The 56,946-nt window shown below is 64.7% G+C and carries 47 protein-coding genes and 1 tRNA gene (1 of these 48 only partly in view); 10 read left to right on the top strand and 38 right to left on the bottom strand.

What is annotated here, in order from left to right:
• Nucleotides 1–467, bottom strand: the 5' portion of a protein-coding gene (locus PVZ78_RS05885; protein ID WP_160168800.1) for a Crp/Fnr family transcriptional regulator. Its footprint begins 226 nt before the window's first position; the window shows 467 of its 693 coding nt (coding positions 1–467); it begins with the start codon at nt 465–467; its stop codon lies off the left edge, out of view.
• A gap of 254 nt (nt 468–721) precedes the next feature.
• Here PVZ78_RS05885 and PVZ78_RS05880 point away from each other — a divergent pair.
• Both PVZ78_RS05880 and PVZ78_RS05875 read left to right on the top strand, forming a co-directional pair.
• Nucleotides 722–798: transfer RNA gene (locus tag PVZ78_RS05880), tRNA-Arg, on the top strand.
• 216 nt (nt 799–1,014) lie between these two features.
• On the top strand, nt 1,015–1,614 hold the full coding sequence (locus PVZ78_RS05875) for a sce7726 family protein (RefSeq protein ID WP_273828358.1): 600 nt from the start codon (nt 1,015–1,017) through the stop codon (nt 1,612–1,614).
• On the opposite strand, the gene PVZ78_RS05870 is transcribed toward PVZ78_RS05875, so the two are convergent.
• Both PVZ78_RS05870 and PVZ78_RS05865 read right to left on the bottom strand, forming a co-directional pair.
• Nucleotides 1,571–2,668: a beta family protein gene (locus PVZ78_RS05870; RefSeq protein ID WP_273828357.1), complete on the bottom strand. Its 1,098-nt coding sequence runs from the start codon at nt 2,666–2,668 to the stop codon at nt 1,571–1,573. The two genes, PVZ78_RS05875 and PVZ78_RS05870, sit on opposite strands and share 44 nt — an antisense overlap.
• 266 nt (nt 2,669–2,934) lie before the next feature.
• The gene (locus tag PVZ78_RS05865) at nt 2,935–3,192 is read right to left on the bottom strand and encodes a hypothetical protein (protein ID WP_273828356.1); all 258 of its coding nucleotides are present in this window, start codon (nt 3,190–3,192) and stop codon (nt 2,935–2,937) included.
• Between the two features lie 446 nt (nt 3,193–3,638).
• Between PVZ78_RS05865 and PVZ78_RS05860 the strand changes: the two genes are divergently transcribed.
• Nucleotides 3,639–4,190, top strand: coding sequence for a hypothetical protein (locus tag PVZ78_RS05860; protein WP_009046373.1), 552 nt, complete (start codon nt 3,639–3,641; stop codon nt 4,188–4,190).
• A 12-nt stretch (nt 4,191–4,202) separates the two neighbouring features.
• On the opposite strand, the gene PVZ78_RS05855 is transcribed toward PVZ78_RS05860, so the two are convergent.
• The 20 genes from PVZ78_RS05855 to PVZ78_RS05760 form a co-directional block, all read right to left on the bottom strand.
• On the bottom strand, nt 4,203–4,394 hold the full coding sequence (locus PVZ78_RS05855) for a hypothetical protein (RefSeq protein ID WP_009046372.1): 192 nt from the start codon (nt 4,392–4,394) through the stop codon (nt 4,203–4,205).
• An 82-nt stretch (nt 4,395–4,476) separates the two neighbouring features.
• A complete protein-coding gene (locus PVZ78_RS05850; RefSeq protein WP_041985292.1) occupies nt 4,477–5,196 on the bottom strand; it encodes a hypothetical protein in 720 nt (239 codons plus the stop codon).
• Nucleotides 5,193–5,774, bottom strand: coding sequence for an RNA polymerase sigma factor (locus tag PVZ78_RS05845; RefSeq protein WP_028681518.1), 582 nt, complete (start codon nt 5,772–5,774; stop codon nt 5,193–5,195). The genes PVZ78_RS05850 and PVZ78_RS05845 overlap by 4 nt, the downstream gene beginning before the upstream one ends.
• Nucleotides 5,775–5,811: 37 nt before the next feature.
• A complete protein-coding gene (locus PVZ78_RS05840) occupies nt 5,812–7,563 on the bottom strand; it encodes a vWA domain-containing protein (RefSeq protein ID WP_198919601.1) in 1,752 nt (583 codons plus the stop codon).
• An 88-nt stretch (nt 7,564–7,651) separates the two neighbouring features.
• Nucleotides 7,652–8,212, bottom strand: coding sequence for a YbhB/YbcL family Raf kinase inhibitor-like protein (locus tag PVZ78_RS05835; RefSeq protein ID WP_009046368.1), 561 nt, complete (start codon nt 8,210–8,212; stop codon nt 7,652–7,654).
• Between the two features lie 259 nt (nt 8,213–8,471).
• Complete coding sequence (gene pgaD / locus PVZ78_RS05830; protein WP_041985287.1) at nt 8,472–8,948, bottom strand: poly-beta-1,6-N-acetyl-D-glucosamine biosynthesis protein PgaD; 477 nt, start codon at nt 8,946–8,948, stop codon at nt 8,472–8,474.
• Nucleotides 8,948–10,297, bottom strand: coding sequence for a poly-beta-1,6-N-acetyl-D-glucosamine synthase (gene pgaC / locus PVZ78_RS05825; RefSeq protein WP_009046366.1), 1,350 nt, complete (start codon nt 10,295–10,297; stop codon nt 8,948–8,950). The genes pgaD and pgaC overlap by 1 nt, the downstream gene beginning before the upstream one ends.
• Nucleotides 10,298–10,300: 3 nt before the next feature.
• Entirely contained in the window at nt 10,301–12,298 is a 1,998-nt protein-coding gene (gene pgaB, locus PVZ78_RS05820) for a poly-beta-1,6-N-acetyl-D-glucosamine N-deacetylase PgaB (protein WP_273828355.1), read from the bottom strand.
• A 12-nt stretch (nt 12,299–12,310) separates the two neighbouring features.
• Nucleotides 12,311–14,788 (bottom strand): poly-beta-1,6 N-acetyl-D-glucosamine export porin PgaA, encoded by a 2,478-nt coding sequence (pgaA, locus tag PVZ78_RS05815; protein ID WP_273828354.1) that lies wholly within the window; start codon nt 14,786–14,788, stop codon nt 12,311–12,313.
• A gap of 314 nt (nt 14,789–15,102) precedes the next feature.
• Nucleotides 15,103–16,611 (bottom strand): YdgA family protein, encoded by a 1,509-nt coding sequence (locus PVZ78_RS05810; protein WP_009046363.1) that lies wholly within the window; start codon nt 16,609–16,611, stop codon nt 15,103–15,105.
• Between the two features lie 354 nt (nt 16,612–16,965).
• Nucleotides 16,966–17,607, bottom strand: coding sequence for a hypothetical protein (locus PVZ78_RS05805; protein WP_016705008.1), 642 nt, complete (start codon nt 17,605–17,607; stop codon nt 16,966–16,968).
• A gap of 92 nt (nt 17,608–17,699) precedes the next feature.
• Complete coding sequence (locus PVZ78_RS05800) at nt 17,700–19,148, bottom strand: efflux transporter outer membrane subunit (protein ID WP_016705007.1); 1,449 nt, start codon at nt 19,146–19,148, stop codon at nt 17,700–17,702.
• Nucleotides 19,145–20,041, bottom strand: a complete 897-nt coding sequence (locus PVZ78_RS05795) for an efflux RND transporter periplasmic adaptor subunit (RefSeq protein WP_016705006.1) — start codon at nt 20,039–20,041, stop codon at nt 19,145–19,147. The genes PVZ78_RS05800 and PVZ78_RS05795 overlap by 4 nt, the downstream gene beginning before the upstream one ends.
• Entirely contained in the window at nt 20,038–20,247 is a 210-nt protein-coding gene (locus PVZ78_RS05790; RefSeq protein ID WP_007932080.1) for a DUF1656 domain-containing protein, read from the bottom strand. The genes PVZ78_RS05795 and PVZ78_RS05790 overlap by 4 nt, the downstream gene beginning before the upstream one ends.
• Nucleotides 20,244–22,328, bottom strand: a complete 2,085-nt coding sequence (locus tag PVZ78_RS05785) for an FUSC family protein (protein ID WP_273828353.1) — start codon at nt 22,326–22,328, stop codon at nt 20,244–20,246. Before PVZ78_RS05785 ends, PVZ78_RS05790 begins: the two co-directional genes overlap by 4 nt.
• Nucleotides 22,325–22,753, bottom strand: coding sequence for a MarR family winged helix-turn-helix transcriptional regulator (locus tag PVZ78_RS05780; protein ID WP_028681511.1), 429 nt, complete (start codon nt 22,751–22,753; stop codon nt 22,325–22,327). Before PVZ78_RS05780 ends, PVZ78_RS05785 begins: the two co-directional genes overlap by 4 nt.
• A gap of 132 nt (nt 22,754–22,885) precedes the next feature.
• The gene (locus PVZ78_RS05775; protein WP_273828352.1) at nt 22,886–23,167 is read right to left on the bottom strand and encodes a type II toxin-antitoxin system RelE family toxin; all 282 of its coding nucleotides are present in this window, start codon (nt 23,165–23,167) and stop codon (nt 22,886–22,888) included.
• Nucleotides 23,157–23,402 (bottom strand): type II toxin-antitoxin system Phd/YefM family antitoxin, encoded by a 246-nt coding sequence (locus PVZ78_RS05770; RefSeq protein WP_009046356.1) that lies wholly within the window; start codon nt 23,400–23,402, stop codon nt 23,157–23,159. The genes PVZ78_RS05775 and PVZ78_RS05770 overlap by 11 nt, the downstream gene beginning before the upstream one ends.
• A 64-nt stretch (nt 23,403–23,466) precedes the next feature.
• Complete coding sequence (locus PVZ78_RS05765) at nt 23,467–23,712, bottom strand: DUF2789 domain-containing protein (RefSeq protein ID WP_009046355.1); 246 nt, start codon at nt 23,710–23,712, stop codon at nt 23,467–23,469.
• Nucleotides 23,713–23,842: 130 nt separating this feature from the next.
• Entirely contained in the window at nt 23,843–24,304 is a 462-nt protein-coding gene (locus tag PVZ78_RS05760) for an aminoacyl-tRNA deacylase (RefSeq protein ID WP_016705004.1), read from the bottom strand.
• Nucleotides 24,305–24,527: 223 nt separating this feature from the next.
• On the opposite strand from PVZ78_RS05760, the gene PVZ78_RS05755 reads away from it, so the two are divergent.
• Entirely contained in the window at nt 24,528–25,913 is a 1,386-nt protein-coding gene (locus PVZ78_RS05755) for an NfeD family protein (protein ID WP_009046353.1), read from the top strand.
• A gap of 1 nt (nt 25,914) precedes the next feature.
• On the top strand, nt 25,915–26,673 hold the full coding sequence (locus PVZ78_RS05750) for a slipin family protein (RefSeq protein WP_009046352.1): 759 nt from the start codon (nt 25,915–25,917) through the stop codon (nt 26,671–26,673).
• Here PVZ78_RS05750 and PVZ78_RS05745 read toward each other — a convergent pair.
• From PVZ78_RS05745 to PVZ78_RS05715, 7 genes are all read right to left on the bottom strand, one after another.
• Nucleotides 26,639–27,634: a sulfotransferase family protein gene (locus tag PVZ78_RS05745; protein WP_101281621.1), complete on the bottom strand. Its 996-nt coding sequence runs from the start codon at nt 27,632–27,634 to the stop codon at nt 26,639–26,641. The two genes, PVZ78_RS05750 and PVZ78_RS05745, sit on opposite strands and share 35 nt — an antisense overlap.
• Nucleotides 27,622–28,413 carry an aspartyl/asparaginyl beta-hydroxylase domain-containing protein gene (locus PVZ78_RS05740; RefSeq protein WP_273828351.1) on the bottom strand — a complete coding sequence of 264 codons (792 nt, stop codon included), beginning with the start codon at nt 28,411–28,413 and terminating at the stop codon, nt 27,622–27,624. Before PVZ78_RS05740 ends, PVZ78_RS05745 begins: the two co-directional genes overlap by 13 nt.
• Entirely contained in the window at nt 28,410–29,012 is a 603-nt protein-coding gene (gene cysC, locus PVZ78_RS05735; protein ID WP_016705001.1) for an adenylyl-sulfate kinase, read from the bottom strand. Before cysC ends, PVZ78_RS05740 begins: the two co-directional genes overlap by 4 nt.
• Nucleotides 28,996–30,510, bottom strand: coding sequence for a TolC family protein (locus PVZ78_RS05730; RefSeq protein ID WP_009046348.1), 1,515 nt, complete (start codon nt 30,508–30,510; stop codon nt 28,996–28,998). The genes cysC and PVZ78_RS05730 overlap by 17 nt, the downstream gene beginning before the upstream one ends.
• 43 nt (nt 30,511–30,553) lie before the next feature.
• Nucleotides 30,554–38,152 (bottom strand): Ig-like domain-containing protein, encoded by a 7,599-nt coding sequence (locus PVZ78_RS05725; RefSeq protein WP_273828350.1) that lies wholly within the window; start codon nt 38,150–38,152, stop codon nt 30,554–30,556.
• A 52-nt stretch (nt 38,153–38,204) separates the two neighbouring features.
• Nucleotides 38,205–39,050: a sulfotransferase family protein gene (locus tag PVZ78_RS05720; protein ID WP_103331898.1), complete on the bottom strand. Its 846-nt coding sequence runs from the start codon at nt 39,048–39,050 to the stop codon at nt 38,205–38,207.
• 228 nt (nt 39,051–39,278) lie between these two features.
• A complete protein-coding gene (locus PVZ78_RS05715; RefSeq protein ID WP_273828349.1) occupies nt 39,279–40,922 on the bottom strand; it encodes a glycosyltransferase family 39 protein in 1,644 nt (547 codons plus the stop codon).
• Between the two features lie 221 nt (nt 40,923–41,143).
• Between PVZ78_RS05715 and PVZ78_RS05710 the strand changes: the two genes are divergently transcribed.
• Together PVZ78_RS05710 and PVZ78_RS05705 are read left to right on the top strand one after the other, a co-directional pair.
• Nucleotides 41,144–41,731, top strand: coding sequence for a phage tail protein (locus PVZ78_RS05710; RefSeq protein WP_009046343.1), 588 nt, complete (start codon nt 41,144–41,146; stop codon nt 41,729–41,731).
• Between the two features lie 53 nt (nt 41,732–41,784).
• Nucleotides 41,785–42,096: a DUF6916 family protein gene (locus PVZ78_RS05705; RefSeq protein WP_009046342.1), complete on the top strand. Its 312-nt coding sequence runs from the start codon at nt 41,785–41,787 to the stop codon at nt 42,094–42,096.
• Between the two features lie 60 nt (nt 42,097–42,156).
• Here PVZ78_RS05705 and PVZ78_RS05700 read toward each other — a convergent pair whose 3' ends face one another.
• Genes PVZ78_RS05700 through PVZ78_RS05685 form a run of 4 tightly spaced genes read right to left on the bottom strand, consistent with a single transcriptional unit; the run spans nt 42,157 to nt 46,888 of the window.
• Complete coding sequence (locus tag PVZ78_RS05700) at nt 42,157–42,660, bottom strand: GNAT family N-acetyltransferase (protein ID WP_009046341.1); 504 nt, start codon at nt 42,658–42,660, stop codon at nt 42,157–42,159.
• Between the two features lie 27 nt (nt 42,661–42,687).
• A complete protein-coding gene (locus PVZ78_RS05695) occupies nt 42,688–44,784 on the bottom strand; it encodes a biotin/lipoyl-binding protein (RefSeq protein WP_273828348.1) in 2,097 nt (698 codons plus the stop codon).
• Nucleotides 44,784–46,103 carry an efflux RND transporter periplasmic adaptor subunit gene (locus PVZ78_RS05690; protein ID WP_273828347.1) on the bottom strand — a complete coding sequence of 440 codons (1,320 nt, stop codon included), beginning with the start codon at nt 46,101–46,103 and terminating at the stop codon, nt 44,784–44,786. Before PVZ78_RS05690 ends, PVZ78_RS05695 begins: the two co-directional genes overlap by 1 nt.
• Complete coding sequence (locus PVZ78_RS05685) at nt 46,100–46,888, bottom strand: efflux RND transporter periplasmic adaptor subunit (RefSeq protein WP_009046338.1); 789 nt, start codon at nt 46,886–46,888, stop codon at nt 46,100–46,102. The genes PVZ78_RS05690 and PVZ78_RS05685 overlap by 4 nt, the downstream gene beginning before the upstream one ends.
• Before the next feature lie 241 nt (nt 46,889–47,129).
• On the opposite strand from PVZ78_RS05685, the gene PVZ78_RS05680 reads away from it, so the two are divergent.
• The 3 genes from PVZ78_RS05680 to PVZ78_RS05670 all read left to right on the top strand — a co-directional run bounded on the left by PVZ78_RS05680 (nt 47,130) and on the right by PVZ78_RS05670 (nt 50,976).
• Complete coding sequence (locus PVZ78_RS05680) at nt 47,130–49,301, top strand: outer membrane assembly lipoprotein YfiO (RefSeq protein WP_273828346.1); 2,172 nt, start codon at nt 47,130–47,132, stop codon at nt 49,299–49,301.
• Nucleotides 49,302–49,303: 2 nt separating this feature from the next.
• A complete protein-coding gene (locus PVZ78_RS05675; protein ID WP_273828345.1) occupies nt 49,304–50,050 on the top strand; it encodes a DUF3142 domain-containing protein in 747 nt (248 codons plus the stop codon).
• 236 nt (nt 50,051–50,286) lie between these two features.
• A complete protein-coding gene (locus PVZ78_RS05670; protein ID WP_025808564.1) occupies nt 50,287–50,976 on the top strand; it encodes an NYN domain-containing protein in 690 nt (229 codons plus the stop codon).
• Between the two features lie 6 nt (nt 50,977–50,982).
• Here the strand turns inward: PVZ78_RS05670 and PVZ78_RS05665 are convergent, their stop codons facing one another.
• The 4 genes from PVZ78_RS05665 to PVZ78_RS05650 all read right to left on the bottom strand — a co-directional run bounded on the left by PVZ78_RS05665 (nt 50,983) and on the right by PVZ78_RS05650 (nt 56,199).
• On the bottom strand, nt 50,983–52,431 hold the full coding sequence (locus tag PVZ78_RS05665; RefSeq protein WP_273828344.1) for an efflux transporter outer membrane subunit: 1,449 nt from the start codon (nt 52,429–52,431) through the stop codon (nt 50,983–50,985).
• Complete coding sequence (locus PVZ78_RS05660; RefSeq protein WP_009046334.1) at nt 52,428–53,486, bottom strand: HlyD family secretion protein; 1,059 nt, start codon at nt 53,484–53,486, stop codon at nt 52,428–52,430. Before PVZ78_RS05660 ends, PVZ78_RS05665 begins: the two co-directional genes overlap by 4 nt.
• 25 nt (nt 53,487–53,511) lie before the next feature.
• Nucleotides 53,512–55,056 carry an MFS transporter gene (locus PVZ78_RS05655; RefSeq protein ID WP_009046333.1) on the bottom strand — a complete coding sequence of 515 codons (1,545 nt, stop codon included), beginning with the start codon at nt 55,054–55,056 and terminating at the stop codon, nt 53,512–53,514.
• Between the two features lie 225 nt (nt 55,057–55,281).
• Nucleotides 55,282–56,199 carry a LysR family transcriptional regulator gene (locus PVZ78_RS05650; RefSeq protein ID WP_009046332.1) on the bottom strand — a complete coding sequence of 306 codons (918 nt, stop codon included), beginning with the start codon at nt 56,197–56,199 and terminating at the stop codon, nt 55,282–55,284.
• Nucleotides 56,200–56,946 lie beyond the last annotated feature (747 nt).

Below are 56,946 nucleotides of genomic sequence, written 5' to 3'. Positions count from 1 at the left end.
GCCAACCGCGACTCCAGGCGGTGCAGGCAAACCAGTTCGAGCAACTCGAGGACCTTCATCAGGCGCGTCATCAGCAGCATCAGGACCCGCTGCCAGAACAGCGGCTCGTCGTACAGCGCCCGGAAATGCCGCCGCCCCAACAGCAGCACCCGGGTCGGGCCACAGGCGAAGGCCGAGGTTTCCCGGGCGTGGCCCTCGATCAACGCCGACTCGCCCACCACCTGGCCGACGCCGGCGCTGCCGACAATCTGCTCGCGCCCGTCCGGGCCATGAATCACCGAATACACCTGCCCTTCGGCGACCAGCGCGATGAAATCCAGCGCCTCGCTCTTGAGATAGAGCACCTCCCGGTCACTCAGCGAGCGCTCCACGGAATGGGTGGCCACATAATGGATCAATGTGTCCGGCATCCCCCTGAACAGATCGGAGCGTGCCAGCAGAGTCTGACGCAACGAAAAATCGAGCATTACCGCGCCTTTTGAATGCATGCGTTCGCCTTGACTGGTAGGAAATCGCTGCGCCAGCACGCAGCGGTTAGAGCGCTTGAAGCCATAGAGCAAAGCAAACAAAGGGACGTCCGACGGGAGGACTTGTGAATAGGGCGAAGGGGCTTTCGGGTATCGCGAAGGACAAGACAAACAACGAGGCGACGACCAATCATCACGCGAGAAAAAACCGCATGGACGCCCCAAGCCGACATGGGTATGATGTCGCCCGCACTGCACTCGTAGCTCAGCTGGATAGAGTACTGCCCTCCGAAGGCAGGGGTCGTGGGTTCGAATCCCGCCGAGTGCGCCAGCCAGAAACGCAAAAGCCCCAGGTCGCATGGCCTGGGGCTTTTTCAATTCACGATTAAAATAACACTTATATAACCAACCAATAATACTCCGTACAAACCATATCTAAAAACTATACTCCCTATCAAACCCCCAGCACAAAAGCCATTAAAACTAGACACCCTGAAAATTTCGACATACTATAAATTAGCATCAAATTTAAGCATGAGCACCATATATGGACGCGAGAAAGATCACACGCGATAGGGATGTACGTGCAGCTTTACTCAACAAGGTAATCGCCGAACATGTTAGCGACCCTTCTACTCTTGTAATTGAAGAACTTGGTTTAGAGCATGGTGCCTGCCGAGTAGATGTAACTGTTGTCAATGGTGCCCTGCATGGATATGAGATAAAAAGTGATGTTGACACTTTAGAGCGCTTACCATTTCAAGTAGAGGCTTACTCTCGCTCTCTAGACAAAGCCACTCTTATTGTTGCCGAACGACATTTAGTAAAAGCCGAAGCAATTCTACCTGCATGGTGGGGAATTAAATCCGTGCATGTTGGGCCACGAGGCGCTGTGCATATAAGAACACATAGGCCTGTTTCTTATAATCCGAGTATCTCCCCATACCATCTAGCACATCTACTTTGGCGCCCAGAAGCTGAAGAGCTTTTAATTTCAAAAGGCATTCCAAGTAAAGCCCTGCGTGTAAACAAGTCAGGGCTTTATTCGTTGCTTGTTGAAACTACCTCTTTGATTGAGCTTAGAACTTACGTCCGAGCAAAACTCAAATCGCGTACAGATTGGAGAGTTCATACACCACTCTCGTAATATGATGGTTATTTGTAACACTTGGCCACGTTGAAGTCCCCCCAGTAGTCGCCGTACCTTGTGCTGTCGAGCACTCGTAAATATACAGATCCCCCCAAGAAAACTTTTCCCCATCAAAAACTTTCGGGATAGCATTTACTATTTGGTCACAATGGGATCTATATTGAGAGCGACCATTCTTCTTCACTTGCGAACCAACTACAATAAACCAATCATCTTCAACTGTGTACTTTATCTTAGCGTTTGGATCCATTAATCTTGGGTCAAGATTCCCAGTTTGAGGATGAGAGACTGTATAGTCAGAAAAAGATGGAATCCTATCTTTATCATTAAGCCGGCCAATTAAATTTTTATATCCTAACCACTCAAACCTTTTGGCACGACCATTTGGACGGTAATTTACTGCATTTATGGTGGCGGGAAAGGCCGTTCCAGAGACCGTCAAGGAGCGCCAACGGTTTATGTATGGCGTATTCCCGAGAAATCCTAGCATCGTAATAGCGTATGTTACGGCCGAATTTGGAACAAATTCTTTACTATCTATAACTAGGTCCACATCTGTGGCGGATAATGAAAAATAATCTAGAAGCTCTGTAATATCACCCTTTAAATCTGATCGATCATAGTCGTCCGCAACCAGTCGGAGACATATCCCCCTCTTATACTCACTTGTTACACCAAGAACAGCTTTTTGATAATCCATGTGCCGGGAAAGCCCAGTTACTGGAACTACATTACAACCTTCAGCCTCAGCCAAACTTATTAATCGTGATAGGTGATGCTCACCATTAGCACACGTAGCAACTGGAGACAAATAACAAGAGTCAATGAGGCAGCGCCTCCCTCCCCACTTTTCTTTCAGTCTCTTACCAAATTTCTCCGTATGCTCATCCAGTGTTTTTTTAGGTGCTCCGGCCTCAAAATCCCAAGCCTCTTCTGGGATCTCTAACAGTGGAGTTATATTGTCTTTAACATCAGCAGACAATTTCCAAAGCGCCTGATACTCACCCTGACGCCACTTAACAATTGGGACATAATGCCTATGATCAAACAATTCGGATCCCTTCCTTTTCTATCTGTAGCATTTTATTAAATACTGTCTGTAAAGCTAAAACAGCCAACACAATGATGTCAACATGCTACTCAAGCATGAGTCCATTCGCACCCCCTACTAATGGCGTACAATCCACTACCATACAGAGAATAAAATCCATAAGAATCAATGAATTACCGACCTCTCCTTTTGAGAAAAATGGGAGTACCTTTGAAATCCTTGCCTACACAACCAGCCCGCCTATTCAAAACCGCCCCAAAAAGTCATTAATCTACTTTTCTCCGAGCAACTTCTAACAAATCCACTCCATCTCTGAGCAACAAATAAGCCGCATTAGAGAATCGATAGATATCACCATCTTCCCCCCCTTTAATAGTAACGGACGTAAGGCTCTCTAGAAGATCCGTCCCCGCCTTGATCCTCTGATGAGCACAATCCAACACATGCGCTACCGGCGCATCGCTATCGATCAGAAGAACAGGACAATCAGGAAAATTGGTTTGCAGCGGTATGTACTTCGACATGACATGCCATCCCTAACTTGGTTAAGAAGACTGCCGATCTCGTCGCCAAACGAGTGGGTGGCAGCCGTACGCGGGTTGGCGAACCGGTAAGTTAGTAAACCCGGCAGACCCGAGGGTCTCCCGCGCACAGCCGCCATTGATTGCCATCACCCGTACAGAAATGCACGCGCAAGGAGTCGATGACGCGACTGCGCCTAACTTTAAACGGATCGCCAAATCCGGTCGCTGATTTTTCAGCATCAGGGAGAACTATAGGGATTGAGGCTTGGGAGGAGCAAAGCGGATTGGCTGCATTCGTTGTGAGGTATTTCGCTTCTTGCTGAAGCCTTTTCTCCCGGAAAACCCTTTAGGTGTCTCCGCTCTTTTTTGCGATGATGCCTGCGCGCTGCCCATTACCGAGCAGATACCCGCCTTTTCTCGGCCAGACTCATGGAAGACCCCACACGATGAATATCTCGAACCTTTCCGCTAATACCGCGCCATCGCACCAGGCGCGTTATTACTACGGGCCCAACTACAAGAAAATGACCCTGGCGGGCCTGGTCTTCGGTGGGCTTTCGCTGTTCGCGGTGTTCGGCACACCCAGCGAGAACAACGGCGTGATCCGGTTGCTAGAGGCCCTGGGGCTCAATGGTCATCTGGTCATGCAACTGCTTGGCGTCGTGGGCGTGGCCATGACCGTCGCCGTCGCCGGTGCGCTGATCTTCCTGCGCGGTGCCGGCAATCGTTATGTGGTGCTGACGGACAAGAAGCTGGTGGCCCCGGTCAGCAACTTCAGTTCGAAGATCCGCGAGATTCGCCTGATCAATATCGCGGACGTCGAGCTGGTGGAGGTCTTCAACCAGCGTTTCATCCGCGTCCAGCACAGCGACGGCAAGATGGAACTGGTGGAAAACATGTTCAAGAACCAGGAACTGTTCTACGACTGCTACAAGGCGATTGCCCTGGCCATCGAGGCCAAGGGCCAGAACGTGAAACGCGCGCCCGCCCGCAAGTAAAGGCTCCGGGTTTCAGTCTGGCGTCTGCCGCTTCTGCGTCGACTCATCCTGATCCGCGGCAGGCTGGGCCTGCTGCGGGTCTTCATCTTCTTCCTCGGCCTCGAGCAGAAAGTCCTTGCGACTCTCCTTGATGGCCTGGCGGATATCCGCGCCCTTGGTCGGGCAATTCAGCAGTGCAGCGATACGGTCGATGCGTGGCGCCATGGCCAGCCTCTCACTTTCAGGAAACTGGCTCGATAGTGCGCGTTTTCCGGGTGCCAGGCCATTACTTGCGCGCGTTTTACCCTCAGGGTTTCTGCAAAGCCTCCAGTCGATCGGCAATCTCCTCGTCGGGGAAGCGCTGTTTCAAGGCAATGATGTACTGGTCGGCGATCTTGTCCTGGCCGGTCTGGCGCAGCCGCAACACCTCACGCAGGGCGTCGTCGAGAATCGACTCCGGCGCCTCGCGCTCGCCCTGCTCCTTGTCCGGAAACGACGCCAGGTGCCCCAGGGACTCATAAGGTTTGCCGGCGAAGGCTTCGGTGTCCCGGGTCAGCGGCAGGCCCGCCACGGGGGCGGCGGGAGCGGGCGCCGACAAGGCGCCGCTGGCATGCGGTGTGGTAGCCAACTCGAAGTGGTCCGATGCATCCATGCGTGATTCGGCACGGGCCGACTCTGCGGAGGCTGCAGTGGATTCGGCCTGGCGGCGCGCCAGCTGGGGGGCCGCGGCCTTGGCCATGGGTGCCGGGGCGAGCACCTGGCGGGGCGCAGGCTCTGGAGTGCGCTGCAACACGCCCAGCAACAAGGTCACGCCAAACAGGCCGGCGAACGCCACTTGCCAGCGCGGCTGGCGGCACAGATCGAACCAGCGTTGCCACAGGGAAGGTTTAGGCGCCGGGGCTTCGCGACGGGCCGTGGCCATGATCAGGGCGTCGAGGCTGGCCGGCGGCTCGCCGTGGCTGTGCTGGCGAATGTGCTCGAGCATGCGCTCTTCTTCGGTGGGCGGAAGCTGTCGGGCGTCAGTCATGTCAGTACCTCCTCGGCCAGGAGCCGACGCAGTTTTTTCAGCGCATAACGGAAACGGCTTTTCACCGTTTCCAGCGGCGTATCGGTAAGGCTGGCGATCTGCGGCAATTCCAGTTCGCCGTGGGCGCGCAGCAGGAATACTTCGCGCTGGTCGGCGGGCAGGTCCTGCAAGGCGGCGTCGATGCGCTGCCGTTCACGGCTCAGGCTCAGGTGCTGTTCCGGGCCGCTGGCGTCATCGGCCAGCTCATGCAACTGCTCGTCGTAGCTGTCGTGCAGCGGGTTGCGCAGGCCGTGCTTGCGCCAGTGGTCGATCAGGCGGTTGCGGGCGATCTGGTACAGCCAGGTGCGAAAACTGGCCCGGCCCTGTGGCGCGCTGCTGGTGCGGATCAGACTGAGCCAGGTGTCCTGGTAGACCTCGTCGGCCAGCTCGGCCTTGTCGCACAGGCTCAGCAGAAACCGGTACAACCCCTGGCGATGGCGTTGGTAGAGGACCTCGAAGGCAGCGCTGTCACCCGCGCGATAACGCGCCAGCAGCGTTTCGTCGCTGCTGGCGGGTCCTGACCGGTTCACCGCAGGCATGGTCGTGCTGAACTCCTTCTGGTGGTGGGTCATGACGTTACTCACGGCGGCTCAAGGCCTCCCCGGAGCGTCCCGGTTGATCCGCCGGAGCGGCAGTCTGCAGGCTCTGCGCCAGTTCCACCAGCTGCACGAACTCGCCACGCAGGCCGAAACGGTCTTCGCCCTTGGCGCCGCGGGCCAGGGCGACGGTGTCCTTGAGGCCGAAGTCGCCGGTGTAGCGACCGTCCTTGAGCTGCTGGGCGAACGCCGCCACCGCTGCGGCAAATCTTAGATCATCGCTGGCCTGGGCAAGTTTGCCATGCTGCTGCGAAGCCAGGATCGGCCGCTCGATCAGTCGACTGCTGCCGCCTTGCGGTGCCTGGTAGCGCACCCGCAGCATGGCCAGCTCGTCGCCCTTGCTGTTCGACTCCGACGACGCCTGGGCCTGGCCATAACGCAGCGGCTCCAGCCAGCCCTGTTCGCCCTTGGGCACGATTTCATACAGCGCGGTGACCGTATGCCCGGCCCCGATCTCGCCAGCATCGACCTTGTCGTTGTTGAAGTCCTCGCGTTTCAGCGCGCGGTTCTCGTAGCCCAGCAGGCGGTATTCGCTGACCTGGGCCGGATTGAATTCCACCTGCAGCTTCACGTCCTTGGCCACCACCGCCAGGGTCGAGCCGAGCTGGTCCACCAGGACCTTGCGCGCCTCGCGCAGGTTGTCGATGTAGGCGTAGTTGCCATCGCCGGCGTCGGCCAGTTGCTCCATCAGGTGCTCGTTGTAGTTGTCCACGCCAAAGCCGAGGGTGGTCAGCGACACACCGCTTTTACGCTGCTCGACGGCCATCTGCTTGAGGCGGTCGAAGTCGCTGATGCCAACGTTGAAGTCACCGTCGGTGGCCAGCAGGATGCGGTTGATGCCGTTCTTGATGAAGCCCTGGCGGGCCATCTGGTACGCCAGCTGGATGCCCGAGGCGCCGGCGGTGGAACCGCCCGCCGTCAGTTGCTCGATGGCGTTGCGGATCTTCGCCTTGTCGCGCCCGGAAGTGGGCTCCAACACCACCCGCGATTCACCGGCATACACCACCAGCGACACCCGGTCCTGCTCGCGCAACTGGTCGACCAGCAGCTTGAGGGTGCTTTGCACCAGCGGCAGGCCCTCGCGGCGATCCATGGAGCCGGAGACGTCCACCAGGAACACCAGGTTGGCCGGCGCCAACTCGGCAACGGTGCGATCCGAAGCCTTGATGCCGATGCGCAGCAGGCGGGTGTGGGGGTTCCAGGGCGACGGCGCGATCTCGGTGGTCACGCCAAACGGCGAACCATCGCCGGGCAGGGCGTAATCGTAGGGGAAGTAATTGACCAGCTCCTCCAGGCGCACCGCGCCTTGCGGCGGCAGGCTGCCCTGGTTGAGCAGGCGCCGGACGTTGGCGTAGGCGCCGGTATCGACGTCGACGCTGAAGGTCGAGACCGGGGCCTGCGCCACGCTCTGGATCGGGTTGTCCGGCAGGTTCTGGTACTGCTCCCGCGGCTCGGCGCGATAGCCGGCGGGCAGCGATTCGCGCGTCATCATCGAGGTGTGCAGGGGCGTCGGGGCGAGCGCCTTGGCGTTGTTGGATCCGGCCAGGATCACATCGGCGCGCTGGGCCTCGCTCGGCGAGGGCGCGGCGGCCTGGGGTGCGACCGCGTCCTCGACGGGCAAGGCAGCGCCCCGGGTATCCGGCGCGGAAGGGCCGCAACCGGCCATGGCCAACAGCAACCCGGCGGCGCACCCCTGAACGGCGGGGCGAAGGTAGTACGGAGGAAGGAACATGGGGGCTGACCTCGGGAGAAATTGATCCATTCCCCCCTTCAGACGAAGCCCCTGGGCGATTCGGGTTAAGCCCCGGAAATTTTTTTTCTTAGCGCAGGTAGCGCCGCACCACGCTGCTGTTACGCAGCACGTGGCCGTTGATCTTCTCCAGCAGCTGGGCGCGGGTCAGGCCGGCCGGCAAGGCGTCGGGCGCCAGCTCCAGGGCGTAGATCTGGATGATGTAGTGGTGCGCGCTGTCGCCCACCGGCGGGCACGGGCCGACGTAGGTGGTGGTGCCTTTGCTGTTGGTGCCTCCCAGCCCTTCCAGGGTGCCCTTGGCCCCCGCGCCCGCGGCGATCTGCCGGGTCGTGGCCTTGATCCCGTAATGCACCCAGTGATCGATACCCTGGCCTTTGGCGCCGTCCGGGTCGTGCATCACGATGGCGTAGCTGCGGGTGCCTTCGGGGCCGGCGGTCCAGGCCAGGGCCGGCGACAGGTTATGCCCGCCACAGCCCTTGGCATCGCTGGCGCTGGCCGGGGTGAACAGGCGGTTGTCCGAGACACCGGGCACGTTCAGGGTGAAACGCTCCTGGGCCTGGGCCGGCAACTGCAGGCACAGCAGGACGGCGCTGGCGGCCAGCCAGGTATTGAGAGAAGCAAAACGGGACATACGCGAGCACCTTCTGCGAATGGGTTCATCGGAGCCTGGAAACAGGAGCCTGGAGACTATAGCTGCGCGACGAAGCGTCGCGCTTGGAGCTTGGAGCTTGGAGCTTGGAGCTTGGAGCTTGGAGGCTGATTGAGCTTGAGCCGCAGCCGCTTGTAAACGAAAAAACCCCGGTTTTTTTTCAGCTCCGGGGCTTTTTTCGACGGCAACCGGAATTGTTACCCGGTCGCCCTGACCCTGCCACCTTCAATCAGCGGCTGAATCAGCGTTGCACGGCATCCGCCAGCAACGGCGCATGCGGCGCACGTTCGGCGTTGAGGCGCATGAAGCCGGTGGTGACAAGGCTGATGCCGCCCTCCTCGTCGTTGTGCACCGTCATGGTCCCGGGCTGGCGCATGCGCGCAAAGTTGGCGGCGCTGAGCTTGAAGCTTTCGCTCAGGTGCCGGTCGTCCACCGCCGGCGACGGCAGGCGGCGCCGGGCAAAGCTTTTGCTCTTGCGCTGCTGGTAACGCGCCCAGAGGATCAGCACGGCGGCGTTGAGCAGGGCCACCCACAGGTAGATCTGCAAGGTGCCGAGCGCCTCGAGCACGCCGATTTCGATACGCGGGCCGTCGTGGGTGTCGATCAGCGGCCACAGGCCGCGTACCAGCAGGTACACCAGGCCGATCCAGGCCAGCACGGTGAACGCCGCATCGACGAGCACCAGCACTGGGCGTTGACGGGTTCTGATGATCTTCATCAGCGAGCCTCCTCTTCATCATCTATGGGCTTGATGCCACGGTCGGGGCTGACCCAGCGCGCACGCTTCTGGTGTTGGCTGAACAGCACCTTGGGGAAACTGACAAGGGTGGTGAACAGGCTGACGAGCCAGAACACCAGGGGGTACCAGACCACCCAGAACATGGTCTTGCCCAAGCCCTTTTCATACCGGCGATCGATCAGGATGCTGACCGCGAACTGCAGCAGGCAGACCATCGCCAGCACCAGCCCGGTGAAGGCCGGCGGCATCAGGCGGTCGACGGCGATGGCCTCGGGCATGACGATGAACTTGCCGACGCCCCAGAAGATCACCGACAGCAGGAAGGTGAAGGCCCAGCCGGTGGACAGGCAGTATTCGAACAGCAGCGGCCAGAGGTAGCGGTGGCGCCATTGCCAGATCCCGCGGATGTTCTTGAACAGCACCTCGGCGCCGCCCTGGGCCCAGCGCAAGCGCTGCTTCCACAGGCCGTGCAGGGTTTCCGGCATGAGGATCCAGCACAGCGCCCGTGGCTCGTAGAAGATGCTCCAGTGATCGAGTTGCAGCTTCCAGCTGATGTCGATGTCTTCGGTGATCATGTCCGGGCTCCAGTAGCCGACCCGGTGCAGGGCCGAGCGGCGGAAGGCGACAATCACCCCGGAGACCGTGAAAATCCGCCCGAACACCCGCTGGGTGCGCTTGATCAGGCCGATGATCGAGGAGAACTCGCCCACCTGGACCCGGCCCACCAGGGTCGAGCGGGTGCGGATCCGCGGGTTGCCGGTCACCGCGCCCAGGCGCGCATTCTCCAGCAGCGGCGCCACCAGGTAGGCCGCGGTGTTCGGCGCCAGCAGCGCGTCACCGTCAATGCACACCAGGTATTCGCTGCGCGCCGCCACGGCACCCATGCGCAGGGCCACGGCCTTGCCCTGGTTTTGGGCCAGGTGCACCACCCGCAGCCGTGGATCCTCCAGCGCCAGGGCGTCCAGCACTTGCGCGGTGTTGTCCTTGGAGCCGTCGTTGATCGCGATGACTTCGATGTTCGGGTAGTGCTGGGCCAGCGCCGCGTGGATGGTGTCCGCCGCGTTGTCGCCCTCGTTGTAGCAAGGGATCAGGATGCTGATCAGCGGCTCGCCCGCCAGCGCCGGCGGCAAGGTGTCGTCCTTCCAGGGCCAGTGGCGTTCCCAGTGCAGCCAGAAGTACAGGCCGCCGGCGATCCACAGGCCGGACATGAACAGCGGGTAGAAGAACACGAAGTCCATCAGGAACTGGCCGGTCACCAGGAAGATCAGGCCCAGCGGCACACCGAGGACAATCGCCAGAACGAGCAGGGCTAGCAGTCGATCCAACATGATTTAAGGATTCCACTTGGTGGAGAGCGCAGGACGGATGGTCTTCAAGTCCGGCGAGTTCTCGAGAAAGTTATCCGGGTAGTAGCCGAAACTGGTCGCGCCCTGGCGCTTGAGTCGGCCCATCCAGTCGGCCATCTGCGCGGCGTCGATATCGCTCGCCGGTTTTTGTGCCCAGTCCCGGGCCTGCAGTTCGAAGACGGTACGGTTGAGCGCGCCGGGGCGTGCCTTGACCGTGGCCACCAGTTGCTCCAGCCAGGCGCCGGAAGCCTTGCGTTGCTGGCCCTCCATCAACGGCATGGCCATCGGCGCGGTCCAGTCGTAGTTGGCGAGGAAGTCGTCGAGGTTCTGGGCGAACCAGGCTTCGCTCTGCGGGTTGAGCATCGGCTCGGCGAACAGGTTGCGCGCAGTCAGCACCTGCGGCCCGCGGATCGCCTTGACCTTGGCGGTCAGCTCATGGGTGAAGTCGATCAGGTAGCGGCTCTTGAAGCGGGTCCAGCGCTGCAGGGTCGCCGGATCGGCGCGCAAGGCGGCGATCGAACCGGGCAGGCCGTTGGCGGCGTAGGTACGCAGCGCTGCGGGGCTGGCGTCTTCGAAATCGGAGAACACCGCGTCGTCGTGGTAGAGGATGCCGTCCACCGAGGTCAGGCGCGCCACGTCTTCGTAGATCTCACCGATGATGCGCCGCACCTTCGGGTCGAACGGCGACAGGCGCCGGTACTGGTCGGGGTCGGCCGCGACCTGACCGGTTTCCGGGTCCCAGCGGGTCACGCGCGGCAGGCTCGGGTCGAGGGCGAAACTCAGCACCGGCATCCAGGCGAAGACCTTGACGTTGGCCCGGGTGCGCAGTTGCCAGGCGACCCGATCGAAGATGTCGGCGCGCACCGGCAGGTGACGGTTGGCGAAGTACAGCGAGTGCACCAGGCCATCGCCCTTGGGGTCGGCGAAGGCTTGCAGGAACACGGTATTCACGCCCAGGTCGGCCATGCGCTGGACCAGCTTGCCGAGGTTGATTTCCTGCTGCTGCGGGTCCGGGTCGTAGACGTTGTCCAGGTCGACATGGGCCACGCGCATCGGGTTGCTGGCTTCGACGCCGACGATGCTGTTGGAGAAGTGGATGCCATCCGGGTCCGAGGACACCAGGAACCGCGGGCTGCTCATCAGGTTGTCGAGGGCATCGAGGCCGTCGTCGAGGGTCAGGGCCATGTCGTAGCCCTGCTCGCCCACCACCCGCAGCGCGGTGCCGTCGGCGGCGCCGTAGGGCCAGACCCAGACGCGCGGGCTGTAGCCGGTGGCGGCGCGGATTTTTTTCGAAATGGCCGCCACGTCGCTGCGCAGGCGCGCCTCGAACTCGGCCTCGCTTTCATAGCGCCCGCTGCTGGCGTCATAACGCCGGGTGGCGGCGGCCGGTTGCAGGTTGCCCTGGGGGTTGGCCAACACGCCCTTGTGGTTGGCATCGGTGTGGGCGGCGATTTCCACCAGGCCGGAACGGGAAATCTCGCGGACCTGCTGCCAGGTCAGGAAGTCCGAGCGCTTGCGCGGGGTGCCGGCAAAGTCCACCGGCTGGTTCAGCGGGGTATCGACCCACGCCCCCACCGGCGCCAGCAGGGCATGCCAGTTGTAGCTGCGCAGCACCGGCAGCACGCGGGTGTAGAAGCTCGCATAACCGTCATCGAAGCTCAGCAGCACGGCCTTGGCCGGCAGCTCGGGGCCGCCTTTGCGCGCCGCCATGATCTGGTCCACGGTGACCGGCTGGTAGCCGTTCTCGCGCAGCCAGGCCAGCTGTTCGATCAAGCGTTCGGTGCGCACGGCCACCACCGCCTGGTCGGGGTCGCGGTCTTCGACGTCGTGGTAGGCAATGCCCAGCACGTGGTTTTTCGGCCACGGGGTTTCGCTGGCGGGCACGGGGCGCTGCGCCGGCGGCAGGAAATCCGCGGCGGGCTGGGCGCAGGCGCTGAGAATCAGGGCTCCCAGCAGGAGGATGCAACGGGTCATCGGAGGCATCTTCGGACTCTTCTAGAAGCGATAGGTAAGGTCGAGGAGCAGGCGCAGGTCGGTTTCCCGGTCGCCGTCGTAAGGCCGGTTGAGCACGCTCAGGGCGGCCCCGGCTTCGAACACGTCATTCCAGGTCACCCGCTGGCCATAGCTGAGCAGGCCGATCGCCCCGGTGGAGTAATCGCGCTGGCTGTAGGTACCGGCGCCCACCTGGAACTGCTGGCTCCAGGAGGTTTCGTAGCGGTGATAGAGCACGTGGTTGACGTTCACCGTCGGCAGCACCGTGAAGTCCGACCTGGGGTTGAAGTAGGGCGTGTCTTCCTTGGTGTTGCGGCTGGCGCCGACTTCCAGGCCCAGGTCGACCTGCACATGCGGCGTGGCATAGACGCCCTCGCGACCGGTGAGCAGGGCCTCGAAACGGTTGTTGCCGTCGCTGAAATGCGAGGGGCTCAGGGCCAGCCGCCATTCACGGCTCTCGTTGGCCCGCCAGCGCAGGAACGCGCTGCCGCCATTGGCGTAGATGTTGCTGTTGAGCGCCCGCAGCGGGGTATTGGCCGAGAGGTATTCCAGGCTGCCGCCGTACTGCCAGTGATCGTCGATGTCGCGGGCCAGGGACAGCCGCGCGCCCTGCTTGTCGTCGAAGCCGTAGGAGTGGTTGGAGACTTCCGCTTCCAGGGTCATGTCGCGGGTCCGCCGCTCCACGCCAATACGCTGCCAGCGGTGATGCCCGGTGCCTTCCTGGAAGTCGCCGGTGGCATAGCCGAGGCCGCCGAACAGCCGCCAGTCTTCATCGATCGGCGGGCTGTAGAGCACCGTCTCGATGCCGAAATCCTTGCTGCCGGAAACCGCGCCGGCGCCGCTGTTGCCGCCGCCGTAGCTCTTGCCGCCATAGGTCTCGACCCGCAGCTCGGCCATGTCGTGCACTTGGCGCTGGCGGGCCAGGCGCTGCACCTGACGGTTGTCGGGATAACGCTGCACCACGTCGTCGGTCAGGGCATCGAGCTGACGCCATTCCTGCAGGTCCTGGGCGGTGTGGCCCTGGGCGACCTCGAGGCCGACATCGCGCGGCGCCATGCTCTCGGTTTCCTTGAGCAGGCCCTCGGCGCGACGCGGCCAGTCCCGGGCCTGGTACAGGTTGGCCTGGGCCACGCGCAGGCCGATATTGCCCGGCGCCTGGTCCACCAGGCTGGCCAGGCGCTGCTCGCTGCCCGGCAGGTCGGCGCTGTAGGTGCCGGACTGCGCGGCGAGTTGCTGGGCGTCCATCCATTCATCGTTGGGGTTGCCCACCGGCAAGCCCTTGAGCTCGACCCGCGGTTTCTGGTTCCTGGCCAGGTCGTCGGCGACCTGTTGCGCCTCCTGTGGGCGGTCGCTTTCCAGCAAGGCGTAATACAGCGCGGTGCTGTCTTCGACGCGGTCGCTGACATCGGCATCCGGCGCCGCCAGCACCTGGCGATAGAGGTCGCTGGCGATCTCCGGCTGGCGCTGGTCCAGGTAGGAGGCCGCCACCCAGCGCAGGGCGTAGGTGGGGATGGCCACGTCTTCGGCGGTCAGCTTGTGGTATTGGTCGATCACCTGGGCGGTGCGCGCCCGGGCCTTGAGCGCGCCCATGCGGTCGATGCGCCAGCGGGTCACGTCGTCCTTGGCCGCCGGGTCCGGGGTCCAGGTGGCGAGCAACTGGTCGTAATCGGCCAGGGCGCGGTCGGCGATGACATAACGCTCTTTCTCGCTGCGGGTGGCCAGCTCGGCCAGGCGCACGCGCTCGGCGGCCAGGTCGCCTTGCAGGCGACGTTCTATGACGGGATCGATCAGCCCCGGGCGCTGGCGGGCCAGGCGCAAGGCCGGTTCCGGCAGGCGTGCCCGTTGCAGGGCGAATACGTATTCGCGGGCGACTTCCGGTCGGGTGCCGGCGCGGATGAACGCCTGGTCGAACTCGAACAACGCGTCATACGGCGAACCGGCGCGGGTCAGGGCGTAGCCCAGGGCCAGGCGGCGGGTGGCATCGTCAGGCTTGGCCGCCACCAGCTCGCGGGCGCGACGCACGGCTTCCTCGGGCTTGCCGGCGTCGGCCTGGGTCAGGGCCAGGCCCAGTTGCAGGTCGGGATTGCGCGGGTCGCGTTCGAGGGCCAGGCGGTAGACCAGGATCGCCGAGTCCCAGCGCTGCAGATTACGGTAGGCACGGGCGGTGGCGGTCAGCGCCTGGATCGGCAGCACCCGGCCACGGGCCTGGGTTTCATAGACATTCACCACCTCGGCGTCAAGGCCGGCCCAGCTGGCGATCTGCAGGTGGTCGCTGACCAGCCCGGTGTTCAGGCGCTCGGCCGGCACCTGGCGCAAATGGCTCAGGGCTGGCGCATAGCTGCCGGCGCGGGCGTCGAGAATCAGGCGGTCGTACGCCGGGTCGGCAAGGGCCAGGGTCGGCCACAGCAATTGGCTGCATAACGCCAGGCGAAACAGCGGTCGCAAACCATAAAGGCGAACGGGGTGAACAATGGGCGGCATTTTCTTCAGCGTCCTTACATGGCTAGCCGGGGTCTTGTGTCCCCCCGCCTGATACGTGCCAGGAAGCCGAATCAGATGACTCGGCCAGATTGGGGCGGAGTCTTCCACGCAAGGCTGATGCAGATGCGCAAATGTAATATTTCTTCAGATTCGTTTCTGCCCGAATCCGCGAACGACGTGGCCTGTAGCCATGTTCAGGGAGGCTCTGGGTGGGGGTTCTGCCGTCGGATGCAGACAAAAAAACGCCCGGCAGATCCGTGCTACGGAGGCCGGGCGTTTCTGGCTGAAAACCCCGCGAAGAGGGTTTTCGAGGCTTACTGGATGGTGACCGGTCCCAGTTTGCTCATGACAAAACCGACGAACTGCTCAGGCGTCATTTTCTGGCCGTTGAAGTCCACTTCGTTATTGGCGTAGCGCACCTTGGAGACGATGTCGTTGCCTTCCAGCTTGGCCAGCTGGGTACCCAGCGCCATGCCGCTGACCATGTCGGCGGCCATGCTGCCCTGGTCGGCGATCGCCTTGGCGTCGGTCACACCGTCCAGTTGCGCCTGCAACGCCGCCACGTCGGCGATCATCGGCTTGGACAGCAGCAGGTTCAGGTTCAGCTGGGTGAGCAGTTGCTTGCTCAGTTCGGCCGGCGGCAGATCCATGGATTGCGGCTTGTTCAGGTCCACCACCAGGCTCAGGCGGCTTTCGCCGTTGGCGGTCTTGAACGAGAGGTTTTCCAGGGCGATGTGCGGCTGGGCAGCCAGCAGCTTGTCCAGGTCAGCCTTGACCTGGGCCTGCTCGGCCTCGCTCAGGTTCAGCTCGGGCGCTGGCTCCCCGGCGGCTTCGGCCGCGGCGACGGCGTCTTCGTAGGGTTGCAGCTTGTTCTGGTAGACCTGCATCAGCGACATGCCGGAGGCGATGTCGAGGTTCTTCATGCTCCAGGCCATTTGCGCCGAACCGACGGCTTTGCCGTTGAGGGCGACTTCGCTGATCTTGTAGTCGGCACGACCGGCCAGGTGGGCGCCCTTCTCGTCGGTGGCGCTCTTGATCTGCGAATTCTTGAAGCTGAGCACCGACTGTTTCTCGCCGAACGTGGCCTTGGTGCTGGTCAGCTCCAGGGTGTTGTCGCCGACGTAGAAGCCATAGTTGCTCTTGGTCAGGTTGCTGGCCAGGGTCAGGCCGTTGAGCTCGACCTGCACAGGGGTCTGGTCTTCGGCGACGCTGTTGAGCTTGAGGCTGTCCATGTAGCCTTCGGCCTTGACCTTCTGCGCTTGGGCGCTGGTCGAGAGGTCCAGCTTCAGGCCGGAGAACTTGAGGGTCGACTTGTCGTCCAGGGCCGTGTCCAGCGGCAGCAACTCCAGGTTGCCGGTGGCGGAACGGTCGTAACCCAGGTTGACCACGCCCTTGAGCGGGGAAACATCCTTGGTGGCGGCGAACCATTTTTCGGTCAGGGCGTTCTTTTCCAGCTCGTAGTGACTGGTGGCCATGACCGGCAGCCATTTCAGGGTCATCAGGCGCGAGAACGGCAGCGGGCCGTGTTCGATACGGTCGACGAACACCAGTTCGACGCCCTCGGCGCTGTCGCCGAACATCTCGCCCTGGCCCTTGAGGCGGTAGCGCGCGGTGCTGCTGAACAGATTGCGCTCCAGCGATACCAGCTCCAGGCTGGCGGTACCGTTGGAACCGACCATGGCCGCCTGGAGTTCCTTGTTGGCATCAGCGATAGAGGTTTGCAGCACCCCTTCCAGCTTGGTCCCGGTATACCAGGCGCCGCCGGCGCTGATAGCGCCCACTGCGACGACGATTCCTAACAGTACGCCTGCTGATTTATTCATTATTTGACCCGATCGATCCGTTGTTGAATGTGTGGTCGTCTTCCCTGAACCCGGTACGGGTTGTGGCTCGACTGTGCGTAAAACTGCCGAAGATTAGCACCGGCCAGGCCGGGCGGCCCAACCTTTCCATGTGAAAAGTAGTGAACGTGCGGGACGGTTCCTGTAGCCGCTGGCGCAGCCTGCGATCGACTTGGGCGGCATTCCGACGTAGCAGTCGCCAGGCCAGGCGACGCGTTTTTCCAGGTGGACCGCGGATTCAGGTTTTGCGGTTGCTGCGTCGGAATGCCGCCCAAACCGATCGCAGCCTCGCGGGCTCGGCAGCGGCTACAGGGTTTGCGTGCCTCCCTTCGGCCGCTACGCATGTTCGGAGTATTCGACTTCCAGCGCGTCGAGCTGATGATCGAAGCTTTTCAGGCGGGCGGTCCAGGTGTAGACCAGCACTTCGAAATCGCGGTTGATCACCGCGCCGCCCGGCGTTTCCGAACGCGGGTCGCAGAAGTCCAGTTGATAACGCTCGCGGGCCATGGCGGCGGCGACGTCGGACAGTTCGCGGGCGTTGTTCAGCCAGTGGCGACCGTCCGCAGCCTGTTTATCCAGCAGTACGCACTGTTTTTTCAGGGCTTCGAGGCTTTTCTCCAGGGGGGTGCCGGTCAACTCGCCCATGACTTCCTGAAAGGTCCGCCCCGGCTGCCAGTAACTGCCCCAGAAGTAACGGTCGAACACGGTTTCGACCCGGCGCAGGGCGACTTTGGTGTCCCAGATCGCCACCAGGGTCTTGCCCTGCTCCAGCTGTTTTTTCTTGATTTTCTGGGTCTGGAACGACGTCCAGGCCACGAAGACGATGGCGCTCACCGCAATCAGCGCGCTGGCGCTGTCGAGAAAGATCATTGCCTTGTCGATCTGGTGCGCCAGCATGACACCGTAGAAATAAGTCGCAGAAAGCAGCACCAGTGCAACGATGGCGCACCAGAAGCCGAGAGCATAAGGGTTTTTCATTATTCGAATCCCCATGACCATCACGTGCCTGACCGCTGGCCGAGCACTGGACGCAAGGTGCTCACCCAACTGATCAAAGCATAGCAACGGCCTCAGGGTTTGCCGGGGTTCGAGGCTTGCGTTCGTCCGCTTTCCCAGCCACCACCCAGGGCCAGGAACAGGTCGATCTGACTCATCGCCACCTGGGTGTTGGCCGCCGCCAGTTGGGCCCGTACGTCGGTATAGGTGCGGGTCGCCTGCAGGTCGGCGAGGAACGACTCGCGGCCGGCCTGGAAGAAGCGATGGGTCTGGTCGGCGGCCTGCCGCGCCGACTGCTCGGCATCGGCCAGGGCGTCTCGGCGTTGCAGCTGGGCGCTGTATTGGGCCAGGCCGGTCTGGGTTTCGCGGATCGCGTTGAGCACCACCCCGTCGAAATGCGCCAGGGCGCCCTGGCTGGCGGCTTCGGCCTGATGAATGCGTTCGCGGGCACCGTTGGCCGGTACCGTCCAGCTGATCAGCGGGCCAAATCCCCAGCGGTTGGTGGAGGGCTTGCCGAGGTTGTCGACGATGCCCACGGTGCCAACGGTCGCGCCGATACTGATGTCCGGGTACAGGGCGCCGGTGGCCACGCCGATTTCTGCGGTGGCGGCGGCCAGCCGGCGCTCGGCCTGGCGGACATCCGGACGGCGCTTGAGCAGCGCCGCGCCGTCACCCACCGGCAACAATTGCGCAATGTGCGGCAACTCGGCGCAACTGCCGGTGCCAGCGGGCAGTTGCTCCACCGGTTTGGCCAGCAGCATCGACAAGCGGAACAGCGCCGACTGGCGCGCCGCCTCGTAGCGCGGCAGTTCGGCGCGCAGGGATTTGAACTGGGTCTGGGAACGGGTGACCTGGGTTTCGTCGCCGCGCCCGGCGTCGCGCAGGCGCTGGGTGAGTTCGGTGCTCTGGGCTTGCAGGTCCAGGGAGTGCTCGGCGATCTCGCGCTCTTCGTTGGCCGCGCAGACCTGCGTGTAGGCCCGCACCACATCCGCCACCAGGGTGATGCGCGCGGTATCGGCCGCCGCCTGGGTCGCGTCGGCGTTGGCCTTGGCCGCCTCGATGCCGCGCTGCAGGGTGCCGAACAGGTCGAACTGATAAGAGGTGCTGACGGACAGGTTGCCGACGTTGGCCACCGGCACTTTTTCCGGCAGCAGGAAGGCCTCGCCGGACTCCTGCAAACGCTCGACCCCGGCCTTGGCCCCGCCGCTCCAGCCGCCGGCCGCCTGGGCCTCGTCGACCTGGGCGCGGGCCCGCGCCAGGTTGGCCGCCGCGACCCGCAGGTCGGTGTTGGAGGCCATGGCCTGCTGCACCAGTTGGTCCAGGCGCGGATCCTGGTACAAACGCCACCAGTCTGCCGGGACCGGCGCCGAGACCACGCTGTCGCTCGAACCGGCCAGGTCGCCCTGCAAATCGCTGCGATGCAGCGCCGCGTCGTCCGGCAGCCGGTAGTCCGGGCCGACCATCTGGCAGGCCGACAGCAACAAACCGAGCCCGGCCGTGGCCAAACGCAGGGCGCTGTTCATTGCGCCGGCTCCGACCGGGTTGGCGCCTGATCGTCGATGATCGACACGGTGGCGGTGCGCCCGGCGATCATGCGGAAGTCTTCCGGCACCTCGTCGAAGGCAATGCGCACCGGAATCCGCTGGGCCAGGCGCACCCAGCTGAAGGCTGGGTTGACATTGGGCAGCAGGTTGGAGCCGCTGCTGCGGTCGCGGTCCTCGATGCCGGCAACGATGCTTTCGACATGCCCGCGCAGCCGCGCGCGATCGCCGATCACCCGGATATCGACGCTCTGGCCGATGTGAATGCCGTCGAGCTTGGTTTCTTCGAAATAACCGTCGATGTGGAAGGAGTTGCTGTCCACCACCGACAACACCGGGCGACCGGCGGTGACGAATTCCTGGGTGCGCGGCGCGCGGTCGTTGACGTAGCCATCCACCGGGCTGCGGATCACCGAACGGTCGAGGTTCAGCTGGGCGCTGTCCACCGCCACCTGGGCTTCGGCCAGGGCCGACTGGGCACGGGCCACGCGGGACTGGCTTTCCTCCAGTTGCTCGCGCGGCACCAGGTTGCCCAGGCCGAGGTTGCGCTTGGCCTCGCGCTGGGCCTGGGCCAGGGTTTCCTGGCGGTCGGCCAGGGACGCCTTGGCCTGGCGCAGGGCCAGGCTGAAACGGTCCTGGTCGATGCTGAACAGCACCTGGCCGCGCTTGACCAGCTGGTTGTCCCGCACCTGCACCTGCTGGATCAGCCCGGAGACGTCCGGAGCGATCTGCACGATGTCGGCACGGATATGCCCGTCCCGGGTCCAGGGCGCGAACATGTAATACATCACCATGCGCCAGACCACCACGACCGCGAAGCTCACCACCAGCAAGGTCAGGACCACACGGCCGATGGTCAATAAAGGTTTTTTCATGTCATCAGGTATCGACTGAGTGAGTCCACGGCGCCGAGCAGCAAAGCGTACAGACCAACGTTGAACAAAGCCCGGTGCCAGACCAGGCGATAAAAATGCAGGCGCGTCAGCAGCCCGTGGACCACCAGGTACAAGCCATAGGTAAGGCCCATCAGCACCAGCAGCGTGGGCAAAAACACCCCGCTGATATCCAGGTCACCGATCATAAAGGCGCTCCATCGATGCCATGGGGCAGCGGTTCTTCAAGCTCGCCACCGCCGACGAACTCCACGCCGGGCAGCAGGGCCAGGCGCAGGCCGCTGAGGGCGTGCAGCAGGTGCAAACGGGTTTCGCGGTCGTCCTGGCTGCGGGCATCCAGGGTGCGGCGGGCGCGGTCCAGGGTCATCAGCAGGCCGCTCGGCGCCGGCAGGCGTTCGCCGGCCTTGAGGCAGGCCTTGAAGTAGGCGCCGACCTCGGCCACCACTTGGCGCAGCAGCGCCTGCGCGTTGCCCTGGGCCCGCGGGGCGTAGGCCAGCAGGTCCAGCAGGTTCAGGCCAACGCGCACTTCGCGCAGGGCGACGCCGGTGTCCTGGCCGGTCATGGCCAGCCGCGGCAGGTGCTGCATCAGGCGGTCGAGCATCTGCACGCCCAGATGGCGGTGTTCGGCCAGGTTGGCCGGTTCGGTCATGCCGACGATGTCCTGCCAGCTGAAACGGGTCAGGCGCTTGGCCGCCAGCTCCGAACCGAACGGCCGCGCGACCAGGGTCCAGACAAAGGCGAACAGCAGGCCCATGGGCCCGGCCAGGTTGGAATTGGCGAAGCTCATGAAGTCGGCGTCGTAGGCGCCCTGGATGCTGATGAAGGACGAGGTGTTGACGATGGTCAGCAGCATGCCCAGGTAAAAACGCGGCTGTACCGTCAGGGTGCCGACGCAGATGAACGGCACGGCGAAGGCCAATACCAGCATCGGGAAATCGTGCAGGTTGGGCAGGATCAGGAACAGGTAGAGGCTGGCGAACAGCACCGACATCGCGGTCCAGAAGAAGAACCGGTAGATCTGCGGCGCCGGGTCGTCCATCGAGGCGAAGAAGCTGCAGGCCACCGCCGCGAGGATCACCGCGCTGCCGCCGTCGGTCCAGCCCAGCAGGATCCACAGCACCGAGGCGACGATGATCGCCAGGACCGTGGAGGCCACCGAATACAGCATCAGCCCGCGGTCGAGGAACGGCGTCAGACGGCCCAGGCGCCAGTGGCGATAGACCGCGCGCCAGATGTCCTGGCTTTCGCACTGGATGGCGTGTTGCAGGCTGCGGCAGTCCTGCCACAGGTCGATCCACTCGCCGAGGCGGTACAGGGCGTTGGAAAACAGCAACTGGCGCCGGTCGTCGAGGGCTTCGGCATCGGGTTGCAGCGCTTCGAGCTGGCCACGCAGAGCCTGCCAGCGCTCGACCGAAGCGCCCTGGGCGGTGCTTTCCAGCCATTGCCCGGCCTGGGCCAGCAGCGGCGCGAACTTATCCACCAGCTCCGGGGTACGTCGCTCCAGGGCGTACAAGGCATCGTCCAGGGCATCGACCACGGGCAGCAGGTGGATCATGCGCCCGCGCAGTTCCTTGGTATTGCGCACGGTCTGCGGACGCGCGCCTTCGTGGGGCAACTGGCCGATCATCAGCTCCAGGCTGTTGAAGGTGGCGACCATGGATGCGCGCAAGGCACTGACTTCTTCGGGCCGCACGTCGCGGCTGAGAAAACGCTGGCTGTAGGTGGACGCATCAGCGAACCATTTGCCCGCCGAATCGACGAACACCGGCGCCAGCCGCCGTGGCCAGAACATGCTGCCGATCACGGCCGCGCAGACGATGCCGAGGAAGATCTCCTCGGTGCGCGCCTCCGCCACGTCCCACACCCCCAGCGGGTTATCCACCACCGGCAGGGCGATCAGCGGCAGGCTGTAGCCGGCCAGCATCAACGCATAGCTGTTGGCGGTACGCAGGTGCAGGGAGAGAAACAGCAGGATCCCGGTCCACAGGGCGATGATCACCACCAGCAGATAGGGGCTCTGCACGAACATCGGCACGAACAGCACCGCCGCCGAGGCACCGAGCAAGGTGCCGATCGCGCGGTACAGCGCCTTGGAACTGGTGGGCCCGACGAACGGGCTGGAGACGATGTACACCGTGGCCATCGCCCAGTACGGACGCGGCATCTGCATGAGCATGGCGATGTACAGCGCGATCATCGACGCGGCAAAGGTGCGCACGCCGTAGAACCAGTCGCGCGCGGGGGGGACGCCGGTGAAGAATCCGCTCAAGACGGCACCACCGGCAGCTGGGCAGCCGACTCGAAGGCGCGGATTACCTTCAACGCAGCCTCCAGGTCCGCTGCTGTGATGCCTTCCAGCACCTCGCGGCGCAGGCGCACCAATTCGGCTTCCACCGACTGCACCAGTTCGCGGCCGGTGTCGGTCAGGCTCAGGCATTTGGCCCGGCGATCGTGGGGATCTTCAGAGCGTATGGCGTAACCGGCGTTGCACAGCTGGTCCAGCAGACGCACCAGGGACGGGCTTTCCATCCCCGCCGCCTGCGCCACCGTCACCTGGCGCACGCCCTCGCCCAGGCGCCCGATCATCAGCAGGGGCACGGCGCAGGCTTCGGAGATTCCATAGTTGACCAGCGTGCTCTGGCAGATCCGCCGCCAATGCCGGGCGGCGACCACCATGCCACTGCTGATATTCATCTGGAGTGATTCAAGAGAGTCGGGCAAAGGAAAGTTCGCACACAGTTAGTTTGCTAACTATCAATGGTGCATGGGGAGGATAATCTCAGTCAAGTTTTGAAACAATTGAACGACCATTGACCCGAAAACGCCTCAGCGCTTTCGGGCCCGCTCATACACGGCACTGCGTTCATGTTTGCCCACGGCCACCACCGAAACCACGACCTGATCCTCGATCACTTGGTAAACCAGGCGATAGCCAGAGGCCTTGAGCTTGATCTTGTAGCAGTCCGCCATACCGTGAAGGGCGTCCGCGGGCACCCGCGGCATTTCCAGGCGCTCGGCCAGCTTCCTCTTGAATTGCTCGCGCAGGGTATGACCGAGCTTGTCCCATTCCTTGCGCGCCGAAGGCAGGAACTGGAGCTTATAAGTCATCCAGATTTACCGGGACCGGGGTCTCGTGACGACGGGCACGGACAATCTCCGCCAGTTCAAGATCGTCAAGACGCTCCATCATGGCTTCAAACACGTCGGCCGGGACCATATAGCCCATGACCCGGTTGTGATTGAGCACCGCAACCGCACCACCCTGTGCGCCGTTCAGGACAGCCGAAGGATTTTTTTTCAGTTCAGACACGCTGACAGCTTTATCAGCCAATACGCTTTGCATAATTAAGACCTCTAATTTGGTCTTAATTCTGGTCTATTTACATGACGACATCAATCCACTTGCCTCAACCCCCCCGCCCCTTCCTCAACAACACATCCAGCTGATCCACCACTTCCGCCCAGTCGGCGTCGTCGAGGATCTCGTCGCGCAGGAAATCCGCCTGGCTGGGGGTCCAGAAGAAGGCATCCGCCAGGTGCAGTTCCGGCTTGAGCGGTGAATGGGTGGCGATGAAACGGTCGATGTCCACGGGGTCGTCGGACAGACCGAGTTGTTTGAACAGGGCAGGCAGGCTGTGGGATGGGGATTCCATGGGGGGCTCCTGAATGGGTCGGGAATGTCGGACGACTGCCGCGCAGTCGATCGCGTGCAGCCGCGCTCCTGCAGAAACAGCCTGCAGGAGCGGGCCAACCAGCAAAGGGTCGCTACAGGCACCGACGGCGCTAGTAGCTGACCTCGCACACCTCGGCATGAGGCACCATTTTCAGGTACTCGTCCATGCTCAGATGCACCAGGTTGTTGTGGTTGCCGGCTTCCAGGTAGATGTCTTTCTGCCGGGTCAGCATCGGATCGATCACCACGTCCAGCCCATAGGATTCGCCCAGGGCCGGTACCGCGCCGCGTTCGCAATCGTTGAACAGATGCGCCAGGGTGCTTTCCCGGGTGATCTGCCATTCGTTGCTGCCGCGCACCTTGCTCAGATCCAGGTGGCGGCTGGCCGGCAGCACGGCCATCAGGTAGTGGCCGTGACTGTCGTCGAGGATCACCGACTTGGCCACGCGTTCGGCGGGAACTCCCGCGACCCGGGCGGTCTCCAGGCTGCTCGACGAATGTGGATGAGCCACCACGTCAAAATCGCAATGCGCCTGTTCCAGGCTGCGTTGCACGGTTTTTGCCATACGCATGATGCACCTCGGTGTCCTGAACGGCTTTGCAGGACGATGGGTTAACGACTGTCACTCCCTCCCCAAAGTCTAGGCCGCGCCGCCCTCGCCCACTGACGAACTTCCGAACGGCACGCGAGCATGAGGTTGTTCAAAATTTGCTCAATCCCACGCTCTACTAGACTCAAGGACAAAGCCAGCGAACGGCTGGCAACCGAGGCACATGACTCTCCAGGAGGGTCGGATGAACGAGCGTGGGTGGCGGGCGACACTGAAGGGGCTGCTGCTGGGTGTGCTGATCGGCCTGCCGACCGGGCACGCCCAGGCCGTGAAGCCAGTGGTGGTGCTCACCGTCAACGATGTGATCAGCCCCGCCAGCGCCGACTACGTGGTGCGCGGCCTGGACAAGGCTGCCGACGAACAGGCCCAACTGGTGGTGCTGGGCATCGACACCCCCGGCGGTCTCGACACCTCGATGCGCTCGATCATCAAGGCGATCCTCGCCAGCCCGGTGCCGGTGGCCAGTTACGTCGCCCCCAGTGGCGCCCGCGCCGCCAGCGCCGGCACCTACATCCTGTATGCCAGCCATATCGCCGCCATGGCCCCGGGCACCAACCTCGGGGCCGCCACCCCGGTGCGGGTCGGCATGCCGGGGCAGCCCGACCCGGGCGGCAACCCGCCCGCCGCGCCACGCTCGGACAAGAACCCGGAACCGGAACCCGACACCCTCAGCCAGAAACAGATCAACGACGCCGCGGCCTATATCCGCGGCCTGGCGCAATTGCGCGGGCGCAACGCCGAATGGGCGGAACAGGCCGTGCGCGAGGCCGTCAGCCTGCCGGCCCAGGAAGCCTTGAAGCTGAAGGTGGTCGACTATGTCGCGGATGACCTGAACGGCCTGCTCAGGCAACTCGACGGCAAGTTCCTCATCGCCGCCGGCCAGGCGGTGCAGCTGCATACCCTGGGCGCGGCGGTGATCCATCACGACCCGGACTGGCGCACGCAGCTGCTGTCGGTCATCACCCACCCCAGCGTCGCGCTGATCCTGATGATGATCGGCATCTACGGGCTGTTCTTCGAGTTCGTCAACCCGGGCACCGCGGTGCCCGGCGTGCTCGGCGGCATCTGCCTGCTGCTCGGTCTGTATGCCTTGCAGTTGCTGCCGGTGAACTACGCCGGCGTGGCCCTGATCCTGCTGGGCATCGCCTTCATGGTCGCCGAAGCTTTTCTACCGACCTTCGGCGTCATCGGCTTCGGCGGCATCGTCTCCTTTGTGGTCGGCGCGGTGATCCTGATGGACACCGATGTCCCGGGCTACGGCATTCCCCTGCCGCTCATCGTCAGCCTGGCGGTAATCAGTGCGCTGCTCCTGGCGACGCTGGCGAGCATGGCGGTGCGTGCGCGACAACGCCAGCAGGTGGCTGGCGACGCTGGGCTGGTGGGCAGCATAACGGCGATCACCGCGGTGCAAACGGGCAACCCTTACAACGGCTGGGTGCTGTTGCAGGGCGAACACTGGCAGGTCCTGAGCGCGACACCGCTGCAAACCGGGCAACGGGTTCGGGTGGTGGCGCGCAAGGGGCTGCTTCTGGAAGTGACGACGGCCGAGGCCGCGCCGCGAGGAGGATGAAATGGGTCTGGAATTGGGTTTTGGCGCGCTGCTGGCGCTGCTGTTGGCGCTGGCGGTCTCGACGTTTCGCATCCTGCGCGAATACGAGCGCGGGGTGGTGTTCCAACTGGGGCGCTTCTGGCGGGTCAAGGGGCCCGGGCTGGTCCTGCTGATTCCGGTCGTCCAGCAGATGGTCCGCGTCGACTTGCGCACCGTGGTGCTCGACGTGCCGCCCCAGGATGTGATCACCCGCGACAACGTCTCGGTCAAGGTCAACGCCGTGCTGTACTTCCGTGTGCTGGACTCGCAGAAGGCGATTATCCAGGTCGAGGACTTCCTCATGGCCACCAGCCAACTGGCCCAGACCACCCTGCGCGCGGTGCTGGGCAAGCACGAGCTGGACGAGCTGCTGGCCGAGCGCGAACGCCTGAACGCCGATATCCAGCAGGTGCTGGACGCCCAGACCGACGCCTGGGGCATCAAGGTGGCGAACGTCGAGATCAAGCACGTCGACCTCAACGAATCGATGATCCGCGCCATTGCCAAACAGGCCGAAGCCGAACGGGAACGCCGGGCCAAGGTGATCCACGCCGAAGGCGAATTGCAGGCCTCGGAAAAGCTCATGCAGGCCGCCGAAATGCTCGGCCGCCAGCCCGGCGCCATGCAGCTGCGTTACATGCAGACCCTGAGCGCGATTGCCGGTGATAAAAGCTCGACCATCGTTTTCCCGCTGCCCATCGAATTCCTCAAGGGCATGGCGGAGTTGTCGCCGAAGAACTGAGCCGGGGTTGCGGGACCGCGCAGCTGCGCCACTGCTCCAGCGCTGCGTAAGGCGCCTGCGCCCACTGCTCCAGCTGCTCCCGCAGCCGGGCTGAGGCCTGTTGCTGCTTGCCCTGGCGGTCATCGACAAAGGCCTGGGCCGGCTGCTTGGCATGCTGGCCGACACAGGCGAATGCCGTCCGGCGTTGCTCGGCGCTCAGGCCGAAAAAATCGCCCAGATGGCCGTCCATGGCAGCGGGCAATTCGCTGTAGTTCAGCACCAGGCCATGGTGTTCGCGGCAGTGCTCCAGCCCCAGTTGCAACAAGCGCCCCAGACGCCGGGCGATCCAGCTTTCCCGGTCCTGGAAAGGCTCGCCGTCGTCCAAAGCGCTAGGCCCGATCAGGCCCGGCGTCATGTGCATGCCGGCGCGGCGCAGATGCGATACGGCGATTTCCAGCGGCTCTCGATACAGAAACAACCACGGCGTATCGACGAAGCACTGGCGCAGCAGCGGCAGCTCGCCGATGTTCCAGGCATCGAGCTTGATCACCAGCCGCTGCTCAGTGCCGCGGCGCACCTGCCCATAGGCCGACAGCAATCCCACCAGCGCGGCAGCCCGCTCCCGTGGCGCCAGCGAGCTGCGCAGCAAGGCATCCAGCGGTGGCGGTTCGGACACCACGATGTGATCGTCCAGATGAGCCAGCATCTGGCTGGCCAGGGTCGAGCCGCAGCGCGAGGCGTGGAAGATAAAGGCGCTGGGAGCCAGGCCCGGGCTACGTTGGCGCCATTCGGTCAGGGCAGACAACGGCGTCTGGCGCCGGAACGCCTGATTGAACGGCAGGCGCAGGGCCTCTTCGACCGCCTCGCGGAAAAACGGCTGCGACAGCGGCCTGTCGCCGAACCAGCACCAGTCGACCCGCCACTCGTCACGCGGCTGCCAAATGCGGATCGGCAACCAGCCATGCAGGTTCAGGCCGTCCATTGTTCATTCCACAGACGCCGCCCCTGGCGCATGGCCGAACGCAGGTCTTCGCGGGTGAACGCCAGGCCACGCTCGGCCGCCAGGGCCAGGGTGCGCTCGATGAAGGCTTCGCTGTCGTTCAGCGCCTGCAAGGCCTGGCACAGCGCGGGGTCCTCTTCAAGCAACCGACAGAACCGGGCGAAGTCCACGGCGGCGCGGCCCAGGCCAGGCGTCGGCGTGGTCGGCGCGCCGTCGGCAATCATCTGCTCCAGCCAGGAGTCGGGGCGACAATCGATCACCAGGTGAATGCGTTCCTGGCTGTCGTGATTGTCCACACGGTGCGGGCGCGACAGGTCGAGAAACCAGCACTCCCCCGCCAGCATCGGCATGCGCCGCCCGTCGAGCAGGAAGTCCACCCGCGGCGGGCTGAGCAAGGGGATATGCAAGCGCAGGTCGGCGTCCGGGCCGCCCAGGTCGTAGTCGCGGTGTTCATGAATGCGCGCCCCCGGGCCCAGCCGCAGCAGGCGCGCCGAAACGATCTGCAAGGGCAGGTGACGCAATGCCTGTTGCCAGTCCGGGTCCTGCCGCCAGGGCTCGCGCTGTACCGGCCGGCCCTTGCCCGGCGCCAGTTCGGAGGGCGCATCCACCGCCGAGATCAAGGCCACGCCGCTCCAGTCGCCTTCGTAATAGCCGCCGTTGAAGTGGCCCTGCCAGGCGCTCGCGTCGATGCGCGCCAGGGCGCGCAACAGCCGCGGCAGATCCACGCTGACCGGCAGCCGGGCGAACGCCGGGCGGCTCATGAGGCAGGCAGCACCTTGCGCTCGACCAGCCAGCCGAGCAATTGCCGCTGGCAGTCGTCGATCGACTGGGTGCCGGTGTCCAGCTCCAGCGCGGCCCGTGGTGGCTCATAGGGTGCCGAGATACCGGTGAACCCCGGCAACTCGCCGCTGCGGGCGCGGGCGTAGTGGCCCTTGGGGTCGCGCTGTTCACAGACCGCCAGCGAAGCGCTGCACCAGACCTCCAGGTAGTCCTCACCCAGGCGCCGGGCGAACAGCTCGCGCTGCTCGATCAGCGGGGCGATCATCGCCAGGATCACGATCTGCCCGTTGTCCACCAGCAAGGCCGCCAGCTCGCTGGCGCGGCGGATGTTTTCCCGGCGGTCGGCCTCGGCGAACCCCAGGTCGCGATTCAGGCCGCCGCGCAAGGCGTCGCCGTCCAGCACCAGGCTCTGCCGGCCGTGCTGGAACAGCCCGGCCTGCAGCGCCTGGGCCAGGGTCGACTTGCCCGCCGCCGGCAGGCCGGTCAGCAGGATCGCCACCCCGCGATGACCATTGCGCGCCTCGCGCTGGGCCCGGCTGACGCTGGCCTGGGGCGCCTGCAGATTATTGTCTTTGGGCATGGGCCACCGGCGTGCTGATGTTGCCCGCCGCCCAGTCGGCCTCGCGGCTGGCCAGCGCCGAGGCGATGGACTGCACCTGGGTCGATTGCACCTCGTTGGGCAGCGGGTCGAGCCCGGCACTGGCGAAGATCTGCCCATAGGCGTTGCGCAGGTCGGCATAGGCCAGGTCGCGCCGCAGGTCCGCCTGCAAGGTGTTCAGCTCGCCCTGGATCAGGTCCAGCTCGCCAATGCCATTGGCCTGGTAGCGGTTGCGCAGCTGGCCGACGATCTGCCCGTCGATGTCCGCCAGCTCCTGGCTGGTCTTGAACTGGCGCAACGCGTCGCGGTAGTTGGCGTTGGCCACATAGACCTGGGCCAGCACCGCGATGGACATGGCCTGCCGGCGCGCCGCGGCGACGTCTTCACCGGCCTTGGCGGTGTCGATGGCCGCCGGCGCGGAGAGCACATTGAACAGGTTCCAGGTGACCTTCACCCCGTAGTCGGCCCACTTGTCGTTGACCAGAAATGAGTTGCTGTCGTAGTGCCCACCGGCGGAGAACTCCAGGCCCGGCAGCAGGCGCAGCATGGCCTTGCGGGTTTCCGCGGCGCTGATACGGCTCTGGTAATCCTGCTCGCGCAGTTCCGGGCGGCTGGTCAGGGCCTCGTGTTCGAGGCGGGCCATATCGACCTTGAGTTCCGGCACCGGGTAATCGTCGGTGGTCGCCAGGGTCAGCTGGGTGCCCATGGGCAGGTTGATCAGGGTCGACAGCTCGGTCTTGGCCAGGGATAACGCCCGGCGCTGCTCCTCCAGCTGGCGGGTGGCCTCGATCAGCGAGCGCTGGTAGGCCAGGGCCTGCACCGGGTCGCCGATACGCTGCTCGCTCATGCTCTGGCTGTTGCCGCGGGCCTGCTCGACCCGACCTGCGAGGCTGTCGATCTGCTTGAGCAGGCGTTCGGCCGCCACCGCCCGCCAATAGGCCGAGCGCACGTCCTGGACAATGGTGTTGATCACCTTGCGCCGGCGCTCCTGGACGATCAGCCGCTGGTCGCCCTGCTGCTTGGCATTGATGTAGCTGACGCCGAAGTCCAGCACGTTCCAGACCATGGTCAGGTCGGCCACTCTGCGGTCCCGGTCCTGGGAGGTCGAGGGTTCCAGGGACTGGGTACCGGTTTCCACGCTCTGGCTGCTGGAGGCGCTGACGTTGTTGCGCCCCACGTAGCCGGCGGAGAGGGCCATGCGCGGCAGCATGTCGAAACTGGCGAGGTCCAGTTGGCGCTTGGCCAGGGCCTCTTCCATGATTTTCAACCGGCCCTCGAGGTTGTATTTCACTGCCCGGGCCATGGCCTGGTGCAGGGTCAGCGGGCCGCTCAGCGGCTCCTGATCCTTGTACATGCTCTGCAGGTCGCTCCTGGCGCGCTGCTCGCTGGCACTGCGTTCAATCGGTTTACTGCTGACGGCACAACCACTGACCGCCAGCGCCAACAAGCTGACCCCGAACAACTTCTGACTTTTATTCATCCTTGTCTCGCCCCTGGGTGCCGCATCGTATTTATGTCTTGTTTCAGGCCTGCATTGCGCTGATGCCGGCCTGTTCGAATGCCTTGGCCAGATCGCGGATCGGCCGTTGCTCCATGTCTTGCATCACTTGTAATTGCTGGGTCAGCGACGGTGCCCCGAACACCCCGCGCCCGCCCTGGGAAAGATCGCCGGCCCTGGGCTTGTCGCCGAAGGACTTCAGCGAACCGCCGTCCTCAGTGGAGTCCTGGCCGAACAGCACCGACAGCGTGCTTTGGCTGAACACCCCGCCATCGCCGCCACCGAAGCCGAGGAAACCATGACCATTACCGTCGCCACCGGGATCGCTGCTGCCAAATACCTGGGCAATGAAGCTCGGCGCCAGGGCCCCGTGATTGATGAAAATATCCCCCAACGGCCGGATGCCATCGCCCAGCACCCGCTGCTCGAACAGTGGCGCGAAGGCCAATGGCGAGCCCAGGTCGCCAACCGGTGGCGTGGTGACCGTGGGCTGCAGCGGCACATAAGGCGGCAGCGGCGGAACCACCGGGTCGCTCGAACGGAATTCCGGATCGCCCACCGGCAGCTCCGTGGCTGGGTTGGTCGCCGGCACGGTGTTGATCGCGTAGTTGTTGGAGTCGGTGCTGCCGCTGCCGGTATTGCCGAATGCGTCGCTCACCCCGCTGTTGTTCAGGGTGACCAGGTTGCTGGTATCGCTGATATTGGCGGTTGGCGTCAGGGTCGCGGTCCAGGTCCGGCCGCCGTCGCTGCTGCTCAAGGCGCTCAGGGTGCCGTTGGCCACCGTCAGGTCCGAGTTGGTGAAGCCGCTCACCGCTTCGCTGAAGGTGATGGTCACGCCGCTGGTCTGGCCCACGCCGAGGCTGCTGTTGGCGACCACGATGGTCGCGGTCGGCCGCTGGGTATCGATCAGGTAATTGTTCGAATCCGTGCTGCCCAGCCCGGTATTGCCCGAGGCGTCGCTGACCCCACTGTTGTTGAGGGTGATCAGGTTGCTCGTATCGCTGACGTTGGTGTTCGGTGTGAAGGTCGCGGTCCAGGTAATGCCGCCATCGCTGCTGCTGACCGCGCTCAAGGTGCCGTTAGTCACCGTCAGGTCGCTGTTGTCGAAACCGCTGACCGCCTTGCTGAAGGTGATGGTCACCAGGGACGTGTCGCCCGCCGCCAGCATCGGGTTGGCGACCACCACGGTAGCGGTGGGGCGCACGGTATCGATGACGTAGTTGGCCGAGTCGGTGGTGCCGCTGCCGGTGTTGCCGACGGCGTCTATCACTCCGGCGTTGTTCAGGGTGATCTGATTGCTGCTGTCGCTGATGTTGATGGCCGGGGTAAAGGTGGCGGTCCAGGTAACCCCACCATCGCTGCTGCTCAGGGCCCCCAGGGTACCGTTGGCCACCGTCAGGTCCGAGTTGGTGAAACCGCTGATCGCCTCGCTGAAGGTGATGGTGACCGTGGTGGTTTCGCCCGCTTTCAGGGCCGTGTCGGCCAGCACGATGGTGGCGGTCGGCCGCCCGGTGTCGATGATGAAATTGTTCGAGTCGGTGCTGCCGCTGCCGGCGTTGCCCGCCACGTCACTGACCCCGCTGTTGTTGAGGGTGATCAGGTTGGTGGCATCGCTGACGTTGACGTTCGGGGTGAAGGTCGCGGTCCAGGTGATGCCGCCGTCGCTGCTGCTGACCGCGCTCAGGGTGCCGTTGCTCACCGTCAGGTCGCTGTTGTCGAAACCGCTGACCGCCTCGCTGAAGGTGATGGTCACCAGGCTGGTTTCGCCGATCGGCAGGATCGGATTGGCCACCACTATGGTCGCGGTTGGGCGAGCCGTGTCGATGACGTAGTTGTTCGAATCGGTGGTGCCGCTGCCCGTATTCCCCGAGACATTGATCACGCCGCTGTTGTTCAGGGTGATGACGTTGCTGGTATCGGCGATACCGACTGCCGGGGTGAAGGTGGCGGTCCAGGTGACACCACCGTCGCTGCTGCTCAGCGCACTCAAGGTGCCGTTGGCGATGCTCAGGTCGCTGTTGTCGAAACCACTGACCGCCTCACTGAAGGTGATGGTCACCAGCGAGGTTTCGCCGGCCTTCAAGGCCGTGTCGGCGATCACGATGGTGGCGGTCGGCACCACGGTTTCGATGCTGTAGTTGGCTGAGTTGGTGGTCCCGGTACCGCTGTTGCCGGCCACGTCGGTGATGCCGGTGTTGTTCAGGGTGATCAGGTTGCTCAGGTCGGTGATGCCCGCTGTCGGGGTGAAGGTGGCGGTCCAGGTGATACCGCCGTCGCTGCTGCTGACCGCGCTCAGCGTGCCATTGGCCACCGTCAGGTCGCTGTTGTCGAAACCGCTCACTGCTTCACTGAAGGTGATGGTCACCACCGAGGTTTCGCCGGCCTTGAGGGTCGAGTCGGAGAGAACGATGGTGGCATTCGGACCCAGGCTGTCGATGGCGTAGTTGTTGGAGTCGGTGGTGCCGCTGCCGGTGTTGCCGGCCCCATCCGTCACCCCGGTGTTGTCCAGGGTGATCAGGTTGCTGTTGTCGGTGATGCCGGCCGTCGGGGTGAGGGTGGCCGTGTAGGTGATGTTGTCGCTGGTGCTCAAGCCACTCAACGTACCGTTGGCAACGGTCAGGTCGGCCAGGGTAAAGCCGGTCACCGCCTCGCTGAAGGTGATGGTCACGGTACTGGTCTGGCCCACGCCCAGGGCGCTGTCGACGACCACTATGGTCGCGGTCGGGCGGACGGTGTCGATCGCATAGTTGTTGGAGTCAGTGGTGCCGCTGCCGGCGTTGCCCGAGGCGTTGGTCACCCCGCTGTTGTCCAGGGTGATGACATTGCTGGTGTCAGTGATGCTCGACGTCGGGGTGAAGGTGGCGGTCCAGGTGATACCACCGTCGCTGCTGCTGACCGCGCTCAGCGTGCCGTTGGCGATAGTCAGGTCGGCATTGCTGAAACCGCTTACTGCCTCGCTGAAGGTGATAGTCACCAGTGAGGTTTCACCGATCTTCAGGGCGTTGTCGGCGACCACTATGGTCGCCGTCGGCAGGACGGTGTCGATGCTGTAGTTGTTGGAGTTGGTGGTGCCGCTGCCGGTGTTGCCAGCCAGATCGGTGACTCCGGTGTTGTTCAGGGTAATCAGGTTGCTGGCATCGGCGATGCCGACGGTCGGAGTGAAGGTGGCGGTCCAGGTGATGCCGCCATCGCTGCTGCTGACCGCGGTCAGGGTGCCGTTGGCGATGCTCAGGTCAGCATTGGTGAAGCCGCTCACCGCTTCGTTGAAGGTAATGGTCACCAACGAGGTTTCGCCAGCGCTGAGAGCACTGTCGGCAACCACTATGGTCGCGGTCGGCCGCACCGTATCGATGGCGTAATTGTTGGAATCGGTGGTGCCGCTACCGGCGTTGCCGGCCAGGTCGGCGATGCCCGTGTTGTTCAGGGTGATCAGGTTGCTGCTGTCGCCGATGCTGGCGCTCGGAGTGAAGGTGGCGGTCCAGGTGACGCCACCGTCGCTGCTGCTCACCGCGGTCAGGGTGCCGTTGGCGATGGTCAGGTCGGCGTTGGTGAAGCCACTGACGGCCTCGCTGAAGGTGATGGTCACCAGCGAGGTTTCACCGATTCTCAACGCGGTATCGGCGACCACGATGGTCGCGGTCGGCCGCACCGTATCGATGGCGTAGTTGTTGGAGTCGGTGGTGCCGCTGCCGGCATTGCCGGAGGCGTTGGTCACGCCGCTGTTGTCCAGGGTGATGACGTTGCTGGTGTCAGTGATGCTCGAGGTCGGGGTGAAGGTGGCGGTCCAGGTGATGCCACCGTCGCTGCTGCTCACCGTGCTCAAGGTACCGTTGGCCACCGTCAGGTCACTGTTGTCGAAACCGCTCACTGCCTCGCTGAAGGTGATGGTCACCAGTGAGGTTTCACCGATCCTCAAGGCGTTGTCCGCCACCACTATGGTCGCGGTCGGCAGGACGGTGTCGATGCTGTAGTTGTTGGAGTTGGTGGTGCCGCTGCCGGTGTTGCCGGCCAGGTCGGTGACCCCGGTGTTGTTCAGGGTGATCAGGTTGCTGACATCGTTGATACCGACGGTCGGGGTGAAAGTCGCGGTCCAGGTGATGCCGCCATCGCTGCTGCTGACCGCGGTCAGGGTGCCGTTGGCGATGGTCAGGTCGGCGTTGGTAAAACCGCTGACTGCTTCGCTGAAAGTGATGGTCACCAGCGAGGTTTCACCGGCGCTGAGAGCACTGTCGGCGACCACGATAGTCGCGGTCGGCCGCACTGTATCGATCGCGTAGTTGTTGGAATCGGTGGTCCCGCTGCCGGCGTTGCCGGCCTGGTCGGCGATACCGGTGTTGTCCAGGGTGATCAGGTTGGTCGTATCGCTGATGCTGGCGCTCGGGGTGAAGGTCGCGGTCCAGGTGATGCCGCCATCGCTGCTGCTCACCGCGGTCAGGGTGCCGTTGGCGATGGTCAGGTCGGCGTTGGTGAAACCCGTCACCGCTTCGCTGAAGGTGATGGTCACCAGCGAGGTTTCGCCGATTCTCAGCGCGCTGTCGGCGACCACAATGGTCGCGGTCGGCCGCACCGTATCGATGGCGTAATTGTTCGAGTTGGTGGTGCCCAGGCCCAGGTTGCCCACGGCGTTCTGTACGCCGGTGTTATCCAGGGTAATGACGTTGCTGGTATCGGTAATGCTCGACGTCGGGGTGAAGGTGGCGGTCCAGGTGATGCCGCCGTCGCTGCTGCTCACTGTGGTCAGGGTGCCGTTGGCGATGGTCAGGTCGGCATTGGTGAACCCGGTTACCGCCTCGGAGAAGGTGATGGTCACCAGCGAGGTTTCACCGATGCTCAAGGCATTGTCGGCGACCACGATGGTGGCCGTCGGGTGCGCGGTGTTGATCACGTAGTTGCCCGAATCCGTGGTGCCGCTGCCCGTATTACCGGCCAGGTCGGCAATGCCGGTGTTGTTCAGGGTGATCAGGTTGCTGGCGTCGCTGATGCCATCGGTCGGGGTGAAAGTCGCGGTCCAGGTGATGCCGCCATCGCTGCTGCTCACCGTAGTCAGGGTGCCGTTGGCGATGCTCAGGTCGGCATTGGTGAAGCCGCTGACCGCCTCGCTGAAGGTGATGGTCACCAGGGACGTCTCGCCCGCCGTGAGGGTGCTGTCGGCGACCACGATGGTCGCGGTCGGGCGGACGGTATCGATCGCGTAATTGTTGGAATCGGTGGTGCCGCTGCCGGCGTTGCCGGCCAGGTCGGCGATGCCGGTGTTGTCCAGGGTGATCAGGTTGGTGGTATCGGTAATGCTGGCGCTCGGGGTGAAGGTGCCGGTCCAGGTGATGCCGCCGTCGCTGCTGCTCACCGCAGTCAAGGTGCCGTTGGCGATAGTCAGGTCGGCGTTGGTGAGGCCGCTGACCGCTTCGCTGAAGGTGATGGTCACCAGCGAGGTTTCACCGACTCGCAAGGCATTGTCCGCCACCACGATGGTCGCGGTCGGCCGGACGGTATCGACCACGTAGTTGTTGGAGTTGGTGGTGCCGACCCCGGCGGTGCCAAGGCCATTGATCACCCCGGTGTTATCCAGGGTGATCACGTTGCTGGTATCGGTGATGCTCGACGTCGGGGTGAAGGTGGCGGTCCAGGTGATGCCGCCATCGCTGCTGCTCACCGCGGTCAAGGTGCCGTTGGCGACGGTCAGGTCGGCGTTGGTGAAACCGGTCACCGCCTCGGAGAAAGTGATGGTCACCAGCGAAGTCTCGCCGATGCTCAACGTGGTATCGGCGACCACTATGGTCGCGGTGGGCGGTGGTGCATAGGCGGTGTTGAGGATGCCGCCGTCGTTGTAGATGGTCGCGAACGAAGTCGGTGAAGTACCGGTCGTGCCACCCCCCAGCGCCACGCCGCCGGCGCCACTGGCCGCCGCGTTGCCGCTCAAGGCGGCGAAGTTGGCCGCGGTGATCAGGAAGGTGCCCTTGTTCCAGACCGCGCCGACGCCCCGGCCGCCGATCCCGCCGTTGCTGGCGTTGCTGCCTTGGCCGCCACCGCCGCCACCGCCGCCGCCCGCGCCGATGTTGTTGCTGATGGTCGAGGTGCCGATCACCGTGAGGGTGCCGCTGGAGGCGTTGTAGATACCGCCGGCGGCATTGCCGCCCGCGCCGCCGACCTTGTCCCAACCCGCGCCGCCACCACCGCCACCGATGGAAATCGTGCCGTTGGTGGCCGTGGCGCCATTGCCACCGTTGCTGTAGTAGGACACGCCCAGACCGCCCGCGCCGCCGGTGCTGGTACCGCCGCGACCGCCCATGTGGGTGGCATCGTAGCCACCGCCATAACCGCCCACGCCAGCGCTGCCAGCCTGGCCGCCCAGCGTGCCGGTGCCGGGGCCGGCGGAGCCACCGTGGCCGCCACCCTGGCCACCCAGCCCGCCACCGCCACCACCGCCACCGCCATAGAACGCGCCGGTGACACCGCCGCCACCGCCGCCGCCCGAAGCCGCGTTGGAGGTCACGGTGACGTTGTTGAGGGTGAGATTGCCGGCGTTGAAAATCCCCCCGGCCATGGCGCCGGTCGCGCCATACCCGCCGTTGCCGCCGTTGCCCGAGACCAGGCCCCGGGTAATCACCAGGCCATCGAGGGTCACGGTACTGCCCGAGGCCACTTCGATGACCCGGGTGCGGTACTGGCCGTCGAGGATTACGTCCGCCGCGCCGTCGTTGTTCAGGTCTCCGTCGATGGTCACGTTCTTGTTGACCAGCAGTTCGGAGGTCAGCTGCACCGTCATGCCGCTGCTGAAGGTGACGATGTCGCCGTTCTGCGCCGACGCCAGCGCCGCCCGCAACGAACCCACGCCGGTGTTGGCGTTGTTGGTGGCGGTCCAGGTCGCCAGCCCCCATTGATAATCCTGCATGGCCTGGGTGGACAGCACATTGGCGCTTTCGATGGTGCCGGTGGCGATCTCCAGTTCCCAGTCGCCACCCACGCCGGTGCGATCGCTGGAGGCGGCCACGTCGCGACCGGTGAGCTGCGCCAGCGAATCGACAAAACTCAGGCCGCGCTCGCCCTCGGCGGTGTAGCAGCCGTAGATCAGGATGTCGCCGCCGGCGTTCATGTCCTGGCCGATGTCCGCCAGCACCGAGCTACGCGCCTGGACGTTGTCAGCCGAGAGGTAGCTGTTGCCCAGCCACAGGTCCCCGGCATTGCCGTGGGCGATGATCTGCACCGAACTGACCCCCTGATGCTGGTCCAGGTAATCGGCGATCTGCTGCAGGCCATCCTGGTTCGCACCCAGCTGCACCACCCGGGTACCGGGCGCCAGGCCCTGGAGCAGGCTGTCGGCGTCCTTGACCCGCGAATCGACGAACACCACCGTCAGCCCCGGCACCGCGGTCGGGGTCGCGGCAGGCGCTGCATCGGCCTGGCCGTGGGTGTCCTTGCTGACGCTCGGCTGATCGGCGGCGGTCGGTGTCTTGGCCACGTCCGTGGTGGTGTGGCTGTCCGGCTGGACGGCCTCGGCCACCGTCGCCGCCACCGCGCCGTCGAACAGCATGCGCGGCTCCAGGGGCATGATCATCGGTGAGGCCAGGGCATTCGTCCGCCCGGTGGCCCGCTGATTGACCCGCGACTTGCCTTTGCTCCACCACATGATGCTCACCCGGACTCGAACGTGCTGAAAGGTGCGAATTGAAAAACCGCGGTCAACGGACCGCGGCGTCGGATTTCATGCGAATGACATTGGCGGCGCTGGATGCCCCGTCTTTCCAGAAGGACAGCTGCGCATACTTCTCGAACAGGTCCGGCGGCAGGATGGTGCGCCGCGACTGCAGCGCCACCCGCGCCTTGACCTTGTGCAGGCCCGCGACCCCCAGCGCCTGGTCGAACTCGGGCGCGTCGTAGGCCAGGCTGTCGAAATCGTGTTCGAACCAGGGTTCGCCGATAAAGTCGTAGATCAGCCGCATCACCCGCTCGGGAGCCTGGCTCAGCAGGTCATAGTCGACGATCAGCATCGAATCGGCATTTTCGCCGTAATAGGCCTCTTTCAAGGCCGTCCAGGCATACCCCACCAGGCGGTTGTGCTGGGCCAGGGTTTCGCAGCGGCTGTAGACCGAATTGCGCTCGACCGCATCGCCGAACAGCTTGGTGTTTTCGAAGGGGTTGGCCCGGTACAGCCGTTCCAGGCTGTCCATGACCCAGGCGACATTGCGCACGCAGGCGATGGTCCTGGCCTTGGGAAACAAGTCCTTCAAGGCCGGCAGGCGCGCGCACCACTGGCGGTTGGTATCGAAGATGACCGGTTTGTCGGCCTTGTCGGTGTAGTAGGAGTCGAACAGCCCGCGCAGCAAGCGGCGGCGCATGTCGAGGTCGATGACCGCGCCGAATTCGCTGCCGGCGCTGCATTGTTCGAGGATGCCGCTGAACAGCGCCCCCACCGGGCTGGTCATGCCGGCGTGAAAGCGCGGGTTCTGCAGCAGAATGGCGGACAGCAGGGTCGACCCTGAGCGCGGTAAACCGGAGATAAAATGGAACTGCGGCAATCCCTTCACCCTAGCTATAAGTCCATTTACGGAAAAAGCGTAGTGCAAGGTCAGAAAACCAACAGTGGTGCTTTGATATCAATTCGGAGCAAAACCACAAAAAATCTGTGCTCAAAAAAACAGCAGCCGCTCTGGGACTGAACATGAATCGATTAAGCCGCTGACCGCCCTGAATCCTGCCTTTCGTCACCCGCCTGTTCACAGGCCGATTTTTTTGCGAAAAACCGCCCAAGGCGTCTATCCAGCAGGTTTCCCTGGCTGGCTACACAGCGCTTTCGCCGACGCCTGGCCCTGCACAGTGCCGCACATCAGCAGCAACCGGGCCGTGACCCCGCCAGCAGTGAATTCGCCAGCCTTTCGCCATTGCCCCGGCAGCGGGGCGAACTCATCGGGTTGCTCGGCCGTGCCGATCAGCCAGACGCGACCACTGCCCACCGGCAACGCCGACAGCCGGTCGAGGTAACCCCTGTCGGCCTGCTGGTCGATCAGGGTGCCGAAGCCATAGGCATTGGGTCGGGTCGAGACCCCGGCGGGCGTGGGCGGGGTGTAGAGCAGCGGCTGGGCATCGGTACGGTTGTAGTAGACGTAGCTCAGGTACCACAGCAGATCGCTGGTGACGATCCGGTCGCCGGCCACGTAGCGCTGGTTCACGTAGTCCACCAGCACGCTGATCTGATCGTTGCTATCCACCGTGGCGTTGTTGTTCAGGCCGACCACCTCGGCCCCGCCGAACAGCAACAGGATCGCCAGCGCCAGCACGCGGGCCTGCGCCAGCAGCCGGTCGACGGCAATCGCGAAAATCAGTGGTAGGCCCAGGGCATAGGCCGTCAGGTAGCGCTCGATGAACACCGGCGAAACGAACGACACCGCAAACACCAGTAACAGCGGCAGCGCGGTGTAGATCACCAGCATCCAGTGCCAGCGCCAGGGCGAGCGGTCGCGCCAGGCGAGCATTCCGGCGACGCCCAGCACCAGCAGCGGCAGGCCTGCGAACAGCAGCGGGGAACGGGTTTCGCCATCGTCCTGGGTCAGCAGTTGCCAGATCATCGAGGGCAGCGAGGAAAAGTCCACCGACGGCTCCCAACCCACGTCGCCGCTGGCTTTCAGCTGGTCGATATGTTGCAGCAGGTCCACCAGCCCCGGCAGCCAGGGGGCGAACAGCATGACGATGGCAGCGTTGGCCAGCCACCAGGCCGGCCGGTTGATCGCCCGGCTCGGCGGCGTTGCGTGCAGGCGCAGCAGCAACAGGTACGACCAGTGGGCAAGCACGCAGAACGCGGTGAAATAGTGGGTGTAGAACGCCGCGCTCATCAGCAGCGTGTAATACACCAGGTAGCGTTGACGCCGGGGCTGCCTGACCCAGTACACCAGGGCGATGGTGGCGCCGAGCAGCCACACCCCCAACAACGCATACATGCGCACTTCCTGGCTGTAGCGCACGGCGGTGGGCAGCAGGGCCAGCAGGAAGCCGGCGAGGATCGCCGCGCGACGGCTGGCGATCTGCGCCACCAGCCACACACCCAGGCCGACACAGATAATCCCCGGCCAGGCGCTGAAACTGCGAATGGCAAAGATGCCGTCGCCAAACAGCGCGATCCAGCCGCGCAGCAGCATGAAGTACAGCGGTGGATGCACGTCATGGGCGGCGTGCACCCAGAGCTCGCTCAGGCCGTAGCGGCTGAGCAACAGGCTGGAGCCTTCATCGCCCCAGATGGCCGCGGCGGTCAGGTCGTAGAAGCGGGTGGCCGCCGCCAGCAGCAGGATCGGCGGCAGCCAGTACGCCCGCAGCAGCGCGATCAGGCGCTGCGTGTCACGCGTCAGCCGAAGGGCGATGCCCGGCTCGGCCGTACCCAGCAATTGCGGCTCTCTGCGAAACGCCATGAATTACCCCTGCACCCGCGTTTTACCAGCACAGCATCGCTGTTTATCCGGCCAGACATAAGGCGCCCCATCACCCCGGGCGACTGGCGGAACAGCGTCTACGCTAACCACTGCTGTCAACGAGCCCGCTTGGCGTTCTGACCGTATCGGTCAAGCTGTCAGGCCAGACACCAGGGATCGGCTCAGGGAGTTCCACTGATTAACCTGAAGGATGAAAAACTATGGAAGTGTTCATGGGCACCATTCAAGCTTTTTCCTTTAACTTCCCTCCCAACGGCTGGGCCTCGTGTTACGGCCAGACCCTGGGGATCTCGCAGTACCAGGCGCTGTTTTCGCTGCTGGGCACCTACTACGGCGGCAACGGCACCACCAACTTCCAGTTGCCGAACCTGCAAGGGCGCCTGCCCATCGGCCAGGGCAACGGGCTGGGCCTGACGCCCCGGGTGATCGGCGAAGTTTCCGGCACCGAAAACGTCACCCCCACCCTCAACAACCTGCCTGCCCACACCCATACCCTCGCCGGCCTGAACGCCGCCACCACGCTGCAACTGGCCAACCCCGCCAGCAACCCGGCCAGTACCCCGACGGCCACCAACTCGTTCATCGGCACCTCCGGCGGCGGGCCGGGCACCGCCACCATCTACTCCGACAAGCAAGGCACCACGCCCGTGCCGCTCCAGGGGGTCAACACCACGATCACCGGCACCATCTCGCCCGCCGGCAACGGGTTGCCGCTGCCAGTGATGAACCCGTTCCTGGTGATCAACTTCAGCGTGGCCCTGAACGGCCTGTTCCCATCGCGCAATTGAAGTTCGCGCCGGGGGACATTCCCCCGGCCCTTTTTCCAGCCAGGAGTGGCGCCATGCTGCATCTGCTGCAAAGTGAGCATTTCCAGCCTTTGCTGGGGCAAACCTGCAACCTGTTGCTACCGGACGGCAGCGTCTTGCTGGTCCATATCGAGTCCATCAAGGACACCCCCCAGGCCCGCATGCCGAACAGTGCGCGCATGCCCTTCTGCGTCGAGCTCAACAGCCTGGAGCCGACAGAGTTCGTCGACGGCCTGTGCGACCTGGAACTGCCCGGCGTCGGCCATCTGCAAGACATGTTCGTGTCGCGGGTGCCTGCCCTGGGCCGCGATCCGACGCTGGGCTATTTCTATATCGCCTTCAACTGAACCGGGCGTGCCTGGCGGCATTGCCCCAGGCACTGGCTCGAATCCGCCGGGTTGCGCCGCTCAGCCGCGCGGGCCGGGATACCACACCAGCCGCTCGGCCGCCGGGTTGGCTTCCTCGACCTGAAACCCCAGCGCCAGGTAATGCCGGCGCGCATGGGGGTTGCTGGCCCAGACCACCGTGGCCACCGGGCAGCGCACCTGTTCGGCGGCCTTCTGCACGCCCCGCAGCACGGTGCGCCCGTAGCCGCGACCGCGGGCGGCCGGAATGAACGCCAGGTACAGCACGCGGATTTCATTGGGGCCGAAATCGGTGGTCAAGGCACCGATGGCGCTGCCGAGTTTTTCGATCACGTAGTGCATGGCGCCGGGGAAGTTCTCCCCCGCGCCCTGCTCCTGGACCTGGAACTGCTGGGCGATCACCTGCTCGATCTGCTCCTGCTCGCCATCGATCCATTGCAGATCGCTGCGCGCCGAGCGGTAAAGGCTTTGCAGGAACGGTCCGTCGGTGGGCCGCGACGGACGTACCACCAGGCCATCGGACATGGCTGAATCCTTATGCAACATATGCGTTCTCCCTGAACATTCCGTGTCTCAGAACCCGCTTTCCCTCACGCCGAGCGCCGCCAGACGCCGCCAGGCCGTACCCAGCAGCGACTCGCCACGCCCCTGCAACACCACCACGCCGCGCAGCGGCTGGCTCGGGGTGACGCTGGCGTCGAGTACCTTGAGCCGCGCGCCGTACTGCGCCTGGACCGGTTCGGCGCGGCGGTTTTCATCGCGGCGCACGGCAATCGGCCCATGGTGATCGGAAGTCAGTGCCTCCTGGTCGATATAAGCCACACCGTTGGTGTCGACTTCGGTCAGTTGCACCTCGAGCGCCGGGTGCATCGGGTCGTCGGCGATAAAGCGCCCCGTGGCCCCCGGCGCGACGCGCCACAGGTCGGCCTCGGCAAGGAAGCCGCGCAAGCGCGCCCCCGGCTCGACCACCCGGGCCAGCGGATCCTTGGGCGATACCCAGCGGCCCACCTGCAGTTGCGGCAGCAGGTCGCGCAACTGGCCGCCTTCGGGCGCGCGCAGCAGCAGGCGCTCGCGTTGCGCCGACAGGCCGCGGTACTCGGCCACGGCCTCAGCCAGTTGCTGCTCGACAACCCCGGCGTCGGCCGCGGTCTCGCTGCGCCCGGCACGGCGGCGCATCTGCAGTTGCTGGATCTCGATTTCCCGCCGCGCGATGGCCTGGCGCGACGCCAGGTCCGGGGACTCGAGTTCCACCAGCACCTGGCCCTTGCTCACCGCCTGGCCGTCGCTGACATTGAGCTGCCGGACCCGCGCCGCCACCGGCGCATGCAAGGCGCTGGCGCGTCCGGCCTCGAGCATCGCCGGCACCTCCACCGAGCTGCGCCAGGGCACCGCCACCAGCAACAGCGCCGCCACCAGCCCCAGGCTGCTGAGCAATACTCGCGGCGCATCGGCCTGTTCGCGGCGTGTCCACCATTCGCGCCACTCGCGCACGATGGGCAAAAAGATGAACCACACCAACTCGACCAGCATCAGGAAGATGCCCAGCAGCTTGAAAAACAGGTGGTACACCGCCAGCGCAATCCCGAAAAACAGCACCGCGCGCCACAGCCACGAGCCATAACCCCACCACAGCAGGCGCCGCTGCATGGCCGGCGACCAGGGCTCCGGTGCGGGCTGCCGGTAGCCGAACAAAGCCTCGCGCAGGCGCCAGCGACAGAGGGCGAAGGCCCGCCCCTGGAGGTTGTCCACCTCCCAGAAATCGCTGAGCAGAAAATAGCCATCGAAACGCATGAAGGGGTTCAGGTTGATCACCAGGGTGGTGATCCAGGTCGCGCTGGCGAGCATGAAGGCCGCGGTGCGTGCCGGGCCGTCCGGCAGCAGTGACCAGGCCAGCAGGGCGATGCTGGCCAGCAGCAGCTCGGCCAGCACGCCGCCGGCGCCGATCAGCAAGCGCGCGCGACGATCGTTGACTCGCCAGGCATCGCTGACGTCGGTGTAGAACATCGGCAGCAGCACCATGAACGCCACCCCCATGCTCTGCACCCGGCAACCGGCGCGCTTGGCCATGAAGGCGTGGCCGAACTCATGGCACAGCTTGGCGAAGAACAGCGCCACGCCGAACGCCAGGGCACCACCGAGGCTGAACAGGTGGGGAAAGGTCGCCAGGAAGCGCTGCCAGTCCCGCGACACCAGGAACACGCCCAGCCCCAGGGTCAGCGACAAGCCGTAGCGCAACAGCCCCGGCCCGAACCGTGCCAGCCACGGCCAGGCGCGATTGAGAAAGGTGTCCGGGCGCCACAGCGGGATACGAAAGAACAGGTATTGGTGCAGCAGCACCTGCCAGAGGCTCTGGTGCTGGGCGTCGGCCTTGAGGTCATAGCTGGCGCGCTGTTGCGGATCGAGGGCGGTGATCAGGTCGTGACTGCGTAGAAAGCCCAGCAATTCATCCAGTTCCGCGCCGCCCAGGGGCAGCCCCGGCTCACGATTGGCGGCGCGCAGCACCTGCCCGGCGTCCCCCAGGGACCAGTGCCTGAGCAAACGCATCGCCGCCGCGCCGAGCTTGAAATAACGACCGCGCACCGGGTCGGCCAGGGTCCAGCGCGGCGAACCGTCCAGCGCCGGCGCCGCTGCCGACAGCTGCAAGTCCGCGCGCAGGCTCGGCAGGTCCATTACAAACCCACGCTCTGCCGCAGACCGGCCAGGGGCCGACGCAGCAGGTACAGCGCCAGCGGCGCGCGCTCGCCAAAGAGCTTGGCCGTGCCGCGCAGGCCAATCCGCGGTGGCGCATCGCGAAAACGCGCATCGAGGCGGTAAGCCAGTTGCCCGCCCGGCGTCGGCTGCGCCTCGTAGGCCGCCCGTTCGAGGCTGGCCAGATGGCGCTGCAACGGGTCGCTGTCGAGAAACAGCGCCACCTGCGCGCCGGGCTCCAGGGCAATGGCGTCGCCCACGGCCAGTTCGATGCGCAACTCGGCCTGGCTCGGGTCGGCGATTTCCATGAGGCGCTCGCCGGTCTGCACCGGTTTGCCGGTCCAGCGCTCGGCGTCGGCGAACACCGCGATACCGTCGCGTTCGGCGCGCACTTCGCTGCGCTTGAGCAGCTCGCGGGCGTAATCGCGTTCGGCGCGTTTCTGCTCGACCCGGGCCGCCAGCAGGTCGATCTTCGAGCTGGATTCGGCATCGGCAAAGGCCCGCTGGGAGTTGGCCTTCAACTCCGCCTCGGCCACGCCCAAGGCGCGGGCGGCGACATCGGCCTGGGCGTTGAGGGTGGTGTTTTCGAAACGCAGCAGCAGGTCGCCGGTTTTCACCGTCTGGTTGGGCTTGACCAGGAACTCGGCGATCACCCCGTCCAGCGGCGCCGCCACCACACGCCCGCCCAACGGCACCACTTCGGCCGGCGCCAGCACCGATTGCCGCACCGGAATCAGCAGGCCCAGCAACACCACCGCCAGCAGCGCCAGCCGACGCTTGCGATTCCAGCGCAGGCGCCACGGCTTGCGCGGTTGCAGCGCCAGCCAGGCGTGGCTGTAGGTGTCGCCCAGTTGCGCCAGCAGCACCTGTTCGGAAGGGTTCCACGGCGTGTCGCGGGCCAGCCACAGGCCGCCAAAGACCGCGCCCTGGCGATCGATCAGCGGCAACCAGAACACCTCGGCCGCCGACAGGCTCTGCCAGTCGACCCGCACCGGGGCACTCAGTTGCTCGGCCGCGATCACCCGCGCCTGCTGCACGAGTTCGAGCTTGAACAGCTGGGTCACCGCCTGTTCGACGAAGGCCACGAAGGGCGCATTCGGGTCGAGCGCGCTGACGCCGGTCACCGCGCGGACCTTGCCGGCGATCACCAGCGCTGCGTGGCGAAAGCCGAACAGCGCCTGGCCGTCGTTGACCAGGCTGTAGACCAGTTGCTCGACGGTACGCGCGGCACGGGTCTGACGCTCCAGGTCAAGGAACCGAGCGAAGACCTGCTCGGCGGCGCCCGCTACCGGTGCGTTCATTTGAGCTCCGCGAACCGCGCCGTGCCGCTCATGCCCGCCAACAGGCCCTCGGCGTTGGGCACGGCCGCCACCAGCAGCAGCGTCTGGCTGCCCTCGTCGATCCGCGCGCCGAGGCGCTTGACCGTAGCGGCCAGCGGCTTGCCGGTTTCATCGGGGACGAAGCTGAAGGTCTGCCCGGCCTTGAGCTTGCCCATCCAGCTCGACGGCACCAGCAGGTGGATTTCCAGGGAACGATTGTCGACGATTTCCAGCAAGGGCGAGCCGGCCGTCACGCTTTCGTAGCGTTGCACCTTGCGTTCCACCACCTGCCCGTCGAACGGTGCGACCACGCTGCAACGCTTGACCTGCACCTGATAGACCTGGGATTGCGCCTGGGTCTCGGAGACCTTGGCCGCGGCCCGCGCCACTTCGAAGCGGCCGACCGAGTTGAGCGAAGCCAGTTGGCGGTTGTGCGCCAGCTCTTCGTTGGCGCCACGGCTGGCGGCCTGAGCGGCATTGAGCTGGGCCTGGTAGGCCGAGCAATCGAAGCGGGCCAGCACGTCACCTTTCTTGAAGGACTCGCCTTCGCTGTAGGGCAACTCGACGATGCGCCCGGACAGTTCGCCGGCCAATACCGCCTGATCCTTGGCCCGCAGCACGCCTCGCGCTTCGCTGCCGCTCGCCACGGCGGCGCCGGCAGCACTGTCATTGAGCAGTGGATCGTCTGGTGCAGGCGTCTGCGCCTGGGCCACGCACACCAGGCAGGTCAATCCGAATCCCAATCCCAATCCATGAAATCGCCGCATAACCGTAACTCCCTGACGGATGGGCGGAGTCTAAGACAGCAAGCGTAAGCGTCAAGCAAATGGCCACTATCTTTATCGATCCCGACAACGGCATCGAATGCCCGCCTGACAGCATAGATGCCTTGTCCGGCGCGGCGTATATCGGGTCGTGTGGGTATTTTAGATGCCCGCGAATGCCTTCTGTATGATTTGCGCCACACTTGGACCTTCGGCTCCCATAGTTTCGGATTAAGGACAATTCATGCGTATCGGTCTTTTGTCGTCTTTGACACTGGCGCTCGGCGCCCTCCTCTGCAATCAGGCCCAGGCCAGCTCCGACGATTCCTGTTACCCGCGCTGGACCCTGCTCAAAAAAAACCTCGAAGGCTGCAGCAGCCTGCCGTTTCTCAACCCGGGCAACGACAGCCGGGTGAACCTGCGCCTGTTGCTGGCCGACAGCGGTGCCTTGCCCCTGGCGCCGAAAGCGCTGGACGCCGACGACCTGGCCGAAGGGTATGGGCCGGTGCCGTTTTCGGTGTCTCGCCTGAACCCGGCGCCCGGCCCCGAAGCGGCGGATGCACCGGCAGCCAGCGCCGACACTGACCTCAACGGCCGCCTGGAAGCCTTGCAGGTGGTGCGCGAAGCGCCTCAGGCGGCCGGCGATGCGTTTCTGTCCGGCGAAGGCAGCCGCTGCCGCAGCAACTCGGACGCCAGCGCCCAGGTGTTTGTCGACCAACTGATTGCCGCCGACCTGCCAGACAGCGAGCGCCAGGCGCTGGCGCAAAGCCGGGTCAAGCTGCTCGCCGCCTGCAGCTGGGAAAGCCCACAACTGGCCAGCCTGTTGCCAACCAATCTGCAGACCCCGCTGGGCAAGGGTTTCGCCACTTATCTACAGGCCGCCGGCGACTTCTACAGCGGCCGCTTCAGCGAGGCTGGTTCGACTTTTGCCACGCTCAAGGACAGCCCGAATGCCTGGCTGAAAGAAACCGCGCTGTACATGAACGCCCGCACGGCCCTCAACAGCGCCCAGCAAAACGCCTTCGACGAATACGGCATGCCCGCGCTCGAACATGTGGATAAGTCCGCGCTGCACCAGGCCGAAGTCGGCTTCGACAGCTACCTGCAAACTTATCCACAGGGCGCCTACGCCGCTTCGGCCAAGGGCCTGCTGCGCCGGGTGCACTGGCTGGACGGCAATCCGGACAAGCTGGCCGCCGACTACGCCTGGCAGATGACCCAGGCCAAGGACGAGCAGCGCAACCTGTCGCTGAACGATCTGGTGGAAGAAGTCGACACCAAGCTGCTGATGGTCAACCACAACCCGGTCAGCACCCCGCTGTTGCTGGCGGTCAACGACCTGATGTGGATGCGCGAGCAAGCCGAAGGCCGGCTGACCCGCGAGGCCTTGCAGCAACAGAAGGCGGTCTTCGCCGCACAACCGGCGTTGCACGACTACCTGCTGGCGGCCTTCGCCCTGTATGTCGACAACAACCCGGACGCCGCGCTGAAACTGCTGCCCAGCGAGCCGCCCGCCAACCTCGACTACCTCGCCTTCAGCCAGCAGACCCTGCGCGGCCTGGCCCTGGAAGCGCAGAACGACGGCCCGGGCGCCCAGGCCCTGTGGCTGCAACTGCTGCCCCTGGCCAAGCAACCGCTGCAACGGGAACAGCTGGAGCTGGCCCTGGCGATGAACTACGAACGCAACCAGCAACTGGCCAAGGTGTTCGCCGCCGACTCGCCGATCAAAAGCCCGCAGGTGCGTTTCACCCTGCTGCGCAACGTGGCCGATGCCACGCTGCTGCGCCAGCAGATCAGCCAGGCCGCCGACCCGGTAGAGCGCAACACCGCGCAGTTCGTGCTGCTCTACAAGGACCTGCTGCGCAGCCAGTACGCGGCCTTCGCCAACGACCTCAAGCAACTGCCGGCCAGCGCCCCTGAAGACAAGCTCGGCTACAGCCTGGGTTACGTCTACAGCGACGGCCAGTCGCTCAAGCTGTTCCAGTGGAGCGGCGACAAGGCCGAGTCCGGCTACGCCTGCCCGAGCATCGCGCAAACCGCGGCAGCCCTGGAGAAGGATGGGAAAAGTCCGCAAGGCCTGAACTGCTTCGGTGAGTTCATCCTGCGCAACGGCCTGGATGGCATGCCGCTGGACAGCCAGCCCGACAAGCGGTCCCTGGGCGGCACGGAGTCGGCCTTCAAGGGCGAACTCTTCTCTCGCCTCGACGGCTACAAACAGGTGATCGCCAACAACAAGGCGCCACGCAACGACCGCGCCTACGCCCTGTACCGCGCCATCAACTGCTATGCGCCCTCGGGCTACAACAGCTGTGGCGGCAAGGACGTCGAACCGGCGGTGCGCAAGGCCTGGTTCCGTCAGCTCAAAGGCACCTTCGCCGACACCCAGTGGGGCAAGTCGCTGCAGTACTACTGGTAAGCATGAGCGGTTTCTGGAAATGCCTGCTGCCGGTCTGGCTGTTGCTGACCGGCAGTGCCCAGGCGGCGGTCGACGCCCGCGATCACCAGGCCTTCTGGCTGTGGAGCGGCGTCGCCCCGCAGCCGGTGCTGAACCAGGCCAAGACCCTGTACATCCTGCAAGGACAGATCAGCCGCTCGCGTCGCGACCCGAGCGGCAACGTGCACTTCATCGCCCAGGGCATGGCCATTCCGCGCCTGCGCCAGGGCGAGGTCTGGGTGGTCTACCGCGCCCACACCCTGCACTGGCCGGAGCCGGTCTACAGCCAGCTGCTGGGCCAGGTACAGCGCTGGCAGCAGGCCGGCAACCCGGTGGTCGGGATCCAGATCGATTTCGACGCCCGCACCCGCTACCTCGAGGAATACACCAGCTTCCTGCGCGACCTGCGCCAGCGCCTGCCCGCGCAGTACCGCCTGAGCATCACCGGCCTGATGGACTGGAGCAGCAACGCCAACCCCGAGGCCATCGCCGGCCTCAAGGGCGTTGTCGACGAAGTAGTGGTGCAGACCTACCAGGGCCACCACAGCATTCCCAACTACGCCGCCTACCTGCCCCGCCTCGACCGCATGGGCCTGCCATTCAAGGTGGGCTTGATCCAGGGCGGCGAATGGCAGGAACCGGACTATCTGAAAGACAGCCCGTGGTTCAGGGGGTATGTGGTGTTTTTGCAGAATCCATCGCAGGGCAGCAGCCAGCGCAACACGCCCTAACAGATCCGTACCCGCCGTGCCCTTGACGCTCCGGTTCCGCACAGGCAAAACAGCTGGCACAGGTTCGGAACCTATTGCAGGTCGATACCTTAAGTCGGAGCAGGGTTGACGAAGTCGACCACCCGAACTTAGGATCGACCCCACAACTCAACCCCGTACGCAGCGATTAAGTTCGCTGGCCGTTGGGGTGAAAAAACCGGCCCAGGCCGGTTTTTTCGTTTCCAGGGATTGGAATTGTGCGCACCGCCTTCTTCGTTGACGGCTACAACCTGTTCTACGGGCTGTTGGCCGGTACGCCGTACAAGTGGCTGGATCTGCCGCAGTTGCTCGCGCATATAGCCCACGTCGAGAACCCGGCCAGCGAGCTGGTTTCGGTGGACTACTTCACCTCCTCGGTAAAACCCGAACTCGCCACCCGTGGCCGGCTTTCCAAAGAGGCCCAGGACACCTATGTACGCGCCCTGAAGGCTGCCAATGTCACTGTTCATTTCGGGCGGCACCAGCTCGAACCCGCCAGGGCGCCACGCTTCATCGACAAAAAGACCGGCGCTTCGCGGCAGGACAAGGTCGATATCTGGAAACTCGAAGAAAAAGAAACCGACGTGCATATCGCGATCAGCATGTATCGCCTGGCGGCCAGGCAGGCTTGCGCCACCAACGGCCCGCCAATCGAACAACTGGTGCTGGTCTCTGGCGATACCGACATGACCCCAGCGCTGAAAGCCATACGCGCGGATTTCCCACAGCTGACACTGGGCGTGATCCTGCCTCACCGACCTGAATTCAAACGTCCCGCGCCGGGCTCGCTGAAGGCCTGTGCGCACTGGATGCGGCGGGTCGTCACTGGCGATGAGTTGCAGCGGCACCAGTTTCCGGAACGCGTACCGACGCACAAGGCGCCGGCCATCAAGCCAGGGTATTGGTGAGGCGGCTCAAGGCCGTGCAGCCGCCAACGGATACACCGACTCCCAGCCGCCACCCAGCGCCTTGTACAGGCCGACCATGGCCAGGGAAACGCCGGTCGAGCTTTCCACCAGTTGTTCCTGGGTCGCCAGCAGGGCGCCCTGGACGGTGAGAACGTTGACGAAGTCCACCACGCCTTCGACGTATTGCTGTTGCGCGGTGCGCAGGGCGATCTGGTTCTGCCGCACGGCTTCGGCGAGGCTGTCGCGGCGCAGCTGGCTGCTGTTGTAGCGAGTCAACTGGTCGTCGATTTCATGCCAGGCGCGCAGCACGGTCTGCTGGTAGGCGACGGCCGCTTCCTGCTGCTGGGCTTCGCGCAGATGCAGCACGCCGCGCAGGCGGCCGCCATCGAACAGCGGCAGGCTGAACTGCGGGCCGATACCGAACTGGCGCGAGCCCCAGGAGCCGAAGTCCGACAGCTGCATGGCCTGGGAGCCGAAGTTGCCCGACAGGGTGATGCGCGGATAAAAGTCGCCCTTGGCCACGCCGATGCTGGCGGTGGCGGCATGCAGGCGGGCTTCGGCCTGACGGATGTCCGGGCGGCGTTCGGCCAGTTGCGACGGCAGGCCGATGGCGACCTGGCTCGGGGTTTGCGGCACCGGCGCATCCGCCGCCAGTTCCGCGTGCAGGGCCTGGGGTGGCTCGCCCATCAGCAGGCTCAGGGCATTGATCAGTTGCGCCTGGCGCTGCTGCAAGGCCGGCAGTTGCGACTCGATGGTCGCCACCTGCGCGGCGGCTTCGGCGACGTCCAGGTCGGTGGCCACGCCGTCGGCCAGGCGCAGTTGCGAGAGCTTGAGGCTGTGGCGGGCGACGTCGAGGTTCTGCTCGGTCACCGCGCGGGTGCTCTGCACGCCGCGCAGCTGGATGTAGTCCTGGGCGGTCTCGGCCAATACCGACAACAGCACCCCGCGCCGATCGTTTTCCGCGACTTCCAGGGTCGCGTCGGCGGCCTCGGTTTCGCGCCGCACGCGGCCCCAGAAGTCCAGCTCCCAGGACGCCGAGAAGCCGGCGTCCCACAGGTTGAAGGCGGACTTGCCTTCGTGACCCGACGGGTCGTTCAGGCCTTCGCCGCTGTTGCGTTTGCGCGCGTAGCCGCCGCTGGCGTTGCTGGTCGGATAACGCTCGGCGGTGATCACCTGGCGCGCCGCGCGGCTCTGTTGCAGGCGGCTGGTGGCCAGTTGCAGATCGAGGTTGTCGGTCAGCACGCGCCGGCTCAGGGCCGACAGCTGCGGATCGTTGAAGACATCCCACCAGCGCTCGTCCAGGGGGCTGGTCACCACCTGGCTCGGCGCGGCCTTTTGCGGGCTGGCCCAGGCCTCGACCCGCGGCCCTGCTGGGCGCTGGAAGTCCGGGCCGACAGTGCAGGCGGCCAGGGACAACAGGCCCAGGGCGAATACCGGCTGGAGCAGACGACTCATCGCTTCGCCACCTCACGCACGGAACTGGCCTTGCCCAGGGTATCGACGCTCGCTTCCACCGACATCCCGACCCGCAGGCGCTCGGCCATGGGCTGGCCGGGTTCCAGCAGGATCTTCACCGGAATGCGCTGCACCACCTTGGTGAAGTTGCCGGTGGCGTTGTCCGGCTTGACCGCGGCGAAGGTCACCCCGGTGGCCGGCGCCAGGCTCTCGACCCGGCCGCGCAGGGTTTCGCCGTCCAGGCTGTCGACCCGCACCGCGACCGGCTGCCCGGGGTGCATGCGGGCCAGCTGGGTTTCCTGGAAGTTGGCCACCACATAGGCCTGCTCCAGCGGCACCACGGCGAGGATCTTGCTGCCCGGCGTGACATAGGCGCCGACCCGCACCGCGCGCTCGCCGACCATGCCGTCCACCGGCGCGACGATGCGCGTGTAGGACAGCTCGTAGCTGGCCATTTCCAGGGCCGCCTGGGCGCGCTTCAGCCCGCCCTCGGCCGCGTCGCGCTGGGCGGTGAGGATCTCCACCTGTTTGCGTTCCGCCGCCAGCGCCGCGGTGGCCGTGGCCAGCCGCGCGCTGGCCTGGTCGATGCGGGTCCTGGCCTGCTGGGCATTCTGCACCGTGCCGGCGCCGACCCCGGCCAGGTGGTTGTAGCGGTTCAGTTCATGCTCGGCGAAGGCCATTTCCGCCCGCGCGGCCACCACCGAGGCCTGGGCCTGGGCGATCACCGAGCTTTGCCGGTCGAGGGTGGCGCGGGCGTTCTGCAACTGCGCCTTGGCCACCAGGGTTTCGGCGTCCGCCGCCTGTGCTGCGGCACGCAGGTCGCGATCGTCGATCAGCGCCAGCAACTGGCCGGCCTTGACCCGCTGGTTGTCTTCCACCAGCACTTCCTTGATGAAACCCGCCACGCGCGGGGCCACCAGGGTGTAGTCGGCGCTCACGAAGGCGTCGTTGGTGGTCTGCTCGGTGGCCTTGCCGGTGACCAGATACACCAGCACGCCCAGGACCGCGACCGCCGCCACGCTGACGGCGATTTTGTGTTTGATGTGGATCGTCATAAAAACCTTCTGTCTCAGTGAACGTTCAAGTCGGCGCGCGTGGCGGATAGATCCGCGTCGGCAGCCAGAAAATCAGCAGGATCAGGGCCGCCGCCACGCCAGCCATGACGTAGTAGAGGTCGGCGGAGGTCAGCACCACGGCCTGGCGGTGCAGGCGCTGGGCGAGGTTGCTGGCGTCGATGGCGCTCAGCGGCGAGTTGCCGAGGCTGTCCACCAGCATGGTCGAGTGAAAGTGCAGGCGGTGGGTGGTCAGGGCATCCAGCACGCCGGTGGCGATCACCGCCGCCAGGCCCTTCACGGTGTTGAACCAGGCGGAAGCGAACGGCCCCTCGATCGGCTGGATACTGCCGGTGGAGAGCATCAGCAGCGGCAGCACCGCCATCGGCTGGCCGAAGATCTGCAGCAGTTGCAGCACGTAGAAATCGTCGCGGATCCACGCCGAGGTCAGTTGCGTGCCGCCCAGGCACGACAGCACCAGCATCATCAGGCCGATGCCCAGCACCCAGCGGCAATCGACCCAGCGCAGGTTGCACAGGGCCGCCACCAGCGGCAGCGCGATCAACTGCGGCAGGGCCATCACCAGCATCACCGGGGCGGTCTGCAACGGCCGGTAGCCCTGGACCTGGGCCAGGAAGCTGGACGGAATGATGATCACCGCGGTCAGCACCACCAGCACCCCGGCCAGGGTCAGCAGGGCGAACGACAGGTTGCGGATGCCGAGCATCTGCAACTTGAAGAACGGGATCGGCTGCGCCCATTCGTTGATCAGGAACAGCACCAGCAACAACGCGCCGCCGCCCAGCAGCAGGCAGATCAGCGGCGAGCCGAACCAGTCCAGGCGGTTGCCCTGCAGGATGCCGATCACCAGCATGCAGATCGCCGGAAACCCCAGCAGCAGGCCGCGCCAGTTGAAGGCCTTGAGGCGCTCCAGGCGCAGCGGGTCCTGGGGCAGGCCGTAGGCCACCGCGAGCATCGCCAGCAAGCAGGGCGCCACCACCTGCCAGAACGCCCACTGCCAGCCGACGTATTCGGTCCACAGGGCGGCCAGCGGCGTGCCCAGGCTCGGGCCGAAGGTGGCGGTCAGGGCATAGCCGGCCAGGCCGTAGAGCTTGACGTTGGCCGGCAGGAACCGCAGGGCCACGGTCATCAGCATCGGCGGCAGCGCGCCGCCGGCCAGCCCCTGCACGGTGCGCAGCAGCAACAGGCTGTGGTAGTTCGGGGCGAACGGACAGAGCACGCCCAGCACGGTGAACAGGGCGATGGCGCAGAGGGTGAAACGGCGCAGCGAGAAGGTCACCGAGCACCAGGGCGCGAAGGCCATGGCCGCCACCGACGTGGCGGTATAGCTGGCCACCAGCCAGGTGCCTTCGTCGTAGCCGATGGCCAGGGCACCACGGATATCGGCCAGGGCGATCTTGGTCACCATCTCGTTGAGGCCCGACACCAGCACCGCCAGCAATACGCCGAGCAGGCCGATGATGATTCGCGGGCCGAAGACCGCGGGGCTGGCAGCTGCCGGTTTGCTGGCCCCTTCAACGGGTGCCGGCACAGCCACGGCGAGGGAACTCATGAAGGGAACGACTCCGATGGAAATACCGAAGCAGTTTAAAAAGCCCGACAGCTGACGAAAACTGACTTATCGACAGTTTATAAGTGCATCAGACACAACTATTGGATGGCTCTTTGATTCTGTAGGAGCGAGGCTTGCCCGCGATGAACGATAACGCGGTGCAGCAGGTTAACCGTGGCGTGCCTATCGCGGGCAAGCCTCGCTCCTACGGGATATTGGGTGTTTTCAGGGCTGGGCGGCGTGCCAGGTTTCGTTGCAGGAGGCGCGCAGGGTCTCGCGGAACCATTTGTGCGCCGGGTCCTTGTCGTAGCGCGGGTGCCAGGCCTGGGTCAGCACCAGGGTCGGCAGGGGAATCGGCAAGGCGAAGGAACGCAGGTGCAGGCCCAGGCGCGACACGCTGAGCAGGGTTTCCTTGGGCACCGGCAGGATCAGGTCCGAATCCGGCAGCATGAACATCGCGGCATGGAAGCTCGGCGCGATCAGCGGCACCCGGCGCTCCAGCCCCAGGTCGCCGAGCGCCGCGTCGATCGGCCCACGGGCGATGCCGCGCCGGGACATGCTGATGTGCGGGAAGGCGGCAAAACGCTCGGCGGTGATCTCCTCGTCGAGCAACGGATGATGCTCGCGCACCAGGCCGACAAAGGTGGTGGAAAACAGGTTCTGCACCTTCACTTCCGGGGTCAGCGGCCGGGTATTGCTGATTCGCAGGTCGATCCGTCCTTCGCGCAGGGCCTCGTCGTCGCCATCGCCTTCGGGGACGAAACGCAGTTCGCAATGGGGCGCCTGGCGCTCCAGGGTGTCGATCAGGCGGCCACCATAGACGCCGACGAAGAAGTCGTTGGCGCGCACGTTGAAGCGCCGGCGCAGGGTGCTGAGGTCGACCTGATCGCCGGAGCGGAACACCAGCGCCGCCTGCTCCACCAGGTCGCGCACCTGGCCGCGCAGTTCCAGGGCCTTGGGTGTGGGCACCAGGCCACGGCCGGCGCGCACCAGGATCGGGTCGCCCAGCGCCTCGCGGATCCGCGTGAGGGTCCGGCTCATGGCCGCCGGGCTGAGGTTCATGCGCCGCGCCGCGCCGACCACGCTGCCCTCGTCGAGCAGGGCGTCGAGGGAGACCAGAAGGTTCATGTCCGGGAGTTGCATGCTGAGCACTCGTGGCTGATCGGGAATGAGTCAGGCGCAATGCTAGCAGGGTCATTTCAGTCAGGGACACCACTCTGTAGCCGCTGCCGCAGGCTGCGATCGAGGACGAAGTCCTCGTCAGATCGGCGCATGCGGTGTGCCAGGCAGAATGAGCCGTCAGGTTTTGCGGCCCCTGCGGGGCCGATCGCAGCCTCGCGGGCTCGGCAGCGGCTACGGGATCGTGGGGGGTCGTTCAACCATGGACACCGCTCTGTGTAGCCGCTGCCGCAGGCTGCGATCGAGGACGAAGTCCTCGCCAGACCGGCGCATGCGGTGTGCCAGGCGGAACGTGCTGTCAGGTTTTGCGGCCCCTGCGGGGCCGATCGCAGCCTCGCGGGCTCGGCAGCGGCTACAGGATCGTGGAGGGCAGTTCAGTCAGGGACACCACTCTGTGTAGCCGCTGCCGCAGGCTGCGATCGAGGACGAAGTCCTCGCCAGATCGGCGCATGCGGTGTGCCAGGCAGAATGAGCCGTCAGGTTTTGCGCCGGCTGCGCCGTCGATCGCAGCCTCGCGGGCTCGGCAGCGGCTACAGGATCGTGGAGGGCAGTTCAGCCATGGACACCGCTCTGTGTAGCCGCTGCCGCAGGCTGCGATCGAGGACGAAGTCCTCGTCAGACCGGCGCATGCGGTGTGCCAGGCAGAATGAGCCGTCAGGTTTTGCGGCCCCTGCGGGGCCGATCGCAGCCTCGCGGGCTCGGCAGCGGCTA

The organism is Pseudomonas sp. SBT1-2, assembly GCF_028640875.1.
GTDB lineage: Bacteria > Pseudomonadota > Gammaproteobacteria > Pseudomonadales > Pseudomonadaceae > Aquipseudomonas > Aquipseudomonas chlororaphis_I.
Note: the sequence above shows the minus strand (reverse complement) of the source record. Positions and strands in the feature narration are given on the sequence as shown.

Bases quoted from the DNA above. Each gene is read 5' to 3' on its own strand.
- PVZ78_RS05650 (WP_009046332.1), bottom strand. From the start codon at position 56,199: ATGCAACTCCCGGACATGAACCTTCTGGTCTCCCTCGACGCCCTGCTC.
- PVZ78_RS05860 (WP_009046373.1), top strand. From the start codon at position 3,639: ATGAATATCTCGAACCTTTCCGCTAATACCGCGCCATCGCACCAGGCG.
- pgaD (WP_041985287.1), bottom strand. From the start codon at position 8,948: ATGAAGATCATCAGAACCCGTCAACGCCCAGTGCTGGTGCTCGTCGAT.
- PVZ78_RS05765 (WP_009046355.1), bottom strand. From the start codon at position 23,712: ATGGAATCCCCATCCCACAGCCTGCCTGCCCTGTTCAAACAACTCGGT.
- PVZ78_RS05700 (WP_009046341.1), bottom strand. From the start codon at position 42,660: ATGTTGCATAAGGATTCAGCCATGTCCGATGGCCTGGTGGTACGTCCG.
- PVZ78_RS05835 (WP_009046368.1), bottom strand. From the start codon at position 8,212: ATGTCCCGTTTTGCTTCTCTCAATACCTGGCTGGCCGCCAGCGCCGTC.
- PVZ78_RS05760 (WP_016705004.1), bottom strand. From the start codon at position 24,304: ATGCGTATGGCAAAAACCGTGCAACGCAGCCTGGAACAGGCGCATTGC.
- PVZ78_RS05705 (WP_009046342.1), top strand. From the start codon at position 41,785: ATGCTGCATCTGCTGCAAAGTGAGCATTTCCAGCCTTTGCTGGGGCAA.
- PVZ78_RS05805 (WP_016705008.1), bottom strand. From the start codon at position 17,607: ATGAAAAACCCTTATGCTCTCGGCTTCTGGTGCGCCATCGTTGCACTG.
- PVZ78_RS05755 (WP_009046353.1), top strand. From the start codon at position 24,528: ATGAACGAGCGTGGGTGGCGGGCGACACTGAAGGGGCTGCTGCTGGGT.
- PVZ78_RS05750 (WP_009046352.1), top strand. From the start codon at position 25,915: ATGGGTCTGGAATTGGGTTTTGGCGCGCTGCTGGCGCTGCTGTTGGCG.
- PVZ78_RS05810 (WP_009046363.1), bottom strand. From the start codon at position 16,611: ATGAATAAATCAGCAGGCGTACTGTTAGGAATCGTCGTCGCAGTGGGC.
- PVZ78_RS05730 (WP_009046348.1), bottom strand. From the start codon at position 30,510: ATGAATAAAAGTCAGAAGTTGTTCGGGGTCAGCTTGTTGGCGCTGGCG.
- PVZ78_RS05680 (WP_273828346.1), top strand. From the start codon at position 47,130: ATGCGTATCGGTCTTTTGTCGTCTTTGACACTGGCGCTCGGCGCCCTC.
- PVZ78_RS05790 (WP_007932080.1), bottom strand. From the start codon at position 20,247: ATGATCGGTGACCTGGATATCAGCGGGGTGTTTTTGCCCACGCTGCTG.
- PVZ78_RS05780 (WP_028681511.1), bottom strand. From the start codon at position 22,753: ATGAATATCAGCAGTGGCATGGTGGTCGCCGCCCGGCATTGGCGGCGG.
- PVZ78_RS05875 (WP_273828358.1), top strand. From the start codon at position 1,015: ATGGACGCGAGAAAGATCACACGCGATAGGGATGTACGTGCAGCTTTA.
- PVZ78_RS05840 (WP_198919601.1), bottom strand. From the start codon at position 7,563: ATGTTCCTTCCTCCGTACTACCTTCGCCCCGCCGTTCAGGGGTGCGCC.
- pgaB (WP_273828355.1), bottom strand. From the start codon at position 12,298: ATGCCTCCGATGACCCGTTGCATCCTCCTGCTGGGAGCCCTGATTCTC.
- PVZ78_RS05865 (WP_273828356.1), bottom strand. From the start codon at position 3,192: ATGTCGAAGTACATACCGCTGCAAACCAATTTTCCTGATTGTCCTGTT.
- PVZ78_RS05745 (WP_101281621.1), bottom strand. From the start codon at position 27,634: ATGGACGGCCTGAACCTGCATGGCTGGTTGCCGATCCGCATTTGGCAG.
- PVZ78_RS05715 (WP_273828349.1), bottom strand. From the start codon at position 40,922: ATGGCGTTTCGCAGAGAGCCGCAATTGCTGGGTACGGCCGAGCCGGGC.
- PVZ78_RS05710 (WP_009046343.1), top strand. From the start codon at position 41,144: ATGGAAGTGTTCATGGGCACCATTCAAGCTTTTTCCTTTAACTTCCCT.
- PVZ78_RS05855 (WP_009046372.1), bottom strand. From the start codon at position 4,394: ATGGCGCCACGCATCGACCGTATCGCTGCACTGCTGAATTGCCCGACC.
- PVZ78_RS05725 (WP_273828350.1), bottom strand. From the start codon at position 38,152: ATGTGGTGGAGCAAAGGCAAGTCGCGGGTCAATCAGCGGGCCACCGGG.
- PVZ78_RS05845 (WP_028681518.1), bottom strand. From the start codon at position 5,774: ATGCCTGCGGTGAACCGGTCAGGACCCGCCAGCAGCGACGAAACGCTG.
- pgaC (WP_009046366.1), bottom strand. From the start codon at position 10,297: ATGTTGGATCGACTGCTAGCCCTGCTCGTTCTGGCGATTGTCCTCGGT.
- cysC (WP_016705001.1), bottom strand. From the start codon at position 29,012: ATGCCCAAAGACAATAATCTGCAGGCGCCCCAGGCCAGCGTCAGCCGG.
- PVZ78_RS05655 (WP_009046333.1), bottom strand. From the start codon at position 55,056: ATGAGTTCCCTCGCCGTGGCTGTGCCGGCACCCGTTGAAGGGGCCAGC.
- PVZ78_RS05850 (WP_041985292.1), bottom strand. From the start codon at position 5,196: ATGACTGACGCCCGACAGCTTCCGCCCACCGAAGAAGAGCGCATGCTC.
- PVZ78_RS05795 (WP_016705006.1), bottom strand. From the start codon at position 20,041: ATGAAAAAACCTTTATTGACCATCGGCCGTGTGGTCCTGACCTTGCTG.
- PVZ78_RS05665 (WP_273828344.1), bottom strand. From the start codon at position 52,431: ATGAGTCGTCTGCTCCAGCCGGTATTCGCCCTGGGCCTGTTGTCCCTG.
- pgaA (WP_273828354.1), bottom strand. From the start codon at position 14,788: ATGCCGCCCATTGTTCACCCCGTTCGCCTTTATGGTTTGCGACCGCTG.
- PVZ78_RS05775 (WP_273828352.1), bottom strand. From the start codon at position 23,167: ATGACTTATAAGCTCCAGTTCCTGCCTTCGGCGCGCAAGGAATGGGAC.
- PVZ78_RS05685 (WP_009046338.1), bottom strand. From the start codon at position 46,888: ATGCGGCGATTTCATGGATTGGGATTGGGATTCGGATTGACCTGCCTG.
- PVZ78_RS05740 (WP_273828351.1), bottom strand. From the start codon at position 28,413: ATGAGCCGCCCGGCGTTCGCCCGGCTGCCGGTCAGCGTGGATCTGCCG.
- PVZ78_RS05800 (WP_016705007.1), bottom strand. From the start codon at position 19,148: ATGAACAGCGCCCTGCGTTTGGCCACGGCCGGGCTCGGTTTGTTGCTG.
- PVZ78_RS05690 (WP_273828347.1), bottom strand. From the start codon at position 46,103: ATGAACGCACCGGTAGCGGGCGCCGCCGAGCAGGTCTTCGCTCGGTTC.
- PVZ78_RS05675 (WP_273828345.1), top strand. From the start codon at position 49,304: ATGAGCGGTTTCTGGAAATGCCTGCTGCCGGTCTGGCTGTTGCTGACC.
- PVZ78_RS05770 (WP_009046356.1), bottom strand. From the start codon at position 23,402: ATGCAAAGCGTATTGGCTGATAAAGCTGTCAGCGTGTCTGAACTGAAA.
- PVZ78_RS05660 (WP_009046334.1), bottom strand. From the start codon at position 53,486: ATGACGATCCACATCAAACACAAAATCGCCGTCAGCGTGGCGGCGGTC.
- PVZ78_RS05695 (WP_273828348.1), bottom strand. From the start codon at position 44,784: ATGGACCTGCCGAGCCTGCGCGCGGACTTGCAGCTGTCGGCAGCGGCG.